We start from the raw sequence: 54,690 nt of genomic DNA, 5'->3' as shown, positions 1-54,690 counted from the left end.
ACAACCTTCAGGCCGCCGATCGGAGCGCCGTTGCCGGGAGCCTCAGTGAGCTTCGCAGTGATCTCTTCGCCGGCAAGGGAAGTGGCGGTGACATCGGCGGCGGAGAGTTTGCCCAGCTTGGATTTCTGCTCACGGGTAGCGGCGGCGTCGATGCGTGCGTAAACGGGGGAACCGAACTGGTCGGTCAGGCCCTTGTAGAGCTGTGAAGGAGAGGACCCCGTGACGGCCGTGATCTCGGACGCCAGCAGTGCCAGCAGGATGCCGTCCTTGTCCGTGGTCCACACACTGCCGTCGAGCTTGTTGAAGGATGCGCCGGCAGACTCTTCGCCACCGAAGGCACCCTCGCCGGACAGCAGGCCGGGAACGAACCACTTGAAACCAACAGGAACCTCAACCAGTTTGCGCCCAAGTCCGGCAGCAACGCGGTCGATGATCGAGGACGAAACCAGTGTCTTGCCCACGACAGACTCGGGATTCCAGCCACTGCGGTTCCGGTACAGGTAGTCAATGGCGACTGCGAGGTAGTGGTTCGGGTTCATGAGCCCGCCATCGGGGGTGACAATGCCGTGGCGGTCGGCGTCGGCGTCGTTACCGGTGGCGACGTCGTAAGCGGCGGTGCCATCGGCACCTGCGGCCATCCGCTTGATCAGTGACGCCATGGCCGACGGCGACGAGCAATCCATGCGGATCTTCTCGTCCCAGTCGAGGGTCATGAATGCCCACTGCGGATCAACGGTGGGGTTGACCACCGTGAGGTTTAGTTGGTGGCGTTCGCCGATTTCGCCCCAGTAGTCCACGGAGGCGCCGCCCATGGGATCTGCTCCGATGCGGACGCCGGCGTTCCGGATGGCGTCAAGGTTCAGCACGGAAGGGAGGTCGTCAACATAGCTGCTGAGGAAGTCGAACTTGCCGGTGGTGTCAGCGGCCAAGGCGTCGTTCAGGGGCATGCGCTTGACGCCGCGCAGGCCGTTCTCAAGCAGCTGGTTGGCGCGATCGGCGATCCAGCCGGTGGCGTCGGTGTCGGCCGGGCCGCCGTGCGGAGGGTTGTACTTGAAGCCTCCATCGCCTGGCGGGTTGTGGCTGGGGGTGACCACGATGCCGTCAGCCTGGGGAGTGCCTGGCGCGGCTTCGCGGTTGTACTTGAGGATCGCGTGGCTCAGTGCAGGCGTCGGGGTGTAGCCGTGGCGGGCGTCCACCAGGACGGTCACACCATTGGCGGCCAGTACCTCCAATGCGGAGTTCTGTGCCGGCTCGCTCAGGGCATGGGTGTCGCGGCCGATGAACAACGGCCCGGTGATGCCCTGGCGGCCGCGATATTCAACGATTGCCTGCGTGATTGCGAGGATGTGCGGCTCGTTGAAGGACGCCTTCAAACTGGATCCGCGGTGTCCCGACGTTCCAAACGCCACGCGCTGCGCAGGGTCGCCCAAATCCGGAGTGACGTCGAAATACGCGTCCAGCAGGGCTGTGATGTCAACAAGGTCCTGGGGAAGGGCAACTGTGCCCGCTCGGCTAGCCATGGGGTCCAGCATGCCAGACCGCGGCGCAAGCCGGAACGAAATGTCCGTGATGCGGCCCCTGTGACGCCGAATGGCGGAATCGCGATCGCAAAAGGCTAAAGATTAACCCCTCGTTCAAGAGCGGCTGCTAGCAAAACAACGCTCCGCCCGGTCTTGAACCAGGGCGGAGCGACGTCGTCCAAAGAGCTGCCGAGGGTTAGACGGCGGTGTATCCGCCATCGACGAGTACATACGAACCGGTCATGAAACTGGCCTTGTCGGAGAGGAGGAACGTGGTGACGTTCGCGATCTCCTCGGCCTTGCCCAACCGACCCAGCGGGTGCTTTGCTTCGAGCCCGCTGATGACTTCCTTCGGTGCGGCGGCCAGCAAGGGAGTATCGATGTAGCCGGGGCCGATGGCGTTGACGCGAAGACCCTGTGCGCCGTATTCAGCGGCGGCGTTCTTGGTGAGGCCCACCACGCCGTGCTTGGCTGCGGTGTACGCGGCGTTGCCTGGTGCAGCGACGGCGCCGTGGATTGAGGCCATGTTGACGATGGCGCCCTCGGAGGCGCCGGCGGCCAGGATCGCCGGGACCTGGTAGCGCATGCCGTACAGGACACCGCTCAGGTTGATGGCAATGACCCTGTCCCAGTCTTCGATGTCTACTTCGCCGACCGGGGCGCTGGCTCCGCCGATTCCGGCGTTGTTGACGGCGTAGTTGAGGGCACCATAGGTCTCGATTGCGAAGTCCACGGCTTTCTTGCTGTCCTCGGCCACGGCGGTGTTGCCTTGGAAGGCAACTGCTGTGCCGCCGTCGGCCGTGATCTGGTCAGCCACGCGTGTGGCGGCGTCGAGATTGACGTCCACAACAACAACGTTGACGCCGTTCTTCGCGAGGTCCTTGCTGATCGCTTCTCCGAGTCCCGAGCCGCCGCCAGTGACGAGCGCGGTCTTGCCTTCGAAGTTACCCATGATTCCTCCTTCGCGGGGTTGACCCGCAGATTTCGTAGTTAGCGCTGCTTACGTCGCTATTAATGCCAACCGGGTCCCTTCCCGGCATATTCCATGCATTTGCATGAATCCAGTCACAGCAACGGGCCCTACTTATGCGGTGCCCCCGGCGGCGGTAGTGTTGGGTTCAAAGACCAATCCAGGGGGATTTCTATGTCAGACCAGCCAGCCAGGGGCAACGAGGACAAGCCGTCCGGCTACGAACCGCCGCAGTATGTTCCGCCGGCACAGTTCAGCGCTCCCGAGTCCACCACGCACAATCAGGGCACGCCCGCCGAGTACGCGCCGGAGCAGGGCGCCAACGCTACCCAGCCGCTCCCGCCCTACGAGCAGAGCGCGCACGGGCAGAATCCGTACGCTCAGCCACAGCAGCCCGCCGGCGCGTACGCACCGGGCGACTACAGTCAGCAGCCCCCGTCACCGTACGGTCAGCCGCCGAGCCCCTACCAGCAGCAGGCCTTCAACCAGCAGCCTTACGGTCAGCCGCAGTCGCCGTACGGCCAGCCCGCCTACTACGCCATGCAGGCCGAGCCCAAGGGCCTGAGCATCGCCAGCATGTGCTGCGGCATCGCCGTCTACGTTGGCTTCGGATTCTTCATCCTCCCGCAGATCGCAGCCGTGATCCTGGGTCACCTCGCCCTGAAACGCGAGCCCGCGGGAAAGGGCATGGCAATAGCCGGCTTGGTGATGGGATACCTCGGTATGGCCCTGACGGTGATTTTTGGCATCATTTTCTTCATCGCCATCGGCGCGTCAAGCAGCAGCTATAACAACAGGTTCTAAACCGCATACGACGGCGACCCTTGCGTCAGGTGGGAATCCCACCGAACGCAAGGGTCGCCGTCGTTGTGTCGTCAGCCGGGAAGTCTAGCGAACGCCACCCATCAGTTTCTTGATCGCGGGCGATGCCGCAGCCAGGCCAACAGCCAGGACCACTGCCACGCCGCCGATCCCCAGGAAGTACGGGAGCTCGTCCTCGGGGTTGTAGAGGCCTGCGAGGATGCCGGCCAGTGTGGTGCCGAGCGAGACGGACAGGAAGAACAGGGCCACCATCTGCGTATGGAACGCCTTGGGTGCGAGCTTGGTGCTCACTGACAAGCCGATGGGGGAGAGGAACAGTTCCGCCAGGGTGAACATGAACAGGATGCCCACCAGTGCCAGCAGCGGGGTCTTGCCGTCGCCGGCCAGCGGGATGAACGCAAGGAACGCCAGGCCCATGATGAACAGGCCAGCGGAGAACTTCAGCGGCGAACTGGGCTGCTTGGAGCCCAGCTTGGTCCAGAGTGCAGCCATGACGCCGGCGAAGATGATGATGAACACCGGGTTGATGGACTGGACCCACGCGGCCGGCATTTCCCAGCCGAACAGGTTGCGGTCCAGCTTCTCCTGCGAGTACACGGCAATGAACGTGAACTGCTGCTGGAACAGTGCCCAGAATCCGGCCGATGCGATGAACAAGGGTATGAAGGCCACAACGCGCTTGCGCTCCACACCGGTGACCAACGGGCTGCGGAAGATCAGGAAAAGGTAGATCACGGCGGCACCGATGGCCGCGTAGGCCATGCTCCGGGCCAGGTTGTTGGCGTTGACAATCCCTGTGCCGAGCAGCACGCCGATGACAATCAGGATGCCCAGGAAAATCAGGCCGTACTTGGTGCGGTCCTTCGTCGGCAGCGGATTGGGTACGCGGTGTGCTTCCTCCGGGAGCTTCTTGCGGCCCAGGGAGTAGATGACCAGGCCGATCGCCATACCCACGGCGGCGGCGCCGAAGCCAATGTGGAAGCCGTAGCTGGTCTGCAGCCATCCGGTCACCAGTGGGCCGATCAGCCCGCCGATGTTGATGCCCATGTAGAAGATGGAGAAGCCGGCGTCGCGGCGCTCATCCTTCTCGCCGTACAGGGTGCCCACCAGGGCGGTGGCGTTGGCTTTCAGGCCACCCGAGCCGATGCCCACCAGCACCAAGCCCGCGATCAAGCCAGGGATGCCCGGCAGAAGCGCCAGTGCGATGTGGCCTGCCATGATCATGATCGCAGAACCGAACAGGACCTTTTCGGAGCCGAAGAGACGGTCGGCGAGCCAGGCGCCGAGGATCGTCGACAGGTAAACGCCACCACCGTACGCACCCACCAAACCAGCAGCGAGCCCCTGGTCAATGGAAAGGCCGCCCTGCTCGGCGGTGAAGTACATGTAGTAGAGCAGAATTCCCTGCATGCCGTAGAAGGAGAATCGCTCCCACATTTCCACGGAGAAGAGGCTGGCCAACATCTTTGGGTGGCCGAAGAATGACGTATCGCCCGCTGGCTTTGCGGACTCAGCCGTGGTTTGAGGTGTGCTCATTTTCTCAATGCTGGCACTGACTGCGGGCATTGTCACATCGATGAATGCCCGGGGCAACCACTTTCCATATGTTAGACACGAGTCTCAGGGGGTCTCGAGGGCGGCTGCCAGCTGGAGAAGCAGCAGTTCAGATCCCATCCGGCCGATGACCTGAATCCCCATGGGCAACCCTGCGGCAGTGGTGTGCACCGGGATGCTGATCGCCGGAAGCCCGCACACGTTCACCATGGAGGACCAGGGCGCGTACTCGCATTGCCTTTTGTAGTCCTCATCCGCGTCGCCGGCCCACTCGCTCGGCCACGGTTCGCCGCTGTGTCCGCCACCGGTGAACCAGCCGATGGGACGCGGTGTCTGCGCCAACGTCGGCATGAGGATCACGTCCCATCCGGAGTATTGGATGACCGTGTCGTGCTCGAACTGCCGCAGGAAACCCAGTGCCTCGTTGACCTTCAAAGCGCTCCGCTGTTGCGCCCGACGCCGGAACGTCCGGGTCAACGGGGTCAGCAACGCCTCGCGCTGAGGTGCTATCCGGGCACTCCCGACGCCGGCAGTCCAGGCCGTTGTGAACGCTTCCGGATAGCGGTTGTCGTAGCGGATTTCCGCTTCAGTGAGGCTGTGACCGGTCTTCTCGAGCAACTCGGCCCCACGTTCCAGAGCGTCCATCGCTTCCGGCTCCACCTCGAACGGATACACGCCGGCCCAGGGGCTGTCCAGGCTTACCCCGATCCTCAGGGGTTCCGGCGCCCGCCCCACGTTGGCGAGGTAACCGCCGTCGGGCGCTTGATGCTGGGGTACCAGTGCGTCCATCAGCAACGCCGCATCCGCCGCCGTTCTTGCGAGCGGTCCCGCAACCACCAACTTGGCGGCATCTCCCGCGCTGGCCCCGGATGGCACCAACCCGCGTCCCGGCTTCAGCCCCACCAGACCGCAAGCGCCGGCAGGAATGCGGATGGAGCCGCCGCCGTCGGTCCCCGGAGCAAACGGAACAAGTCCCGCGGCCACCGCCGCGGCGCTACCGCCCGAGGATCCACCGGAGCTTCGCGCCAGGGAATGCGGATTGCGCGACGGCGGCGCCACGCGGTTTTCGCTGTAGGCGGTCAGTCCGAACTCTGGAACCTGCGTCTTACCCAGCGAGATTACGCCTTGATCCTTCAGGGCTGCTGCAAGGGCACCGTCCTCCGGCGCAGGCTTATGCTCGAGGGCTGCGCTGCCGTGCGTGGTGGGCGCGCCGGCCACATCGGTGAGGTCCTTGAAAGCGATGGGCATGCCGTGAAGCAGGGGCAGCTTTTCGGGGCGGCCCTCCCGGATCAACTTCGCGTGCAGCTTGTCCGCGGCCTTGGCGTCGGTGAAGGCTTGCTCGGCAGTCACTGTGACAAAGGCGCCCAGTTGCCTGTTCCGGGTTTCGATGGCCGACACGAAGTGCGATGTTGCCTCCCGCGCTGAGAGTTCCCCCGAAGCCAAGGCATCGCGGAGCTCTACAGCTGTGAGTCGTGAAAGGTCCTGCGATGAGGGATCAACCAAGGAAACGCGACTCCAACCGTTCCTCCACAGCAACAGCGTCCACACTCTCGCCGGCGCCTGCAGTCACCCGGAAGGCGGCCTTGTTCTTCACTTCGGACACCACTTCCGTGAGTTCCGTGCCCCGGTAAACCAGCCCCACGCCGTCGTCCGTGCAGTGCGTCTCGCCGAGCGTTCCGTTGGCCACCAACTTGTGGATGGCGGGTGCCCGACGTGGTTCGGAGTCGTAGTGGACGCCGTTGCCATAGGGGAGGAACCCGAGCGCGTTGGTGACAGGCTTGAGCTCCGGACCAAAGGAATCGGTGACGCCGCCTTGGTACCAACAGATGGACCCGGCCGAGACGCCGGCCAGCACTACGCCGCTTTCCCAGGCCTTCCGCAAAATTCCGTCCAGATCGTGAGCCCGCCAAACTGCCAGGAGGTTCACCACCGACCCACCGTTCACCCACACCACGTCCTGCTCCAGAAGGTGCGCTTCCGGGTCCTCGATGTTGGGCATCGTGAAGAGGCTGAGGTGGCTGAAGTCGAACCCCGCAATGCGTGCTGCCTGATCCATTTCGGCAGCCCACCAGCGCTGATCACCGGACGCCGTACCGATGTGTGTCACCCGCGGCGCACGGCCGGAGACGCCGGACAACTCCACGGCGTAATGCATCAGGTGGTTGAACTCGATCCTGGTGCGTTCGCCGGGCTTGTATCCACCGGACGTTGCCAGAATGGTCGGCTGCCCAGTAGCCATGGGGGTACTCCTAACGGGCCGAGGGTGGGTGGCTTCCGTCCCAGTCTTAACGTCCGGGCGTCGGGAAGCAAGGGCGGGCTTTCCGTGAAGTTACGGTGTCACGCCTCGGGGACTAGGCTGGATGCTGGACTTAATCGATGGGAAGGGACCGCTATGAGCGACTTCGATACCGTGCCTGTGGGCGATATTCCGGCCGACGCCAGCATTCTGGACGTCCGCGAAGATTACGAGTGGGTGGCCGGGCACGCCGAAGGTGCACGCCACATTCCCATGGACCAACTGCCCGCGCGCTTGGAAGAACTCGATCCTGACGACGACCTGTTCGTCATCTGCCGGACCGGAGGCCGCTCCTTCCGGGCGGTGCAATGGCTGGTGGGCCAAGGCTACTCTGCCGTCAACGTTGCCGGCGGCATGGACATGTGGTTTGAGGCCGGAAAGCCGATGGTGTCAGACAACGGGCTCAAACCGGTTGTCCTGTAACCCACGTATATAACCAGCAAGGAATATTTCGGATGTCCGCAGTCACCTACACGTTCCTCGGCCCCCAAGGCACCTTCACCGAGGCTGCGCTCATGCAGGTGCCGGGTGCTGCCGACGCCACACGCATCCCCTGCACCAACGTCAACACAGCGCTGGAGCGGGTCCGTGCCGGCGAGGCGGATGCGGCCATGGTCCCCATCGAGAACTCGGTGGAGGGCGGGGTCACTGCCACCCTGGACGCGATCGCCACAGGCCAAGAGCTCCGGATCATCCGTGAGGCCTTGGTTCCCATCACCTTCGTGCTCGTGGCGAGGCCCGGCGTCGAGCTTTCAGACATCAAGCGGATCTCGACGCACGGCCATGCGTGGGCGCAATGCCGTTTGTGGGTGGATGAGCACCTTCCGAACGCCGATTACGTTCCGGGATCGTCGACGGCGGCGTCCGCCATGGGCCTGCTGGAGGACGACGCTCCCTATGAGGCCGCCATCTGTGCCCCGTTGATTGCTGCCGAACAACCGGGCCTGAACGTTCTGGCCGAGGACATCGGAGACAACCCCGACGCGGTCACGCGGTTCATCCTGGTGAGCCGACCCGGTGCCCTGCCCGAGCGAACCGGGGCAGACAAGACCACCGTGGTGGTGCCCCTGCCGGAGGATCACCCCGGTGCGCTCATGGAAATACTGGACCAGTTCGCCTCCCGCGGAGTGAACCTCAGCCGCATCGAATCTCGCCCCACCGGACAGTACCTGGGCCACTACTTCTTCAGCATCGACGCCGACGGACACGCCACCGATTCGCGGGTGGCCGACGCCCTTGCCGGCCTCCACCGGATCAGTCCGGCAACCCGATTCCTGGGCTCCTACGCCCGAGCGGACAAGCAGCCCGCCGTGGTTGCCCCGCACACATCGGACGCTGCTTTCGCCTCGGCTCACGCATGGGTGGATTCAATTCTTAAGGGCTCATAGGCGCTGTCCACAGGCAGAACGGCGGCCCTTTCGCAAGGATGCTTCTGTGCGTATGCTTGCCTGATCCATAAACGATGGATGAATGCCAAATGAAGGGAGCGGTCATGACGGTCCACAGCGATGACAAAGACGGCCAGGGCATGATCGTCAATCCCAAGCCTTCAAGTGAAAACAAAGATGACTGGGACGGCGACGATGCTGATCGTGCGGATCGCCTGCGTTTTGAAGAAGAACAAGCCATGATCAAGGAGCAGTCCGAGGCTCGGGCTGCCGCCAAGGCCGCGGCCGAAGAAGCCGAGAGTAAAGCGGCTCAACCTGAAAAAGGCGCTGTCTAGGCGGTCTTGGCCTTCGGTACGCGCACCAACAATGACCCTGGCGCTACCTGGACGGTGACCGTCGTCGCCTCACCCGACGGGTCGCCGTCGAGCTGGGTAGCCATCGGTTCCTGACTGCGGATGGTGACTTTACCGGAGCGGTAGAAGCTCATCATCGGCAAGTTGGCGTTGTGCTTGAACAGGACTTTTGTGTACATGGCGAGCCAGCCGAAGGCGCTGCGCGGGCTCATCACCACAATGTCCAACATGCCGTCGTCGATCATGGCCTGCGGGATGAAGTCGATGCCGCCTGGAATCAATCCACAGTTGGCGAACAGCACGCTGCGTATCTTCCGTGTCTGCTCGGGCTGGTCATCCATGGTGATGGTGACGCGTTTGCGGCGACCAGGAAGGTGACGGACGCCGGCCTCGGTGTAAGCCAGCCAGCCGACGCTCTTCTTGAGGTTGTCCCTGGTGTCGCCAACAACCTCGGCGTCCAAGCCCATGCCCGCGATAACCAGGAACGTGTGCTCGGCAGACTCACCGGTGATGTCGTTGTCGATGCCCATGGTGGCGGTGTCAATGAAACGCTGGTGGCCGAACAACGCAACCTGAATGCAGTCCGCGATGTCCGTGACATCCAGGTCAACGTTGCGCGCCAGCAGGTTTCCGGTGCCCAACGGGATGAGGCCCATGGCCACGTTCTTGTGCGCCAGGCATTCAGCCACGACGCGCACTGTACCGTCGCCGCCGCACGCAAGGACGACGTCGGCTCCGTAGGCCAGCGCTTGGCGCGACTGGCCATAGCCGGGATCGTCCACGGTGGTTTCAAAAAACTTGGGCGCGTCCCAACCGGCAAGATCGCAGGCGTCAATAATGGCCTGGCGGGCTACTTCCGCGTTGTTTTTCACCGGATTCAGGATCACAGCAACCCGCTGATCCCCGGGGCCCGGCTTGTGGGCGTCCTCGCGAACCGCGCTCCTGATGTGGCGGGCTTTCAATCGGCGCACACCCCACCAACTGGAGACGGCAAACGCCACGCCCCCAGCGAGAATCAGGTACAGGATCCAGTCGCTCATGTGCTCCAACACTATCGTCCTGGGCACTACTGAATTTCCCCGATTGGTGGGACGCCAGACTCGTGGAGGGCCTGGCTCCGGGAAGTCGCAGCCGATTCGATACTCTTGTCTGGTGATCGACGTAAAAGACCTCAGCGAAAATCCGGACAAGTTCCGTGCCAGCCAGCGCGCCCGTGGCGCCGACGAGTCCGTTGTGGACGCGATCATCTCCGCTGACTCCGATCGCCGCGCTGCCCTGATCCGGCATGAAACCCTCCGCGCCGAGCAGAACGCCTTCGGCAAAAAGGTGGCACAGGCCAAGGGCGAGGAAAAGCAGGCCCTGCTGGCCGAGGTCAAGGAACTCGCCAACTCGGTGAAGGCCGCTTCTGCTGAAGCCGCTGCTGCACAGGCCAAGCAGGAAGAGCTGCTCCGCGTCATCCCCAACCTGGTGGTGGACGGTGTCCCCGAGGGCGGCGAGGATGACTACGTTGTGGTCAAGACCGTGGGTACGCCGCGTGAGTTCACGGACTTCGAGCCGAAGGATCACCTTGAAATCGGTGAGCTGATCGGCGCGATCGACATGGAACGCGGTGCCAAGGTCTCCGGTTCACGCTTCTACTTCCTCCGTGGCGTCGGTGCCCGGTTGGAAATGGCGCTGCTGCAGATGGCCATGGAGCAGGCCATCGACGCTGGCTTCGTCCCCATGATCACCCCCACTTTGGTGCGTCCGGAGACCATGCAGGGCACCGGTTTTGATGTAAAGCACGACGCCGAGATCTACCGTCTCGCTGAAGACGACCTTTACCTTGTGGGAACCTCGGAGGTGGCCCTCGCCGGCTACCACGCAGATGAGATCCTGGACCTTTCCGCGGGCCCCATCCGCTACGCCGGCCAGAGCTCCTGCTACCGCCGTGAGGCCGGTTCGCACGGCAAGGACACCCGAGGCATCATCCGCGTGCACCAGTTCAACAAGGTGGAGATGTTCATCTACACCACCGTTGAGGAAGCAGCGGCCGAGCACGAGCGCCTGCTGGCCTGGGAAGAGGAGATGCTTGCCAAGTGCGAGCTTCCTTACCGGGTGATCGACACCGCCGCCGGTGACCTGGGAATGTCCGCAGCCCGCAAGTTCGACTGTGAAGCCTGGGTTCCCACGCAGAACGCCTACCGTGAGCTCACCTCTACGTCCAACTGCACCACGTTCCAGGCACGCCGCCTCAACATCCGCGAACGCGTGATCAACGACGAAGGAGTTGCCAAGGGAACCCGCGCCGTTGCCACGCTGAACGGCACCCTGGCCACCACGCGCTGGATCGTTGCCATCCTCGAGCACCACCAGAACCCGGACGGCTCCGTCAACGTTCCCAAGGCACTGCAGAAGTACCTTGGCGGGCTTGAGGTTCTGCCGGTTCTCTAGTTTTTCGGCCGACACCCTCCTTCGGACAATTCACCCTCGAGCACGCGGGTGAATTGTCCGTAGGTGGGTGTTTCTTGTTGGAGCCAGTCCCTTCGCGAGGAGCTTCGGGTAGAGCTTGGCCGGGTCCTTGGCTGTGGCCCAGTCCCAGCGCACTATTGTGAACCCAAGGGCGCGCAGCCGGTCCTCTCGCTTCTTCTCGGCCAGGACAGCTTCCCGGGCACTTTGACCGCCCAGATATTCGTCCCGCAGGTACTTCGCATCACCATCGAACTCCCCGATAATTCCCTGTTCCCGCCAAAAGAAGTCCGTGCGGCCTATGAAGCCCTCGGTATCGTAAAACTCGATCTGCAATTCCGGGGGAGGAAAACCCAGCAAGAGCATCTGCGCGCGACTCAGTGACTCGCCTGCGGATCCGGAATTCTGATTGGCAAACTCAAGAATGTGGTTCACCCGTTGTCTTTTGGCCTCGGAAGACAGGTTCCCGGCGGCCTTTTCCAGCGCTTCTTTGCTGGTAAAGAGCTTCTTGAACCGGGACGCGCTGATGACGTGATCGGCCAGGACGACGCCGTGGCTGAATGAACCTCTGGATATGACATCCACTGCCGTTTGCACCAAGTTGGTGAGCTGCAATCCACGGTGGAAGACGGTCACGGTGTAGTAGTGGTGCCGGTAGATTCCGTATGCACGGATCCTCTCCAGTCCGTTGGTTCCTGACGGGTTCAGGGCGGCCGCGATGGTGCTCGGGCTTCGGGCGCCAGCATGCCCGCGCGACGCGTTGGCAAGGTGGATGTGTGAGGGCACGCCAACTATTTGGAGTCCCCAGAAGAGTGCCGCGGTTTCATAACAGAAATCCACGGATGGGTTCTCCGCGGCCACAGCCCGCGCAGTCGCCCTGTAGCGTTCCCATGGTTTGAGCGCGAGCCAATGCTGTTTGTCCGTGTAGATTCCCCTGCGTACCCTCACGAGTTCGCCCTTTTCGTATCGGCGGCTGAGCTGCCGTGACGCGCCGGTTTCCAGCGCGTAGCGGGCAGCTACGATGAATTCGTTCCCATAGTCCATAAACCACTGTTGCCCCAAGGGGAGGTCACGACTCCGAGGAAAGTCGGCTATGTGGAAAGCAACCAACTTATTCATCCCTCGGCGGACAAATCACCGTCGTCCCCGGGGGTGAATTGTCCCGAAGAGGGTGAAAACGGGGGCACTATTCACCATCAGTTAACGCGTAGCTGTGGCGCCGGTCCTAGTTCAGTGTCGGAGGTGTCTGTTCTACTGTAAGCATGACTATTTTGACTGATACTCCAGTTGCTGGCATCGATGACCAGCCGAATAACAACAACAAGCTCATGATCGCCTTGGACGTCGATGGCACACTCGTGGACCATGACGGCCACATGTCCCCGGCTGTTCGCTCCGCTGCGCAGGCGGTGGTGGCCAGCGGCCACGACGTCATGATCGCCACGGGCCGCTCCCTCAACGCCACGCTTCCCATCATCCAGCAGATAGGCCTCGAGCGCGGCTACGCCGTGTGCTGTAACGGTGGTGTGACACTTCGTCTGGATCCCTCCTTGGAAAAGGGCTACGAGATCATCCACAAGGCAACCTTCGATCCCGCCCCGGCTCTGAAGGCCCTGCGCGAACGGCTGCCCAACGCAAAGTACGCCTTGGAGGATGAGGACGGAAACTTCCTGTCCACCGAACGCTTTCAGGACGCCAGTTTTGGTGTGGAGTCCATCGGCGTGGACTTCCAGACCATGTTGGATTCCACGGCAGTCCGCGTAGTGGTCTTCAGCAGCGAGAACACTTCGGACGAGTTCAACGAGGCCATCAGGCACATCGGACTTTCCGGTGTGACCTACTCGGTGGGTTGGACCGCATGGCTGGACATCGCAGCCGAGGGCGTCACCAAGGCAAGTGCGTTGGAGGCCTTGCGCCACAAGCTCGGCACGGACCTGGCCAACACGGTGGCAGTGGGTGACGGTCGCAACGACATCGAGATGCTCACTTGGGCTGGCCGAGGCGTTGCTATGGGCCAGGCGCCTGATGAAGTGATCGCAGTTGCGGATGAGGTCACCGCGTCAGTGCTCGACGACGGCGCGGCGCAGGTTCTGCTCAGCGTGCTGTAACTGCCACGCGGCAGAGCGGGGCTGCCTAGACTGGGCCTGTGTTCTACGAAGAGTGCCCGGCGCCACCAATTCTGCAGCCGTTCATCACCCGGCTGTGGTTTGTTCGCGCGCAGCCTCAGGCCCGGTACGAGAAGATTCTTCCCGGGCCGGAGGCGCACCTGATCCTGAATTTGTCGGACCCCTACCGCCTTATAAGCCCAAGCGAAAGCAGTCCGGCCGGGAGCTCTGAGCAGCCCAAGGCCACTGAAGTCTCCACAGGTTTCTATGCTGGACTGCAGCGCAGCTATTTGATCAGCGAAAACCCGGTCCAGCTCTTCAACGTGGGTGCCCGCCTGACTCCCTATGGCCTGGCAGCGTTCACCAGCCAGCCGCCGTCGGGGTTTCAGAACCGCGTAGTGGACGCCGAAAGCATCTTCCCGGGCTTCTCGGAACTGCGCTCGCCCCTCACCCGCGCGGAACCTGAGCAGGCGTTCACGGCCCTGAGCACCTTCCTCCAACAGCGGCTTAGGCCCAGTTACCGGGCGGATCCCAGAGTGGTGAAGGCAGCCGAAATCCTCGCCCGGGAGGACGTCGAAATCGGCGTGCTGGCGGCCGAGCTAGGTATCAGCACATCCACGCTGGAGCGCATCGTCATGCGTGATTGTGGAACTACGGCCAAAGCTTATTCGGATGTTTGCCGCTTCAACAGGATCGTGAACCAGGCTGCAGCGCTCCCCAAGGGCGCAGTGCCGGGCAAGGAACTGCTGCGCTTGGCCGACTACTACGACCAACCGCACCTGATCCGTTCCTTCAGGCGTTTCAGCGGGTTCACGCCGACGGAGTATTTGCAGGTGGTGCAGAGTTACGGAGCGGAGTACGCCACGTTTGTCCCGCTGGAGCAAGTGACCGGTTAGCCTGCGGGGTTTTTACAAGACCACGGCCCGGCTCTGACGTACTGTCCATTCAGGAACGGCCCACCCTGGAGGACTTCGATGGACATTCAGATCAATTGGCTCGCAGTTCTGTTGGCTGCTCTCGCCACTTTTGTGGTGGGTGGTCTGTGGTATTCGGTGCTCTTCGCCAAACCTTGGCAAAAGGCAGCGGGTGTGAGTGATGAGCAGTTGAAGTCCGGAACGGCGCGTGTGTTTGTGGGTTCGTTTGTTCTTGCTGTGGTGATGGCCGTGTTTCTGGCGGCTTTCATTGGCCGTGGTGGCTTCGCGTTCGGGTCGTTTGCGGGTCTTGCCGCCGGCCTGGGGTGGGTGGCGACTGCACTTGGAGTGAACTACCTGTTCGAGCGCCGCAGCTTGACGTTGTTCGCGATCAACGGCAGTTACAACGTGGTCACCTTCACGGCTATGGGCGCAATCATCGGTGCGATGCAGGGCTGACGCCCGCAACACACAGCTATTTGAAGACGGTTTGGATCGGTCCGCCGCCGGCAGACTCAACAATGGCCTGCGCCACCACCCGCAGCTTGACGTTCCGGTTGCTGGAGGCCTTCTTGATGAGTTCCATCGCGTCCTCCTGGGTGCAGCGGTTTTGCGCGATGATGATTCCTGTGGCGATGTCGATCACGGTCCGCGACTCCATGGCCGCCTTCAGGTTGGCGGCGGTTTGGCTGTGCTGGGCAATCAAAACGGCCAACTGAAGACCCTTGGAAGCCTGTTGAACGTAGTCGTTTGCGCGTTGAACAGCTGCTTGGTCAAAGGCGTTGGGGCGGTCGGAATACAAGTTCAGGCCTGCCCGGGAGGTGTCGTCCGGAAGTGGGAAGGGAACCGCCAAGACAGAGCGAAGGCCGTGGTCGGTGATGGCCTCGTTGTAGTCAGGCCACGTGTTGTCTTTTTCAAAATCGGGGATGTGGACCTGCGTGCCCTCGCGGCAAGCATGGAGACAGGGACCGTCGGCGAACGCGTATTGCACCTCATCCAGTTGCTTTGCGCGTTCGCTGCTGCTGGCCACAGTGCCGGCATTGCGGTGACGCATCAGCGTGATGCCGCAGTAGACCTCGTGGTCTGGGCTGGTGAACATCTCCGATGAGTGCCGGGCCAACTCTTCGAGGAACGCCTCGACGTCAGGCGTGCTGAGCAGCAAGTCCTGAATATCTGACAGCACCGTACTCGGCTCTGCAAGTTGGGGGTCTTCCATGTGGATCTCCGATCCGTGGATATGGCTACCTTTCGAGACTAACCCGGGGCACCCGTTGAAAGCTAATAGTAAGTGTGCTTCTCTTTTTAAGGAGTCTTGCCGTGGGCTCACCCTCTCCTTCGGTCAAAGGATTGAAGCCCCATGCGTCAAACCCGACCTTTCGACGTCCGCACCACGCCCCCTGCAGGCGCTCCTGAAGGCAGCATCCGGCAGAGCTTCCAAGACAGTTTGGTCTTGGATCATCTGAATCTGGCCAAGTCCATTGCCGCCAGATATTCCGCTCATACACATGACCTCGACGACGTCCGGCAGGTTGCGTATATGGGCCTCATCAAGGCGTCGCGCGGCTATGACGAGGCAAAAGGGGTCAGTTTCCCCGCTTACGCCGCACCCACCATCGCCGGTGAGGTCAAGCGCTACCTTCGCGACCATTGCTGGGTGGTGCGCCCACCCCGCACTATCCAAGACGTCCGCCGCCAGGTGCTGGCACGGACGGAGGAAATGACCCAAACGCTGCAACGCACCCCCTCTCCGGAGGAAGTGGCGGAAGACCTAAACCTGGAGCCCTGCCAGGTGCGCGAAGCACTCATGGCCGGTACCAGCAAGCGCCCGGACTCTTTGGATGCTCCGGCATCCGACGGGCGGGACGGTCTCCAAGGATCACTTTCAGCTTTCGGTTGCCCAACAGACCGGCTGGAGGATGTGCTGGCTTTGCGCAACGCTATCCGTGGTCTGAGCGCCGAGGACCGGCATCTGCTCTACCGCCGCTATTACCGCGAAGAAACGCAGTCCACCATTGCCGAGGCACTGGGAATGTCGCAAATGCAGGTATCGCGGAAGCTCTCCAAAATCCTCGTTTCACTCCAAACGCAGCTGCTGGACGAAGAAGCTCAACTGCTGGACGGGACAGCCCCCTGAGAACCGCTTAGCAGCCCAGCCGCTCCACGGCGTCCAGAACATCGCGGACGCTTACCGCCAGGAGCGCGGGATCAGGATCGGTTGAGAACACATCACCGCGGCGGAGTTCGACGGCGGTGAGCACCACGTGCGGCCCTGGAGGCGGTCCCCATTCCTCAGCGGGCGCGGGACCGAACAGCACTACGGACGGACGTTCGTAGGCGGAGGCCAGATGTGCCGCGCCCGTGTCCGCAGAGACTACCAACCGGGCTTCGGCGATGGTGGCCGCGAACTCGGCGAGGCCTTGCTCCCCAGCCAGCAAACCGTCGTCGAGGTTTGCTCCTTTGCGCTTGGCCAAGGCGGCTGTCTCTTCAGCGCGCCCGCGCTCCGACACGCCACCCGTGAGCACCACGTCATGTCCGGCTGCCGCGAGTTCCACGGCGACGTCCGCGAACCGTTCCACCGGCCACAGCCGGCTCCCGTAAGCCGCGCCCACATGGATAACGGTGGCTCGGGGACGCGGTGAGGGGATGGCGGGACGGTTCAGCCGGTAGTCCAGGGGGTCGGCATGGATGCCGTGCCAGTTGAGCAGACGCGTCCAGCGCTCGCGTTCCGGGATTCCAGTGGTCCACTCAGGTCCGTCAGTCCCGGGCGAGCCGTGCGCCACCACCCGGTTGGCCTGCAGTTCCTCAATCCGCATACGGCTCTCGGCCCCGTTTCCGTGCAGGTTCACGGCAATGTCCACGGCTCCTCGCGGGACGGTGAGGGGGTCGTCGAGCCCGGGTGTTGGCAGGTGGTGAATGCCGCCCACCAGCTGCAAAGCCTCTGCGATCCAGGCTGGTGCGGCGTACAGGATCCGGTGCTCGGGGAACGCCCGGCGCAAGCCCCGGAGCGCCGGAACGGCAACCAGCAAGTCGCCCAGTTTCAGGGCGCGCAGGGCAAGCAGCAGGGGTTGATCGTTGTTCTCTTGACTGTCCAAGGCTGTGTCCATGGTGGCCTCCCGCTAGGAGTCTAGCCGCACGAAAGTTCTCACGGCCGCACTGTTTAGCGCCCGGGGAACTGGGGAACGTTGCGGGTATGGGAGGAACCGGAACGTTGAAGGCGGTCCTGTTTGACCGCGATGGAACACTCGTTGTTGACGTGCCCTACAACGGGGATCCGCAGCTGGTGCGGCCCATGGACGGCGCCTTGTCTGCCCTCGAAAAAGTACGTCGGGCAGGGCTGGCCACCGGAGTGGTGACCAACCAGTCGGGCGTGGCGCGTGGGCTGTTGACGTTGGAGCAAATGCACTCCGTCAACCAGCGCGTGGAGCAGGTGCTCGGTCCTTTCGACGTGTGGGAATTCTGTCCGCACGGACCAGATGACCGCTGCCACTGCCGCAAACCTGAGCCTGGAATGATATTGGCCGCCTGCCTGGCCTTGGGCATCACGCCGGGAGAGGCTGCTTTCGTTGGCGACATCGGTGCTGACATGAAAGCCGCCGCCGCGGCGGGTGCGAGGGCTGTGCTGGTGCCGACCAGTGTCACGCGGCGTGAAGAGATCGAGGCTGCCAGCAGTGTTGCCGAGGATCTGGGCCATGCAGTGGAGCTTCTGCTCTCAGGGGCGCTGGACGAACAGGATGCCCCTGTATGAGCCGGGTCCTGGTAGCCCGGTTGGACAGCATGGGCGACGTCCTCCTTTCGGGACCTGCCTTGCGTGCCGTGGCGAACGGAAGCCGGCCCGATGGCAGCCGCCCCAACGACGTGGTGTTGCTCTGCGGCCCTGAAGGCTCGAGTGCTGCGGAAATGCTGCCCGGGGTCACCCAAGTGCACACGTGGGCGTGCCCGTGGATCGTGAACCCGGCACCGCCCCCGACGCAAGAAACGACCAACGCGCTGATCGACTTTGTCCGCAGTTCCCGGATCGAAGAAGCCGTCATCCTGACGTCCTTCCACCAGTCCCCGCTCCCTCTCGCGCTGCTCCTGCGCTTGGCGGGCGTTCAAAAAATCACGGGCGCATCCACGGACTATGCGGGCTCACTCCTGGACGTCCGGCTCAAGCCCGGCGAAGACTTTCCGGAGGACCAGCCGGAAGTGGTCCGGGCGCTCACCATTGCAGAGGCCGGTGGTTACGTGCTGCCGAATGGCGACGACGGAAAGCTGCGCATCACCTCCGGTCCGGATCCTGAAGGGCTGGCCGAAGAGCTGGCGGATGAAGGCCCATACATTGTGGTCCACCCGGGAGCCGCCGCCCCGGCCCGGGCGTGGCCTGCACTGCACAACGCCGCCACGGTGGAACTCCTTGAAGCGTACGGGCACAGGGTGGTGGTCACTGGAGGCCCGGGCGAAACGTCACTCACGGCAACAGTGGCGGGCCCCTCCGCCCGGAACCTCGGCGGCGGAACCAACCTCCGGACGCTCGCAGCGGTACTTGCGGGAGCCGCCGTCGTGGTCACCGGCAACACCGGCCCCGCCCATCTGGCGGCAGCCGTAGGCACGCCTGTGGTGTGCCTGTTCGCCCCGGTGGTTCCAGCCATCCGTTGGGCACCCTACGGCGTCCCCCTTGAACTGTTGGGAGACCAGGACGCGGCCTGCAAGAACACCCGCGCCCGCGTCTGCCCGGTCCCCGGACATCCTTGCCTGAGCTCGGTAACCCCGGAGCAGGTGGTGGAAGCCGTCGAAAGGCTCCTGGGAGGCGTGTCCTCACTGTCCACTCGACGAAAGGTCTGGAAACCATGAGGATCCTGGTGTGGCACGTCCACGGCGGATGGATGGAAGCATTCGTCCGCGGTCGGCATGAGTACCTGCTTCCAACATCGTCCGACGGCGGCGCCTGGGGCTTGGGGCGAGGTGGCCGTGAGTGGCCTGCCGCCGCGCAGGAAGTGGACCTGGAGAGCCTCGATCCGGGGAGCGTGGACGCAGTGGTCCTGCAACGGCCCGAGGAAATCGCGGCAGTGGCCCGAGCGCTCGGCCGCCGCCCCGGCGTGGACCTTCCGGCCGTCTACCTGGAGCACAACACCCCCAAGGGCGACGTCCCGTTCACGCTCCACCCCTTGGCGGACCAGAGCACCATCCCCGTGGTCCACGTAACGCATTTCAACCAGCTCTTCTGGGACACGGGTACTGCAACCACCACGGTGATCGAGCACGGTATTCCAGACCCGGGACACCTGTACAGCGGTGAGCAGGAAGAGATGGGCGTGGTGGTCAATGAACCTGTCCGGCGTGGACGGGTCACAGGAACGGATCTGCTCCCGGGCTTTGCCGGTGTGGGACCGCTGCGGGTCTTCGGCATGGGGACAGAGGATTTGCGCGAAGCACTGAACCTCAAGGGATCCGGGCTCAGCGAGGAAAGCCTACGCATCGCCGGTGACGTCCCCGCCCCGAAACTCCACCAGGAGCTGGCCCGCTGCCGGCTGTACCTTCATCCTCTGCGCTGGACGTCGCTGGGGTTGGCACTCCTGGAAGCCATGCACCTGGGCATGCCCGTCCTGGCGCTGGCCACCACAGAGGCGAGCCGCGCTATTCCGCGGGGTGCAGGCTTGGTCTCCAACGACGTCGACGACCTCCGGAAGTTCGCCCGGCGGTTGCTGGACGACCCTGACGACGCCTACGCCATGGGCATCATCGCCCGCGAGGCCGCGCTGCAACGCTACGGACTGAATAAGTTTCTTGGGGCCTGGGATCAACTCCTGGCCGAACTTCCCAAGGCCACGCGCAGTGGAAGCCGTCCGCAATCAGGCACAGCTTTCGCCCGCCATGACACCGACGCCCGCCATGACACCGATGCCCGCCATGACACCGAGAGGACGCACCCATGAAAGTCTCCATGGTCTCTGAGCACGCCAGTCCGCTGGCGGCCTTGGGAGGCGTCGACGCCGGAGGGCAGAACGTCCACGTCGCCGCACTTTCCTCAAGCCTGGCTGAACGCGGCCATCAGGTCACCGTGTACACACGGCGTGATGACCCGGCCCTACCCGCAAAGGTGCAGGTAAGTCCGGGCCTCACCGTGGTGCACGTGGACGCCGGGCCGGCTCGCCGCATCCCCAAGGATGAGCTGTTGCCGTTCATGGGAGAGCTGGCCGACGGGATCTGCGCGGACTGGGCGGGGCAGCTCCCGGATGTGATGCACGCGCACTTTTGGATGTCCGGGCTCGCTGCCATCCAAGCGTCGCGCCGTGCAGGAGCTAGCGATCCCGTACCTGTGGTCCAAACTTTTCATGCCCTCGGATCGGTGAAACGCAGACACCAAGGCGCCGCGGACACCAGCCCGCCGGCCAGGGCATGGCTGGAACCGTGGGTAGGACGCGCCGCTGACTGGGTCATCGCGACCTGCCCCGACGAGGTCTTCGAACTTAAAGCCTTGGGCATCAGCCGGTCCAAGATCTCCATTGCACCCTGCGGCGTGGACCTCACTCTGTTCCCCGGAACGTCCGACGCCGAACCCAAGTCCCGCACGCATCGCATCCTGAGTGTGGGACGCCTGGTGCAACGCAAGGGCGTGGACCTGATCATCCAAGCCCTGCCGCTACTGGCCGAGGCGGGCTTCAACGACGTGGAACTGCTGATAGTTGGCGGTTCCGGCGATGCCCTGACGCTTGAAGAAGACCCTGAGGCCCAGAGGCTCCATGCCTTGGCGAAAGAACTCGGCGTCGAGGACAACGTAACCCTGCGTGGTCAGGTACCACGTGACGCGATGCCCGGAATTTTCCGCAGCGCAGACGCCGTGGTCTGCGCCCCTTGGTATGAGCCGTTCGGCATCGTTCCACTCGAGGCGATGGCCTGCGGAGTGCCTGTGGTGGCAGCTGCGGTGGGCGGCCTCCGGGAGACCGTAGTGGACCAGAAGACCGGCCTTCACGTGCCGCCCCGGAACCCGGAAGCCCTCGCGGAGGCACTCGCAAAGCTGCTGGCGGACCCGGGACTTCGATCCGACATGGGTCGTGCCGGCGCCCGTCGGGCCCGCTCCCGCTACGCCTGGGAACGCATAGCCGCGGACACCGAGAAGGCCTACCGATCTGTCCTGGCTGCCGGGCTGTCACGGCAAGCTGACGAAGGGCTGGAACCATTGGAAGGAACGGCGCTGTGACTATCAAAGGCCTTGTGACCCAAGAATCCACGCTCCCGTCGGCGGTCCCGGATACCGTGCCCGCCCGGTGGTCCCCGGACACGAGCAATTCCACCCATCACGCTGAGGTCACCACCCACCTGGACAACGTCCTGCCCGCCCTGGAATCCCTGCGCTCGCAGTCAGGACGCTTATCCGAGTGGGGCACCGAACTCGCCAAGAGGCTGCTGTCCGGCCAACGATTGCTGGCTGCAGGCAATGGCGGCTCAGCGGCGGAGGCGCAGCACCTCACTGCTGAGTTGGTGGGCAGGTTCGATGAAGAACGCGCACCGTTCTCCGCAATCTCGCTCCACGCAGAGTCCTCCGCCCTCACTGCGCTTGCTAACGACTACGGCTACGAGGAAGTCTTCGCCCGGCAGGTAAGGGCCCACGGCCGTGCCGGCGACGTTCTGATTCTCCTCTCCACTAGTGGCCGCAGCCCCAACCTGCTCAAAGCCGTCCGTGCAGCACGGGAACGCGGCATCACCACCTGGGCACTCACGGGCCCAGGCCCCAACCCGCTCGCCGAAGCCTGCGATCAAGCCATCACCGTGGACGCCATCGCCGCGAACGCCCAGGAGGGACACCTCATTGCCGTCCACGCCGTGTGCCGGGCCTTTGACGCCGAGGTGGCCCGGCGCGCAAGCACTCATGGCGGGAGTCAACCATGAGGATCACGGTGGTAGGTGACGTGCTCCTCGACGTCGACATCAACGGGGCCGCCACCCGGCTCAGCCCCGACGCGCCGGTGCCGGTAGTCGACGTCGCGGACATCCGGCGTCGTGCGGGCGGCGCGGGCCTCGTGGCTACCGTCCTCGCGCACGACGGTCACGAGGTCGCGCTGGTCACCGCGTTGGGGAACGACGACGGCGCCAGCCACCTCAGGCGGGCACTGACCGGGGTGTCCCCGCTCGCCGGAGCCCCGCTCGCCCCGACGCCCACCAAGACCCGTGTGCGCATCGGGACACATCCGATGGTTCGCTTCGACGAAGGATGTGCTCCTGCTCCGATCCCGGTAAGCACGGCGGAAATGCTCGCTGCCATTGCTTCTGCCGAGGCGGTTGTTGTGGCCGATTATGGCCGGGGAATCACCACCAACCCGGACATTCGTACCGCGCTCGCAGAAGCAGCCCGCCGCGTCCCTGTGGTGTGGGACCCGCATCCTGCCGGTTCCGAACCCGTGGCGGGAGTCGCCGTCGTGACCCCAAACCTCGCCGAAGCGACTGCATCCGCGACAACCGGCGGGCTGGACCCGTCCCGCACGGGTGCTGAAGAAGCCGGCCGCTACCTGCTCGGGAAGTGGGGCAGTGGTGCAGTTCTGGTGACGAGGGGCGAGGACGGGGCGGTCCTGCTTTCGGCCGGTGGTCGGGCGCAAGGCATCCCCGCACCCAAAACCAACGTCGCCGATCCTTGCGGAGCGGGAGACCGGCTGGCTGGAAGCCTTGCCGTGCACTTGGGGCTCGGGTTGGAACTCGCGCAAGCAGCCACCAAGGCAGTGGAGGATGCGTCGGCCTTCCTGGCAGCTGGCGGAGCGGCGTCGCTGGCGGTGGTGGGTGAGGCGCCAGCGGCGAGCCCCGCCGTCGAACTCAGGGGCCTGGAACTCGTTGACGCCGGAGACCTGAGCCCTGACGGCGTCCACCTAGCTCGCGCAGTGCGGAGCAGAGGAGGCACGGTGGTAGCGACCGGCGGGTGCTTCGACCTCCTCCACGCAGGCCACGCCCGGACGTTGGCCGCGGCACGCAGCATGGGCGATTGCCTCATCGTGTGCCTGAATTCCGATGAATCCGTGCGGCGGCTCAAGGGCGCACACCGGCCAATCGTCAGCGTCGAAGACCGCGCGGAGTTGCTGCTGGCACTCGAATGCGTTGACGCCGTGGTGGTCTTCGGCGAGGACACCCCCGAAGCCTGCCTCAGCGAAATCCGACCCGATATCTGGGTCAAGGGTGGCGACTACACCCCCGAAGAATTGCCGGAAGCCCGCCTGGTTGCGGGTTGGGGAGGGCGGTGCGTCACCGTGCCCTTCCACCCGGCACGCTCCACCAGCGGGCTGGCGGCAGCACTGGCCAAAGTCAGCTGACAACAAGCAACCATCAACCGAGAGGAACCGCATGAACACGCAAACACCCGGCCGCGTCATCGTCACTGGAGGCGGCTCCGGACTCGGCGCTGCGATCGTGGAAGCCATCCGCGACGCCGGCGGCACACCCTTCGTCTTCGACCGCGACGTCAGCAACGTGTCCGGCGCCAAGGCCTTGGAAGTGGACGTCTCCAACCGCGAAGCCGTGGAAGCAGCCGTCAAAGAGGCCGCGGAGACCCTGGGCGGCCTGGACGGAGTGGTGACGGCGGCAGGCATCGATCGCTGCGGCAAGCTGGGCGACGTACCGGCAGAGGAATGGGAAAAGGTCATCGGAGTGAACCTCCTGGGCACAGTGTCCGTCATCCGTGCGGCCTTGCCGTACCTGAAGGGATCCCGCGGCCGGGCCATCACTATCGCCTCCACGCTCGGCCTCCGGGCGCTGCCCGATGCCACGGCGTACTGCGCCTCGAAGTTCGGCGTGATCGGTTTCAGCCGCGCGCTCGCCGCCGAAACCGGGGGCGTCATCGGCGTCACCACCATCATCCCGGGCGGCATGAAGACGCACTTCTTCGACGACCGCGACGAACAGTACAAGCCGCAGGACGATTCCAAGCTCAACGATCCCGCCAACGTGGCGCAGGCGGTGGTGTTCGCCCTCTCCCAGCCGTTCGGCAGCGAGGTCCGCGAACTCCTTATTTGCCCCGCAGAAGAAGGCTCGTGGCCGTAAGGTCCAGCACGTCCTGAACGACGTCGGCCACGGCGATGCCCCTGATGAGCGTGTCGTCGTGGCCGCAGTGCGGTGCAGTCCATCCCACTTGGGTCACATCCGCCCCGCATGCCGGGCACCGGGTCACCCACGACATATGGACACGGTGCAAGCTCCGCCCCCGCGGGCCGGCATTGAACGCGTTGCCCACCCAATAGATCCCCACCGTCGGCGTCCCCACTGCCTGGGCCAGGTGCCGGGGACCGCTGTCGCTGGCGAGCATCACCGTGGCATCCGCCAGGAGCGCAGCCAAGTCTCCGATGTCCAGTTCCCCAGCCACGGAGCGCACGGCCATCCGGTCCTCTTCCGCGAGTTGGCGAACCGCAAGCTCCTCGACTTCCTGCGTCAGCGCCTTCTCGGAGCTGTCGCCCACTATCAACACCTGCGCTCCTTCGGCTGCTGCTGCGGCCACCGCTTCAGCGAAGTTCGACGCCGGCCACCGCCTCCGCGGATCGGTGGCACCAGGGTGAACCACCACCAGCGATCTCCGCTGGGGGTCCCTGAATCCCGCGATGTTCCGGTGGTGTTCCGGCCGCGGGCGCAGGGGAGGCGCAACGATCGGCGGAGCTCCTGCCAGGCCTGCGAGCTCCAGCCAGCGGTCCGGCTCGTTCTGGTAGTAGACATAGTCCAGGTTCCGTTCCAACCGCTCAGCGTCCCTGGTGCGCGTGCCCACGGAATGCCGTGCACCCAGGCGGAGCAGGAAAGGGTTGGAGAAACGCCCTCCGCCGTGCATCTGCAACGCGACATCGAACTTCTTGGCGCGCATGGCCTCGAAAAAGGCCTCTTGCTCCGCCACGTCCTCCGCATCATCCTCGAAGCGCTCCCCGTTTCGGGGGCCATCGTGGACGCCCTGCGCAACGGGCAGCATCTGGACGTCGTCAACCGGACCGTCCATCGCAGCCACCACGGCCGCATGGACCGGAGTTCCCAGAAGCGTGATGGTGGCATCGGGGTACGCGTTCTTCAACGCAGTGAGGGCGGGATAGGTGTAGATCAGGTCTCCCAAACCGCCGCCCCTGAGGACCGCGATTCGCTTGACGTCATTGAACTTTTCCAGCACGGGGCCAACGCCGGGGCTCGGATTCGTCAGCGGTTTCTCCATGGATGATTCCTTTCGCTGCCAATGCTGCGGTCTGGCTCTTCCGTAGCTCCGAGGCCGCAGTGATTCCGGGCGGAAACTCCCGGGTTCGGCGTGTGAAGCCCGTGCCGCGGGGTACCTGAGGGGAACAGGAAACTGTAAGCCCAACCGGAAGGTACCCCATGGCACGCCTATCCAATCAAGAAGGCCTGGCCAATCAAGAAGGCTTGGCTGACTGGTTGCCAGGTCGCTTGGCCGAGGAACGTCCTGTGGTGACGGTCATCGGAGATTCCATCCTGGATGGCTGGTGGGATGGAACCATTGACCGGTTCTGCCGCGAAGCCCCGGCCCCCGTGGTCCAGGTCCAGCGCCGCGACTTCGCCCCGGGAGGTGCCGCCAATACGGCGATGAACCTCGCCGCGATGGGGGCGGACGTTCGTTTCGTTTCACTGGTGGGGCAGGACTCCGGAGGCCGCAAGCTCCTTGAGCAGCTCAGCTCGGCGGGAGTGGACGTATCTCACGTCGTCGCCCATGAGGATATGACCACCACCACCAAATTCCGCGTGAGCAGCGGCGGGCAGGTGATGCTGCGTTTGGACGACGCCGCCACGGAGGTCCCCGCTGATGGCCTCCGCCAGATGGCCGCTGCCATCCCCGAAGCACTCCGAACCTCGTCAGCCGTGGTTCTCTGCGACTACGGAGCGGGGGCTTTGGACGGGGCGGGGCGGGACGCAATTTTCCATCACCTGGGTCCCGGAAACGACGGCCCGGATTCCGTGGAGGCCCGCTCTTCCAATGCCCGGCAGGACACCCTGCTAGTAGTGGACGCCCACTATCCAGGACGCTGGGCACAGCTCAGGCCTGACCTCTCTACCCCCAATGCGCAGGAAGCCGCCAGGTTGCTCGGGACGGAGTTCCCCGGAGGGGCTGCCAGGTGTCCCTTCGTGGAAGCACACGCGGACCAGCTCCTGCGCGCCTCAGGTGCGGCCGCCGTCGTCGTGACTTTGGACCGGGAAGGGACCTTGACGATCCGGCGTAACGACACCTCGCAGAAGCCGGCAACCCACCGGACCTGGGCGCGGCCCCAGGCGGAGAAGCAGGCCTCGGGCGCCGGCGACACTTTCGTGGCCGCGTTGACGATCGCCCGGGCCGCGGGATTGCCGCTGACCACCAGCGTGAACCTGGCTCAGGCGGCAGCCGATGTCGTCGTCCATCGGCCAGGTACCTCCGTTTGCACCACTGAAGAACTGGCAAAGCACCTGCGGGGGTTCGCCGATACTGCACTGACGGATGAAGAGTTGGCCCGGCAGGTGGATGAGCACCGCCGGGAAGGCAAACGGATTGTGCTGACCAACGGGTGCTTCGATGTCCTCCACCGCGGCCATACGCGGTACCTCAACCAGGCCAAGCAATTGGGTGACGTGTTGGTGGTCGCGCTGAACAGCGATTCCTCCGTGCGGAAACTCAAGGGCCCGGACCGGCCGGTCAACCACGAGGCCGACCGCGCGGCAGTCATCGCCGCACTGAGCTGCGTGGACCATGTCACGGTTTTCGATACCCCGACTCCCATACCGCTCATAGATCTCCTGCGGCCGGATGTCTATGCCAAAGGCGGCGATTACACACCGGAGATGCTCCAGGAAACCGAAGCCGTGGAACGCTACGGCGGCACCGTGACCATCCTGGATTACGTGCCCGAACACTCCACCACAGCGGTATTGGAACGCATCCGTTCCACGGGCGAAACCCCGCAGAGCTGAGGAAGCAGACATGCGTATTGTGATCATCGGTGCAACAGGACACGGCGGTACGGAGCTGCTGAAACGGCTCCAGAGGGCACGTTCGGAAGAGGGCGCGGACTTGGAGCTGGTGGGTGTCGTCCGGCGGCAACCTGATCAGGATGCCGCCCCGTATCACGGAGTGGATTGGCACACCCTGGACATCAGCGCCGCTGAGGATCAACCCCCCCTGGAAGAAGCTTTGGCAGGCGCCGATGCGCTGGTTCATCTGGCGTGGCTGATCCAGCCGAACCACAACCGGGAGATGCTCCGCCGGACCAATGTGGCCGGGACAGCTTACGTGCTGGCCGCCGCCCGCAAGGCCGGAGTGGGGCACATCGTGTGCGCATCATCCGTTGGAGCGTACTCGCCGGCTCCCAAGGACCAACGGACCAAGGAAGGGTGGCCAACGGGTGGCATCCGCAGTTCGCATTACAGCGCGGACAAGGCGGCACAGGAAAGGCTCCTGGACGGTTTCGCCAAGGAGAACCCGGATATTGTGGTGGCCCGGCTGCGCCCCGCGCTGATGTTCAGCGCAGGCGGCGGCAGTGAGGTTGGCCGCTACTTCCTGGGACGGGTTTTGCCTCGCCTGGTTCCGCGTAAGCCGTGGCTGCCGCTGCTTGCCATCCCCAAGGAGATGGTGTTCCAGGCCGTCCACACTGCTGACGTCGCTGATGCCTACTGGCGTGTGTTGGAGCGCAGAGCGGAAGGTGCTTACAACATCGCCGCCGAGCCGGTCATCGACCCCAACGCCTTGGCGTGGATTTTCAACGCCCGGCGGGTGATGCCGTTCCCGCTTCCGGTGCTGCGCGCCGTCGTCGAGGTCAGTTGGCGACTCCGGCTGCAGGTGACCGACGGTGGTTGGGTGGACATGGCGGCCAACGCGCCCATCATGGATACAGCCCGGGCGCACACTCTTTTGGGCTGGTCGCCCAAGCATTCGTCGTTGGAGTCGCTGGCGGAAATGCTGGACGGGATCGGCGCGGGCAAGGGCCGGAAGGGCTCGCCGCCGCTGACGCCGCGCTAGCCTTTACTCGGCCGACAACACCACGGTAAGAATACGGCGCAGGCTCATGGCGACTGACGCTGGTGCATTTACAGAGGACTGATCGGCTGCGGCCTCTGCCACTGCGTTGCTGAGCGCCGTGATGCTGTCCTTAGCTCGCGCCAAGCGATTGGCCAGCTCACCGTTCTCGGCGTCGCGCCAATGATCAATCACGGCCGCGGTCGCCTCCAGGGCCTCGGAAAGGTTGCCCACCACGGCATCCGGGATCACCGTGCCCGCGTCTTTTTCCCAGATGGCGCTGGCCAGGACATCGGTGATGTCCTGGACGTGGAAGGTGAGGCGTTCAAGGGTCCGCAAACCAGCGAGGTCGCCGGGAAGGCGGGTTGCACGACGGCGGGACCGGGGATTTGCTTTGGCGCTCAGCTCAGCTTGGTGCACCGCCGTCCGCACAGCTGCCGCGGTGAGTGAGAGTTCGTCGCTGCGGCTTGCCCAGGCCTCATGATTGGGCGGCCAGGACTCCTCCATTGCTCGGGCCATGTCCTTGAGTTGCCGGGATAAAGCTTCCTGATGACCTGCGATGGCGGGATCGATGTCCTCCAGGTGCAGGGGCGGGAAGACCAGCCAGTTCACAGCGAAGCCTACGGCCACGCCCAGGGCCATCTGCAGAACGTACGCAAAAGAGAATCCCTCAGCGTTGGAGTCTCCCAGCACCAGCACGAACAGTGCGGCCATGGGAATCCACTCGGACGCCGTCCCTAGCCGGGGAAGTCCGCCTATGAGGACGCCGAGCCCCACCACCACCGCAACAGCCAGGGCAGTCGGGGCGGCCACGGTGGTGATGGCGAAGGCCATTCCGATGCCTAGGACCAGTCCGGCCAGGCTTTGCAGCCCATGCTTGGCGGAATCCGCCACAGTGGGGTGCATGCTGACCAAAGCGCCCAGTGGGGCGTAATACGGATACTCGGCGGCAGACCCGGGCATGAAGGGCGCCAAATACCAGGCCAGTCCCGCTGCGACTGCTGTTTTCGCAGCGAAGAGGAGGCGGTGGCGTGTGATGGTTTTTCGAAGCGCGGGAATCAGCCGTCGCCTTAAGGGCATTTGGCTCATCAACCCAACGTTGGCAGGTCTGGCTCCACCTGTCGAGCGGAGAAAGCCGAAAGTGGGCTACAGCATCTTTTGGAAATTGTGGTGATTAGAACCTTGGTTAGCGGGTACACACCCATTGATAGTAACGATACTTACTATCCCGGCTGCTGTCCGCAGCCTGCCAACTGTGGAAAGAGAGCGATAATGACTGAGAGCAAATCGCCGCAGGACGGAAGCTTCGCGGCGCCAAACACCGGTGCCCATGCAGGCACCGAACCGTTCACGGGAAACTACCTGGACTCGGCCGATGTTGAGACTCAAACTGCTGGAACCACCGGAATCAGTGGAACTCCCGCTGGTTCGGGAACCGGTTCCGACAGCTCCGGCAAGGTGGATACCGCCAAGGAAGAAGCTGCGGGTGTAGCAGGCGCCGTAAGTGACGCCGCGGGCGGAGTCGTGGACACCGCCAAGACCGAGGCCGGACACGTGGCCCATGAAGTCAAGGTAAATGCCCGCCAACTGCTGACGCAGACCAAGGGTGAGCTGAGCGAACAGGCCCAGGCCCAGCAGCAGCGTGTTGCCGAAGGTTTGCGGTCCATTTCCGACGAACTTTCCACCATGGCCAACTCGACTGAAAATGGTGGTGTTGCCACGGACTTGGTCCAGCAGGCAGCCCAGCGGTCCTCCTCCGTTGCCCAGTGGTTGGAAGGCCGGGATCCCGGCTCGCTGCTGGATGAAGTCAAGGGCTTCGCACGCCGCAAGCCAGGAACCTTCCTGCTGCTGGCTGCCGGCGCCGGTGTACTCGCCGGCCGTCTTGGCCGGGGCATGGCAGGCAATGCCTCCGACGCGGCCTCCGCAAGCGGAACGCCCGCCACCACGGAGACGCCTCGCGCCGTTTACTACCCGACCCAGGGCGGCGCGGTAACTCCTCCGGCAGTGGACCTCCCCGGACCGACAGCAACCACCGCCGGATACGGTTCGGCCACCACCACCGGCTACGACGCAGGCACCACGGGTGGCTACGACGGGTCCACCCTTCCTTACCCGGAGACCGAGGCCGGTGGCGTTAAGGCCCAAGGCGACCCGCTGGCAGGACCGCTCGATCCCGATGACCCCCAGTATGGAGGTCACCGATGAGCAGTCCCGCCGATTTGCCTCCCACAGAAGCCCACGTGAAGGCGGAGACCCTTCCCCTCGGTGAGCTCCTGAGCGACCTGACGCGCGACGTTTCCACGTTGATGCGCCAGGAAGTGGAGCTGGCCAAGGCGGAGCTGAAGGAGTCCGCCACCAAGGCCGGCAAGGGCGCGGGAATGCTTGGCGGAGCTGCATACGCCGGCCACATCACCGTGCTGTTCCTGTCCATTGCCCTTTGGTGGGCTTTGGGTCAGCTTGTTGGCTTGGGATGGTCCGCCGTTATTGTCGCGGTCATCTGGGGCATCGTTGCAGCAGTTTTGGCAGCCAAGGGCCGCAAGGAACTCAACACCATCAAGGGCATGCCGCAGACCGCCGAGACGGTCAAAGAAATACCCCCCGCTTTGAAACCGAACACTGAGGAGACACGATGACGCAGAACCCCGACGCCCTGCGCGCCGATATCGAAGAAACTCGCCGGCGGCTCAGTACCAACGTTGATGCCGTGGCGGACAAGGTCACGCCCTCGCACATCGTCAATCGCAGGGTGGACAAGATCAAGACCGCTGTGTTCGGCGCCCGCGACGACGTCAGCGATGCTGCAGGCAACGCTGCGCACCGGGCCGGGGACGCTGTCTCCGGCGTGGCCAGCAACGTTTCCGGTGCAGTCTCGGACCTGGGCGATGCCCCGCAGGTGATCACGCGGAAGGCCCAGGGCAGCCCGATCGCCGCAGGCCTGATCGCGTTCGGCGCCGGCTTGCTGGTGTCCTCGCTGTTCCCGGCCTCGGAAAAGGAGCGCGAAGCTGCCCAGGCCGTCAAGGAAGCAGCCCAGCCCCTGACCGACGAGCTGAGCCATGCGGCCCAGGAAGTCGCTGAGCACCTTCGCGAGCCCGCTCAGGATGCGATGCAGAACGTCAAGGACAGCGCCACGGAAGCCGCAGCCAACGTCAAGGACGAGGGCCAGGCAGCCGCCGCCGACGTCCAGGACCGGGCACAGACGGCCAAGGATAACGTCAGCAACCAGTAAGTTGCCCGGTTTACACAACTGACTTGCAGTTGTGGTTGTTTTGGAGCCCCATAACAACCACAACTGCGAGTCAGTTGCTGTTTCAGCGAACTTCGAGAATCATCTGCAGCAAGCGGGCCGCAGCAGGACGGGCCGCGTGTTCCTCGGACCATTGCGCCCGTGCCAAGGCTTTGCTCACGGCCTGGGTGGTGATGCCGAGTTCCTGGGCGACCGCTTTCTGCTGGCCCCGGACGCCGGGCGTGAGCAGGTCCAGTACCCGCCATTCCGCCGTGCTCCGGTGTTGCACGATGTGTCCGAGGAGCCGCAGCACGGCCTCTGCCTCCGAAGCAAGGGCTGTCAGGGGGCCGTCCACTGCGACCGGGACACGTTCCTTGCCGTTCCGCAGCCTGTCGACTGCCCGGCGGGCATATACGAGGCCATGCCCCGAAGCGTCCTTGACCAAGTTGGGTAGGGGCTCATTAATTGGTCCCACGCCGATTCCCACGTACCACTGGCCGGTCCGGAGCGCGATCAGGGCTGTCTCCACGGCTTGGTGGCTGCATTCGACAATGCCTTGCACTTCATCCTCAACCGAGCGGTCAAAGTCGAGCCGCGCAGGAATGTGCCGCAGGTCCTTGAGCAGCTGCGGCACAAGATCGCCGTCGCGGCGGCTGTCGCGTTGGTTGATGGTGAGAGTGAACATAGTGGATCACATGCTACCGGCTGGTAGCGGGTCTGCAAGGGCAAAATTCCCCTGCAGTTCAGTCAAGCGCCGTACGTCCGGTCAATACGACGGCGGGCAGCGCACTTGCCGTGGCGCGCACAGCATCATCCATTCCCGCGTCACGCAGGCATTCCCGGATCGCGATGACCAGCGGCTGCGGGTCCTCGTCGGAGGCAAACACCCAGTGGGTGTCACGGGCTTGGAAAACCAGTGCATTACGTCCGCCGGCTCCCAGCGAAACCTTCTGGCGTGCCACCATGCGGCGGTCGGGATCACTGCCGTCAGCCGTGGTCACCGCCTTGATGCTCCCGGGCACGATGTCACTCCAGGGAATCACCACCATGGTGTGCTTTTGGGAGTACTTGGCCACCGCCCCGCGGTCAAACACCAGCAGTTTCCGGAAGCTTCCCAGGAGGGTCATGGACCACAGCAACAAGCCGGTGAGGATGCCCACGGTGATGAACAGTGCGGGGTCGCTGAAATGTCCGGCTTCCCGGGTTGAACGAATGGGGCTGACGAATTCCGCGATGGTCCCGAACACGAACCCCACCACCAAACAAGGAATCAGCGCCTTCCAGAAGACCCTGCGGGAGGAAGCGACATGGCGCAGCCCACCGAGCTCAGGCCCGAGCCTGCGCTCCACCCGGCGAACCAGCCAGTTACGGCCGCGCATCCGGACGCTGGCCGTAGAGGTTTGGCATGTTCCGGCGTTCCGCTTCGGCTGCCTGTTCCGCGGCAACCACCTTGGGGTCCGGGACGGGCTGCTGGCCTTGGGCGATGCCAGAGCGCCGGTCAATGGCCGCAAACTTCGGCTCCCACGTGTCGTCACCGCCGCCACTCACTGCGGAGGCAATGAGCATCACCACGAAGAACGGGAAGAAGGACCAGCAGATGGCGCGCCAACCGCCCAGCCACGCTCCCGCCGTCGTACCGTTCTTGATCCGCACGGAGCGCATGCCGGCGGCGGCGTCGCCCACACTGCCCACGGATCCCCAGATCATGCCGTAGGCAAACAACCCCACGAACCACAGGACAACGTAGAGCGTCAGCCACAAACCATCGTTGTATCCGAGCGCTGAGCCGCTGTTCATCATGGATTCCCGCACAACGGCCAGGATCACGGCCAAAACCGCGTAGCCAACCAGGAACACCAGGGCATCCAGGACGCGGCCCCAGAAGTGCGCGCCTCCGGACGCCTTGACGAAGTACGCGCCGGTCTCAGGATGGCGGCGAACGGGGCGGCCGTTGACAGCGTCAAGCAGACCGGTGAGGGTGGTGGACTTCGGAGTGCTCATCTGGGGCTTTCGGCTCGACGGCGGTGTACGGGCTTGGGTGCGGAGCGTCAGGCCAGTCCGGCCAGACCACCGAGGACGCCGGCCAGCGAGGCCGCGGACGTTTCCTTCAGCTCCAAAGACACCGAGTCGCCGTCAACCTGCGGGGTCAGCACATGGACGCCCGACGGGCCGGTGTAAACGGTGATGGTGGGGAACTCGTTAGTGTCCGAGTTGAAGGCCACCACGGTACTCGCGGCCAGGGTATCCGCCAAGGCAGTTGCTGCGTGTTCCTCGAACTGGGCTTCCGTGTAACCAGTGGGATCGGTATCGCGTACGGCGGCCTTTTCCGGGTCAACGAATTCGGCGAGGCGCTGGGCCAGTTGGTCGCGGGTTATGACGGTGAAGCCATGCAGGCCGCCTTCATCCACTTCTTCGAGCAGCACGCCGTCGTCGTGGAGATAGCTGTAGAGCCAGCGCTTTCCCGTGGACACCGTGCGTTCCACGGAAACAACGCTGCTGCCACTGCGGCGCAGGGTAAGGGCGCCGGTGATTTCTTCGGTGGCGTGCAAACGCGAAGGCTCGGCTTCACCTTCGAAGATCACCGGGTAAACGAGTTCCTTGGCGAGCAGTCCGCGCAAGGCTACGGCGCACATCAGTTCCTTGCTTGCGTCCTGGGCAGATAGCCAGGGCAGGGCCACCAACTGTTCGTGCTGCACGCCATCCAGGGCCACAACTTCTTCGTCGGTCAGCGTGGGTAAGGGCGCGCCGGTTGCGCTGGCCGACGCCAGGACCTTGGCCGCTGCCTGCACGTCCCGTTCGGTCCAATTCATGGTGCTGGCGGTCATCCGAATATCCCTCCGACAAAGTTCCCGACTGATTTGGCGGCGTCACTGACCCCATCTGCCACCTTACTGCCTACATCTTTCGCGAAGCCCGCCACTTCCTTGGCGCCATCGGCGATGTAGCTGCCAGGGTTACGGGCAAAGTTGCTGATGGAGTCCCAGTTGTCGGCCACCAGGTTACCCAAGGCCCAGGCCCCGGCAACAAGCCCGGCACCAATCACAATCGGCGCACCAATCGGGCCCAGCAGGGCTGCGCCGCCAGCGGTCATGAGCATGATGCTGCCCACGCCGCCCACCACGGACAGGCCGCCGGCCACGCGGTCGCCCGTGCCGCGCCAGCCGTCATGCTGCGGGTTGATCATGTCGCTGATGCCGCCCACGATGTTCAGCGGTGCTGCCAAAGCCCCCGCGATGCGCAGGCCCTTGGAGAATTTGCTGGCTTCCTGGAAAGCCTGGCTGTAAGGGATGTTGGCTTTGAGGTCGGTAATGACATCCGTGACCTTTTCGCCGTTGCGAAGGGCCGTGATCCCGTCCCTCAGGACGGTCCCGCCGGCACGCCAGTTGGTCAGGATCTCCTTGGTCTTGCCGTACCTCACATGCCGGGGATCGATGACGCCGTTGGGCAGTGGCTTGACGGGCAGAACGTACCTGACGGCCGCTACCAGCGGACTGATCGCGCCCTTCGCGCCCATGGCGGTGTCGTAGACGTCCTTGAGGACACCAACCGAGGTGCCTGAACCATCATTGTGGCTGGCGAACTCCTGCTGGTTGGCGTGCTTCTTCAGCTGGCTCGCATTTTCGCGCAGCATGTTGGCGGCCTTCACGAGGCTCTGCCGGTGTTGGCTGTTCCAGTCGCCCTTGAACACCGTGGCGTCCCGGCCCTGCCACGCCGTGGTGGAGTTGATCGCGTTGGACAACTGCGTGCTTTGCAAACTGATGGCGTCGGCAGCTTTGCCCATCACACCCGCCAGACTGCGAAGCTGCGCGATGTCCGCGCCATAGAACCCAGCCATATGGAACCCCCTGTGAATATGCATCGAACCTGTGAACATGCATCGAAAAGTCTCGTCCCAGCCTAGGCGGACCCGTCAACTGCCGCGATGGGGAGACATGCCCATGTGCATAAACCGTTAAAGAACGACGGCGGCCGGTGAGGTTCCGAGGGAACCGCACCAGCCGCCGTCGAGCGTCAGGCGTTGAAAGCCGCGAAAATCAGTGGCCTTCGGCGGAGAAGCGCTTGATGGAAGCTTCCAGCTCGGCTTCGGCAGCGGCGCGGTCGCCCCAGCCTTCAGCCTTGACCCACTTGCCGGGCTCCAGGTCCTTGTAGCGCGTGAAGAAGTGCTCGATTTCCTTGACCAGGAATTCGCTGACGTCGCTGACTTCCTGGATGTGGTCGAAACGTGCGTCAACGGGGACGCAGAGGACCTTGGCGTCTCCGCCGCCGTCGTCGGTCATGTTGAAGACGCCGATAGGGCGGGATTCCACGATGACGCCCGGGTGCAGATCGAAGTCCTGCAGGAGAACCAAAGCGTCCAGCGGGTCGCCGTCTTCGCCCAGGGTGTTCTCGAAGAAACCGTAGTGCGTGGGGTACTGCATGGAGGTGAACAGGACGCGGTCCAGGCGGACACGGCCGGTTTCGTGGTCAACTTCGTACTTGACGCGCGATCCCTTGGGGATCTCGATGGTCACGTCGTGCTTCATGGAATGCTCCTTGACGGGTGTGGGTGGGGCGCGGCAGGCAAAAGCGCCGCCGGCGCCGCCGACTACTATTGAGGATATAGCGAGAGGCCCGGGTTTCTTGAACCGGCGGGGACATTTCAAGACTGACAGGACCAAGCAGCTTCCATGATGGGCGTTAAAAACGGGGGTGCCCGCAAGCGGGTTCCCGCGGCGTGGGGGCGCTTTACATGGCCGGTGCTATTGACCACGGTCCTGCTGTGCCTCGGCGCCGTGGTGGCTGTGGGGATGTTTCCGGGCCTGCTCAGTTTCCCCAAGCCCCTACCTTCCGTTCCCGCTTGGCAGCACGTGCCGGACCGACTCTCGGGCGCAAACAGTGTGCTTCCGCTGGATCCCAAGGCGCCCGTTCCCGTGCCTGCTGAGGTGGCGAAGCTCCTTGACGCCACGCTCAAGCCGGATGGCGCGGGCAGTATCAGCGGTGTGGTGATGGACGCCTCCACCGGCCAGGTGCTTTTTGACCGCGAAGCCACCGCCAACCGCATCCCGGCCTCGAACATGAAACTGCTGACAGCCGTCTCTGCCTTGAAGGCGCTCGGTCCCGAAACCCGTTTCACCACGCGTGTGCTCGCATCTGACAATCCCTCAACAGTGGTGCTGACCGGGGGAGGGGATGTGCTGCTGGGCGCTTCCGCTTCCGAGCCCACAGCCGTCCTGGGCCGGGCCGGACTGGCGTCCCTGGCTGCAGACACGGCTGCCGCTTTGGCTTCAGCCGGAGTGAAGGGGCCCGTTACCGTTCAAGTTGACGACTCTCTCTTCAGCGGCGCGCCCCTTAACCCGGCATGGAGTTTGGAGGATGTCGCCGCCGGTGAAACCGCGCCCTTGTACTCCTTGGCGTTGAACTCCGGTCGCTACGCCCCGGACGTTCTCACCGGACCCCGACCCCAGGATTCCGCCCTCGCCACCGCCCAAACGTTCGCCGAACAGTTGGCGGCTGCCGGCGTAGCGGTGAGTCCCGGCGTCGAACGCGGCAAAGGCCTCCCCGCCAAAGAACTGGCAGCTGCTGAGTCAGCCACCGTCGGCGAGCAAGTGGACCTCATGCTGGAATCCTCTGACAATTTCCTGGCGGAAGCGCTGGGGCGGATGACCGCCTTGGCGTCTGGTCATGAAGGGACGTACGACGGCGCCACTGCGGCCGTGCGGCAAAGGCTGGGGGAGCTGGGAATCGCCACGGATTCGATGCAGTTGGCCGATGTGTCGGGCCTTGCCCTGGAGAATCAGGTCACCGCCCGCCAGTTCGCCGAGGTTGTCCGTGCCATCACCAGCGGGCCGGACCCTGCATTGCGGACCGCGCTCGATGGTTTCCCTGTAGCCGGGCTCACCGGGACCCTGGACGACAGATATGTGGACGCCGGTACGTCCGAGGGCGCCGGGCTGGTACGCGCCAAGACCGGGACGTTAAATACCGTGCTCGCGTTGAGCGGTTACGTGGTGGACGCCGATGGCCGGCTGCTGGTGTTCTCGTTCATCGGCAATGGCCTGGACCCGGGAGCCGCGGGCAACAAGGTGGCCTTGGACCGTTCGGCGTCGGTGCTGGCCTCATGCGGGTGCCGAGGCTGAATCCTCCGCGCGGAGCGAACTTAAGGCTGACTGTCAGTCACGTGTGGTGTGATGGACCGTATGGTGTCATCTGCCCGAGATTCGTCAGCAGGGGCCCCGTCCCTGATCAACTGGGACCTGGCCGCCTCTACGGCTGCCCGGCTTGCCCCTCCCGGCCCGGAGCTTAGCGCCGGGGAGATCGGCAAGGCCGTGGACAATCTGCGCTTCAACGCGGATATCTCCGTCCCGCACGTGCACGACATCACCGGCTTGGATGCCGCCAGGGACCTGCGTGATTCGCACGTCCTGGTGGTGGACCGAGCCTCCTGGTCCAAGGCCAATACCCAGAGCTTTTCCGTGATGCTCCAGCCCGCGCTGAAGAAGATGCTGGAGAACCGCAGCGGAGTGGCCATGACCCCGGCCGCGGCTGCTGCCAGCGGTGCCATCACCGGCACCCAGCTTGGCGCCGTGCTCGCGTTCCTGTCCAGCAAAGTCCTTGGCCAATACGATCCTTTTGCCGCGCTCGCCCCGGATTCCAACGTGCCCCCCGGCGGCCGGCTCCTGCTGGTGGCGCCGAACATCATTTCCGTGGAGCGCGAACTGAACGTTCACCCGGATGACTTCCGTCTCTGGGTCTGCCTGCACGAACAAACACACCGGGTGCAGTTCGCGGCCGCACCGTGGCTCCGGCACCACATGCTCGATGAAATCGAAAAGCTCAGCGGCAACCTCCTGGGCAACATGGACACTTTGGTTGAACGCGCCAGCGCTGTAGCCAAGTCCCTACGGGACCGTAACCCCTCCGAGAAAACACCGGGCCGCGGTGCCATCCTGGACCTCCTCCAGAACCCGGAGGAAAAGGCGTCCCTGTCCCACATCACCGCCGTCATGAGCCTCCTTGAGGGTCACGCCAACGTGGTGATGGATGCCGTGGATTCGAGCATCGTTCCCTCAGTGAAGACCATCCGTCAGCGTTTCAACGAGCGCGGCAAGGACCGCGGCGTGGTGGAGAAGTTCATCCGCAATCTCCTCGGCCTGGACGCCAAAATGCGCCAGTACACCGATGGCGCCAAGTTCGTCCGCGAAGTTGTTGCCGTGGCTGGCATGGAGGGCTTCAACCGGGTGTGGGAATCCGCCGAATACCTGCCCACTGAAGAAGAGATCCACAACTCCAAGCTGTGGCTTGAGCGGATGGGCCTTTGAGCGTTCCTTCCGGTTCCGCTGTCGGTTCGGCCGGTAAGGGTCGACGGCGTCCGGGGCGTCTGGCGCCCGTCGTCGGGAAGGCGCGGAAGCAGTTGCAGAACGCCTTGGCCTCTGCCGGCTATCCCTCGCGTGTGCTTGTAGCCTGCAGCGGAGGCCCGGATTCGTTGGCTTTGGCAGCCGTTGCCGCATACTTTGCCAGACGCGGCCATGTAGACGGGCATCCAGTGTCCGTGGCGGGCGTGGTGGTGGATCATCAACTGCAGGCCGGCTCCGCGGAGGTGGCTGCCCGGACGGCGTCTGTGCTGCGCGAGCTGGGGCTTTCTCCGGTAGAAGTGCGGACCGTGGAAGTAGCTTCAACTGGTTTTGGTCCCGAGGCCGCAGCCCGGGATGCCCGCCACGCTGCGTTGGAGTCCGCTGCTGACCACCTCGGATGTGATGCGATCCTGCTCGGCCACACCTTGGATGACCAAGCCGAACAGGTGCTCCTGGGGTTGGCTCGCGGATCCGGAACCCGATCTCTCGCGGGGATGAGGCCCGCTCGGGGACGCCTGCTCCGGCCTTTCCTTGGCCTTCGGCGCGAGGAGACCCTGGAAATCTGCGAGGTTGAGGAACTGGATCCTTGGCATGATCCCAGTAACGCCGATCCCGCCTTCGCCCGCTCCAGGACACGTGTTGAAGTGATGCCGGTTTTGGAAGAGAAACTCGGCCCGGGCGTTGCAGAGTCGCTGGCCCGGACCGCGGCAATCCTGCAGCAAGACGCGGACTTCCTTGAAGATCTGGCCAACGAGACCTATCTCTCACTTGTGCAGCGCGTGGACGATGGCGCGTGGTTGCCCGAAGACGCCGTTCGTGAGCTGCCCGCAGCGCTCAGGTTCCGCGTCATCGCGAAGGCGGCGGCCGACGTCGGAGGTCAACAACCCGGCTACGGGCGCCTCCAAGCTGCGGAAGCGCTGCTTCGCAGGCAAGGCTCGGCAGGGCCTGTGGAGCTGCCCGGCCATGTCAGTGTGTACCGCTTGTCCCTCAGCGATCTGGAGCAGGAACGGCCTGTTTCCGCGGGTGCTTCGTCCGCATTTTCGGCGGGTGCTGCGGCTGACGGCGTTCCCCGACTAGCCCCCCGCTGTGGGAAGCTAGTATTCCGGCATCAGAAACCGTCCCAACAGTAGCCGCACCCGAGCATCAAAACAGGAGCCATTGGTGGATTCAAACGACGTCCAGGCAGATCTCAAGCACGTTCTTTACACCAAAGAGCAGATCCAAACACGTATCGCGGAACTCGCGGCGCAGATCGATAAGGATTACGAAGGCCGCGACATCCTCATCGTCGGTGTCCTCAAGGGCGCAGTGATGGTCATGGCTGACCTCGCACGTGCGCTGCACAGCCACGTCAGCATGGACTGGATGGCAGTCTCGTCCTACGGCTCGGGCACCCAGTCCTCCGGTGTTGTCCGGATCCTCAAGGACCTCGACACCGACCTCATGGGCAAGGACGTGCTCATTGTTGAGGACATCATCGACTCCGGCCTGACCTTGTCCTGGCTCAAGTCCAACCTCGAATCCCGTGGCACGGCCAGCGTCGAGATCTGCACAGCCTTCCGCAAGCCGACCGCCGCCAAGGTGGAAATCGACGTCAAGTACGTCGGCTACGACATCCCCAACGAATTCGTCGTCGGTTACGGCCTTGACTACGCCGAGAAGTACCGCAACTTGGACTTCGTGGGCACCCTGGCCCCGCACGTGTACGAGTAAGCACTCTCCGCCGCTTTCCGCCGCGCCCTTTTCCGCTGTTTGCACCCGTAACCTCTGGTGCGTTTGGCGGGAGTGGGTGCGGCGTTGGTGCTTAAGGGGTGCGTGCGGCGGTTGCAGGTGCAGCAGTGGGTACCGGATGAGCCTGCCGTCGCACCCTTTTCCGCTGTTTGCACCCGTAACCTCTGGTGCGTTTGGCGGGAGTGGGTGCGGCGTTGGTGCTTAAGGGGTGCGTGCGGCGGTTGCTGGTGCAGCAGTGGGTACCGGATGAGCCTGCCGTCGCGCCCTTGAGCCATTGAGCTTTTGAGCCTTTTAGCTTTCAGCCGGTGTCCGTTGAGTCGTAGAGCTCTGAGCCGGTGTCCGTTTGTCGCTGATGGCCCATCCTGACGGCGTGCTCGCTTTCGGACGTGGTTCCTTTCTCGGCCCTCATTTCGCCGCACCACTTTCCGCCGTTTGCACCCGTAACCTCTGGTGCGTTTGGCGGGAGTGGGTGCGGCGTTGGCGCTTAGGGGGTGCGTGCGGCGGTTGCAGGTGCAGCAGTGGGTACCGGATGAGCCTGCCGTCGCGCCGACCCTCCGCGCTAAACTTGACCATGACCGGCGCCCCTGCCCGTCTTCTGGCGTGGCTCGCCGTCATGGCGACTCTTCTCACGGCTTGCACTCCTGCCGTCGATTCCACCGTGCTCGATGCTGGGCAACCAATCGCGACCTCGTCCTCCGTGCCGCCTAGGGGTGACGCCGCCGCGGGTCCGTCAACGAGTGCCACTCAGGCTCCTTCGCCCGCACCGCCACCTGCACCTGCACCTGCTCCGCCACCCGCGCCGCCAGCGGTGCCCCAGGCATTCGCCGTCAACCTCTACCAAGAGGGGGATTTCGTACCGCAGTACACCTTTGACTGGTGTGTTGCTGCGAGCATCCAGATGGCGCACAACCTCGTCGATGACACCGGAGGCGGTTCGTGGGCATCATCCGCACAGCAAAGTGAACTGTGGGAGATGGCCCGTGCGCGGTCATCCAATTCGTTTAACGGAGCCAACCCGCGAGGTTGGGCGCAGGTGCTGACCGAAGTGGGAATGGGGGCATACACAGTGGTCAGCATCGCCAACTACGAGGACACGCTGCAGACGGCGGCGCGTGCCATAGCCGAAACCGGCCGACCGGTGGGGCTGGTCATGTGGAGCGGCCGCCACGCATGGGTGATGAGCGGATTCGAATCGATGGGCGACCCCTCACAATTCCCGGAGTTCCAAGTAACGGGGATCCGCGTCCTGGATCCTCTCTATCCGTACGGAAGTGGACAATGGGGCCCGTCACCGGAGCCCAACAGCCTGCTCACCCCGGAGCAGCTGGCCACACAGTTCGTGGTCCGTGAGCCCCGACGATGGAGCGCTGACCTGCCCACCGGCTACCTGTTGGTACTCCCGGTCGCCGCAGCCTGACGCAGCCAATCCAGTCAAGCAGCCTTCTCCCCGATGGCTACGGTTTGGGCTGAACGAAACCATCAGGCCACACGCAGAGATCGGAGCCCGCCGTCGTTCAAGATTCGGGCGAACATGCGCGGATTCATCATGTCGGACCAGTCCCAGCGAATAACGGTAAGGCCCAGTGCCCGCAAACCGTTTTCTCGGGCCTTTTCCGCCATGACTGCTTGCTGGATGGTCTGGTTACCCCGCAATTTGTTTCTCAGGTACTTCCCGTAGCCATCGAATTCCCCCACCAAGTCGAGTTCGGGCCACCAGAAATCCGTTCGGGCGGTCCGTCCGGTCCTCAAGGTAAAAGATCCTTGAAGGCTTGGGGTGGGGAAGTTGAGCAAAATCATTTGGGCTCGACTCATGGATTCCCCCACCGATTCGGACTTGTCTGTGGACAATTCGAGAATGGTGCCAGCGCGTCGTTTTCTCGACTGACTGGTAAAAGCGGAGACAGCGTCACCCAGTTCGTCCACGTCCGACGGAGGACCCCAGGCCCTGTCCTTGTTCCAATCGTCAACCTCAAGAGCGTCGCCCCACCTTTGGGTCCGCCGGCTGGAGTCTACGATTGCCAAGGCCTCAGCAAAGTTCAGGGCGGCAGCCAGCTCCATCGTTGTGCGAACTTTGTCCGTAACACGGAAGGCGCCGAGTTGGACTACCCCGGTGTCACAGGCCCCGAAGCTTCTCCGGATCCCGTGCTTTGACCGGCCACCTGTTGGGTCTGCAGTGACGGTACACAGGTGTTTCGGCACGCCAACTACGCCGAGCCCCCAGAGGAGTGCAGCCGTCTGCAAATTGAAGATGGGCGCAGTCCTGGTCGTATTGACCAGCGCAGCTGCTTGAAGTCCGTGCCGTTGGCGGTTGTTCAATTCTGCCCAATAAGCAGAGCGGACATATGTGCCTCGTCTTACTCGCACCAGTTCGCCACGCATGGCCCGCTTGGCGAGTTGGCGGGCATCCTGTCCGATACGTGTCGCGTCCGAGGCGAGGAGGAGTTCTGGAAAAGCCATAGGTTCTACGTTCCGGCGTTACGAGCGAAGGCGGAAGTTCAGGCTCGCGCTATGTGGAAAACACAAGGGAGCCCACACGGAAAATCAGTCTGCTGCAACTCAATGAGCACCGTGTGTGGCCGTTCGCCGGAGAAACCCCGCACCCTTTTCCGCCGTTCGCACCAGCCGTTACGGGGGCGAATGGCGCGAGTGGGTGCATCAGTGGGCGCACCGCAGCAGAGCGGACGCCCCACTCACGCCCGCCAGATAGCGCAAAAGCCCTGTTCCAGCACGCACAACGCGAGTATCCTGTGTACGCCCAGAGGGAACTTTTGGACTTTCCAGTGCGTGAATTACTGGGAACGGTGTATAGCTTGAAACTGAAGCAGCACCACTCGCGCGCAGAAGTTGCGCCTTGCAGCACTACCAGGAGGGACGGGGCAAAACCCCGATCAGATGAAAGCTAAGAGTTTCTTCAAGGGCCCGGGCATCTGGATTGTTGTCGTCGTTGGCTTGCTCCTGGTGGCATTCGCAACGCTGGCTCCGGGCGGTTCCACGCGCATTGACACCAAGGAAGGCCTCGAACTCCTTTCCCAAAGCGGGAAGGTTGAGCAGGCCAAGATTTTCGACGCCGAGAACCGCGTTGACCTGGTGCTCAAGGACAACCTGAACCTGGACGGCCAGGATAAGGGCAAGAACGTTCAGTTCTTCTACGTCACGGATCGCGGGCCGGATGTGGTGAAGGCTGTCACCAACGCCAACCCGGACAAGGGCTTCACGGACCAGCCGGTGGAGAACAACTGGTTCTCCGGCTTGTTCTCCCTGCTTATCCCTGTGCTGCTGCTCGGCGTCCTGTTCTGGTTCCTGCTTTCCCGCATGCAGGGCGGCGGCTCCAAGGTGATGCAGTTCGGTAAGTCCAAAGCCAAGCTGGTCAACAAGGACATGCCGCAGGTGACCTTCTCTGACGTCGCCGGTGCGGACGAAGCCGTGGAAGAGCTCCAGGAAATCAAGGAGTTCCTCCAGGAACCGGCCAAGTTCCAGGCCGTTGGTGCCAAGATCCCCAAGGGTGTGCTGCTCTACGGCCCGCCAGGTACCGGTAAGACGCTGCTTGCCCGCGCTGTTGCCGGCGAGGCCGGCGTTCCGTTCTTCTCCATCTCCGGCTCGGACTTCGTTGAGATGTTTGTGGGTGTTGGTGCTTCCCGTGTCCGCGACCTCTTCGAACAGGCCAAAGCAAGCTCCCCGGCCATCATCTTCGTGGATGAAATCGACGCCGTTGGACGTCACCGCGGTGCCGGTATCGGCGGCGGTAACGACGAACGCGAGCAGACGTTGAACCAGCTCCTTGTTGAGATGGACGGCTTTGACGTGAAGACCAACGTCATCCTCATCGCGGCCACCAACCGTCCCGACGTCCTGGACCCCGCGCTGCTTCGCCCGGGCCGTTTCGACCGCCAGATTACTGTGGAAGCGCCGGACATGATCGGCCGCGAACAGATCCTCAACGTCCACGCCAAGGGCAAGCCGATGGCTCCGGGCATCGACCTCCGGGGTGTTGCCAAGAAGACGCCCGGCTACACGGGTGCGGACCTGGCCAACGTCCTGAACGAAGCCGCGCTGTTGACCGCTCGTTCAAATGCCAACCTGATCGATGACCGCGCACTGGACGAGGCAATCGACCGTGTCATGGCAGGCCCGCAGAAGCGCAGCCGCGTCATGAAGGAGCTTGAGCGCAAGATCACCGCGTACCACGAAGGTGGGCACGCATTGGTTGCGGCTGCGCTGCGTAACTCCGCCCCGGTCACGAAAATCACCATCCTTCCCCGCGGCCGTGCTCTTGGCTACACCATGGTGATCCCTGAGGACGATAAGTACTCGGTGACCCGCAATGAACTGCTGGACCAGATGGCTTACGCCATGGGCGGCCGTGTTGCTGAGGAAATCGTGTTCCACGATCCCTCCACAGGTGCTTCAAATGACATCGAAAAGGCCACCTCCACGGCCCGGAAGATGGTCACCCAGTACGGCATGAGCGAGCGTGTTGGTGCCGTGAAGCTGGGCCAGGGCGGCGGTGAGCCGTTCCTCGGCCGTGACGCCGCGCAGGAGCGCAACTTCTCCGACCAGATCGCCTATGTGGTGGACGAGGAAGTACGTCGCCTGATCGACCAGGCACACGATGAGGCATACGCCATCCTCACGGAAAACCGGGACGTTTTGGATCGCCTGGCACTGGAACTGCTGGAACGGGAAACCCTGAACCAGACGGAGATTGCCGAAATTTTCCACGACATCCGGAAGCGCGATTTCCGCGAGATCTGGTTGTCCAAGGAATCCCGCCCGGTGCAGTCGATTCCTCCTGTGGAGAGCCGCGCCGAGAAGGCTGAGCGCCAAGCCCAGGAAGAGGCCAAGCAGGCCCGCTTGGACGAGCCGCTGGACGTCGTGGCTCCGCACGCGCAGGGAGTCAGCAGCCAGGATTCCTTCCAGGCCCCGCAGCCCGACGGCGGCAACGACCACCCGCATCACGGCTAAGCTTCTGCTGTGACTCATTTCGACGACGACGACGACCTCGCCGCCGCCCACGGTTCCGCCGCGGGCTCCAAACACGACCATAAAGTGGACCGTCCGCGCATTGAAGCGGCTGTCCGTGAGATCCTCCTGGCGATAGGTGAAGACCCCGAGCGCGGAGGCCTCCTGGACACGCCCAAGCGTGTGGCCAAGGCATATGCGGAGATGTTTGCAGGGCTGCATCAGCACCCGGTGGATGTCCTGTCCACCACGTTCGACCTCGACCATGAAGAGCTTGTCCTTGTGAAGGACATTCCTTTCTACTCGACGTGCGAGCACCACTTGGTCCCGTTCCACGGAGTGGCGCATGTTGGTTACATTCCGTCACATGACGGAAAAGTGACCGGGCTGAGCAAGTTGGCACGGTTGGTGGACATCTATGCGCGGCGGCCGCAGGTGCAGGAGCGCCTCACCACGCAGATCGTTGAAGCGCTGGTGACGCACCTCAACCCGCGCGGCGCGATTGTCGTCGTCGAATGTGAACACATGTGCATGTCCATGCGCGGCATTCGCAAGCCCGGCGCAAAGACCGTCACCAGTGCGGTGCGCGGTCAACTCCATGACCCGGCCACCCGCGCCGAGGCCATGAGCCTCATACTCGGAAGGTAAGCACTATGGACTCCCTCGCTGCAGCACCCGGAACCGGCCCGGCCACAAGCCCGTTGCCGATTCTCCGCAAACCGCGCCCCGCGGCCAGGTTCGAGGACCTGCCAACGGACCGCACGCTCGTCATGGGAATCCTCAATGTCACCCCGGATTCCTTCAGCGACGGTGGCACGCACCGGACACCGGACACCGCCATCGCGCTCGGCCTGCGCATGTTTTACGCAGGCGCAGACATCATCGACGTCGGGGGTGAGTCCACTCGCTCCGGCGCTGAACCGGTTTCCCCTGAGGAAGAACAGCGCCGCGTCCTCCCCGTGATCCAGGCACTGGTGAAGGCAGGCGCGCTGGTCAGCATTGACACAATGCACACGTCCACGGCTGCCGCTGCCATCGAGGCAGGCGCTGCCATCATCAACGATGTTTCCGGCCTGACGATTGAACCGGACATGCCCGAGCTCGTTGCCCGGACCAAGGTTCCGTACATCCTGACTCATCGCCGCGGCGACGCCCTGACCATGGACAGCCTCACGGACTACAACAACGTCACGGAGGACGTGGTGGCTGAGATCAGCGGCGTCCGCGACAAGCTGTACGCAGCTGGCGTTGCGCCGGAGCAGATCATCATCGATCCCGGCGTCGGTTTCTCCAAGAACGAGGACCAGAACTGGGAGATCCTCAAGAACCTGGACCAGCTTTTCTCGCTGGGCCACAAGGTGATGGTTGCGGCTTCCCGCAAACGGTTCCTCGGTTCGCTTCTCACGGTGGCAGGTAAGTCCGCTGCGCCTCTGGAACGCGATGCTGCCACCGCTGCCATTACCGCTTTGAGCGCCACTAAGGGCGCTTGGGCTGTCCGCGTTCACGACGTCGGCCCCAGCCTTGACGCCGTCAAGGTCGCCGCCCGCATTTCCCGCTGATTGGATATCGCTGTGGACAGGATCACGCTGACCGGCGTCACCGCCGTCGGTTATCACGGAGTGTTCGATTTCGAACGCCGTGACGGCCAGCCTTTCGTTGTGGACGCCGTGTTGTACACGGACTTCACCAAAGCGGCTGAGACGGACGATCTCCAGTACACGGCCCACTACGGCGAGGTGGCTGAACTGATCACCAAGCACATCGAGGGCGAGCCTTTGAACCTCATAGAGGGCTTGGCTGTCAGGATTGCCGAGGGCATCCTCGAGAACTACCAGGTTGCCGCCGTCGATGTCACCGTCCACAAGCCCAAGGCCCCCATTGAGGTGCCTTTTGGCGACGTCACGGTCAGCGTCCACCGGGAGAGATCATGACGTCCGGCTATACCAAGGTCATCCTGGCTCTTGGCAGCAACCTGGGGGAGCGGAACGACACCCTGTCCACTGCCGTTGCGGATCTGGTGGACCCGCCGGAGGTGCGCCTCTTGGGTGTGTCGCCGGTGGTGCAGACCAAGGCCGTGGGCGGTCCGGAGGGCCAACCGGATTTCCTCAACATGGTCATGGCCGTGGAGACGACATTGGCGCCTTTGGAGCTCCTGAAGCACTGCCACGCGGTGGAACAGAAACATCACCGCACCCGCGAGGTGCGCTGGGGTCCGCGGACGCTTGACGTGGACATCATCGTGTTCGGTGAAGTAGTCAGCGACGATCCCGTTCTCACCATTCCGCATCCGCGGGCAGCTGAGCGCGCTTTCGTGCTCTACCCGTGGTCCTTGTTGGAGCCGCACGCCACACTGAACGGCCAGAGCGTGGCTGAACTGGCCGCCGTCGCCGCTGACATGCCGGACATCCGGCGCTTCGACGGCTTCGGTGACGTGGCCGGCGTGCCGGCGACGGGAGCAGTGGAGCAGCCATGAAAGCAATGCGCCCCGTAGTTCTGGTGCTCATCGCCGTCATCGCTGCCGTCATTGGATGGTTGGCCACGGTCACTACCAACCGTTTCAGCATGCCAACACCGGTGCTGCCGGTTTCGGCGCTCGTCACCATGGCTGTCATCGCGGTGCTGACGCTCATCATGGGCATCCGTGTCCTGCGTTGGCGCAACGGCAAGAAGAAGAACCTGCTCAATCCGATCTTGGCGGCAAGGACCCTGATTCTTGCCCAGGCCTGCGCTTACGCCGGGACGCTGCTCCTTGGCTGGCATGCGGGGATCACGGTGGATCTTCTCCGAATAGGTGGTTTGCGCGGGGGCGAAGGAATCCTGTGGAACGCCGTGCTGATGGGCGGCGGTGGCGTGGTGATGGTTGTGGTCGGACTTGTGGTGGAGCGGTTCTGCCGGATCCCGCCAGAGGATCTGGAAGGCGGTACCGCCGGACCGGAAACCCGTCGCGGCGAAACTAAAGGTGAAGGCGAGTATGCATACCGAGGCGATTGATCCTCCCGGCGTCCAGTGGCTGCGGGTATCCCCCAAGTACGTCACGGTGCGCTTGGTGGAGTGGGCCATCGGCAACGTAGTGATGTTGGCGGTCCTTAGTTTGCCTCTCATTTTCGTGCTGCTCGGATGGTGGCGTTGGCCGCCGTTGTGGCTTGCCATCACGGTTCCGGCGGTGATGCTGGTGTTGGCGCTGTGGCGGCTGGTTCTGATTCCCCGCCAAGTACGTGCAATCGGCTATGCCGAGCGCGACGACGACCTCCTCATCCGCCGTGGCATCTTCTTCCAACGGACCATGGTGGTCCCGTACGGTCGGATGCAATATGTGGACGTTGCGGTTGGTCCCGTTGAACGCAGCTTGGGACTGTGCACGCTGAAACTTCACACGGCGTCGGCTGGAACCAATGCGCACCTGCCTGGTCTTCCTTCTGCAGAAGGGGCACGCTTGCGCGAACAGCTTTCGGCTCGCGGAGAAGCCAGGTTGGCCGGGCTGTGAGCCTGGAGAGCAACGCAACTGCGAGCCTCCCGGGGAAGCCGGAACCAACCGTCGACGGCGGCTGGAACCGCGTCCACCCTGCGTCACCGTTCGTTCGGGGCTGGGTGGCGCTTGCCGCCGTCGGGTTCTTCTTTGGCCGCGATGCTTTCGAGCGGATGCTGCAGGGCCGGGATTTCGTGGACCCGAACCTCAACGGTCGGGTGCCGTGGCTCTTGGCTGGCGGCGCCGTGGTGCTTCTGTTGACCGTTGGCGGTTTCATTCTTAGCTGGTACTTCACGCGCTACCAGGTGGCCGAGGGGTATGTCCGCGTCAACACCGGTTTCCTGTTCAAGCAGCAACGGCAGGCCCGATTGGATCGCGTTCAGGCTATCGACATTGTGCAACCACTTTTGGCGAGGATCTTTGGGCTCGCTGAACTCAAGTTTGAAGTTGCCGACGCCGGCGAGTCGGCAGTGCGGCTCGCTTACCTCCCGCTGGATAAGGCCAAGCAGTTGCGTGCCACCATTCTTGCGCGGGCGGCCGGCGTGGTCAGCGGGCCCGAGACGGCAGAGGAAGTTCCTGAAGCTCCGGAGCACGTGGTGCTGTCAGTGCCGCCGTCCCGGCTGGTCGGGTCCCTGCTGCTGAGCGAGCAGACCGTCGGAATCCTGGTCGGTGCGGCAGTGGTGGTTGCTGTGTCCGTTTTCACGCAGAACCAGACGCTTTTCCTGGCACTGATTCCCGGCATTCTGGGTATCGGCGCCGCGTATTGGAGCTCCTTCAACAAGGGCTACAACTTCACTGCCGCAATCTCGCCGGATGGGATCCGCCTTCGATACGGCCTTTTGGACACGCAGGCGCAGACCTTGCCGCCCGGCCGCATCCAGGCGCTGATGGTGACGCAACCGCCCCTGTGGAGGATCTTCGGCTGGTACCGCATACATGTCAACGTTGCCGGTTACGGGGTTTCAGCCAGCACGGAGGGCACTTCCCGCACCATGTTGCTGCCTGTTGGCATGAAGTCCGATGTCCTGCGGATGATGTCGTTGGTGTTGCCTGATCCGGGAGTTGAGGATCCGGAAAGGGTGTTCTCTGCGGGGTTGGATGGTTTGGGGCCGGCTGGAGCTGGTTCGGCACTGGTGGACGGCTTCACCACCACTCCCCGCCGCGCACGTTTGTTGGCCCCGCTTGGATGGCGACGCAACGGTTTCCTTGCCACTAAGACTGCGTTGCTAATCCGGTCCGGCCGCTGGTGGCACACGCTTGTGATGGTTCCGCATCAACGGACGCAGTCCATGGCACTGCACCAAGGTCCGTGGGCGAGGCGCTTCAAGGTGGCCGATCTTGTCCTCCACACCACGGCCGGGCCGGTTTCCCCACGGGTGTTCCAAGCCGACGTCACCCAGGCGGTGGAGCTTTTCGACCAGCAGGCGGCCCGTGCCCGGGAAGCACGGAAGCGGCAAACCAGCGAACAATGGCTGGCTCAGGTAGCTCCGCAGGCTCCGGAGGTCGCAGCCACACTTAACGAACAACCCGCACAGCCGGAACCACCCCGCACTTCACCCCAACAGGAGGACCGCCACGATGGCTAGGCCAGGACGACTCGGCGTCGGGATCATTGGCGCCGGCAAGGTGGGTGCCGTGTTGGGTGCCGCCTTGCGCGCGGCCGAGCACGCCGTCGTCGGGGTTTCTGCTGTATCCGAAGCGAGCCGCGAGCGTGCGGAAAACCTGCTTCCCGGCGTACCGATCCTGGAGATACAGGACATCGTGGAACGCTCGGAGCTCGTTTTGCTTGCCGTCCCGGACGACGCCCTCGGCGAGTTGGTGGCGGGGTTGGCCAAGCTCGGTGCGTGGCAGCCCGGCCAACTGGTTGCGCACACCTCAGGCCGGTTCGGCGTCGGTATTCTCAACCCGGTCCGCGCGGTCGGTGCGATTCCACTGGCGCTTCACCCTGCGATGACCTTCACGGGCATGAGCTTGGACCTGACCCGTCTCATGGATTGCACGTTTGGTGTCACGGCGGATGCTGCCATGCTGCCGATCGCCCAGGCACTGGTGGTGGAGATGGGCGCGGAGCCGGTGGTGATTGCCGAGGCCGATCGCACCATCTATCACGCATCACTAGCGCACAGCTCGAACCATATGGTCACGCTGGTGGCGCAGGCATCGCAGATGCTGCGGGAGATCGGCGTCGAAAACCCGGAGTCCATGCTCGGTCCGCTGTTGCGCGCGACGCTGGAAAACGCTCTAGCGTCCGGCGAGTCTGCGCTGACCGGTCCTGTAGCACGCGGGGATGTGGGTACCGTTTCTGCGCATGCTCAGGCACTGAAAGAGTACGACGGCGGTGCTGGCGGCGATGTCCTTTCGGCTTACCAGGCCATGGCACGGGCGACTGCCCGTAGGGCTGGAAACCGCGGACTGCTGCGCCCCGAACAACTGACCGAGATTGACGAGGCCTTGGGCGCCGAACCCGAGGCACCGGAAGGAAACTGAACAGCATGGCCATCAAACTCGTGACCACCGCGGCTGAACTGCGGGCTGGGAGTGCCCGGCTCCTGGCAGCCAAAGGTGGAAATTCGCAAGGACTTGTACCCACCATGGGTGCTTTGCATTCGGGCCATGCTGCGCTGGCCCGGACCGCTGTGGCGGAAAACGACGTAGTGGTGGCCACCATATTCGTGAACCCACTGCAGTTCGGCGACGCCGTGGACTTGGACCGCTACCCGCGCACGCTCGACGCCGACATGGCACTGCTCGATGCCGAGGGCGTTGACTTGGTGTTCGCGCCGTCCGTGGACGAGGTGTATCCCGGCGGCCAGCCCTTGGTGCGGGTGACATCCGGTCCGCTGGGTGAAAAGTGGGAAGGGGCCTCCCGCCCGGGACATTTTGACGGAGCCCTCACCGTGGTGGCCAAGCTGTTGCACTATGGGCTCCCCGGAGGTGCTGCGGCGGACGGCACGACGGCGGCCTACCGGGCCTATTTTGGCCAGAAGGACGCGCAGCAGTTGGCCTTGGTGAAGCGGATGGTCTCGGACCTGAACTTCCCGGTGGAGATCATTCCTGTGCCAATCGTTCGCAGTGAGGACGGATTGGCGCTCTCCAGCCGCAACAGGTTCCTTTCCGACGCGGAACGCGATGCCGCGTTGGTGTTGTCGCGGGCTCTGCGCCTGATCGAGTCCCGCGCGAACGCGCACGAACCGCTCCACCTCGATTCCGCCGTCGCACTGGTCGAATCCCAGCCGATTGTGGAACTGGACTACTTCGACGTCGTGGATCCTGCCACGCTGGAGCCTCTCGCGGAGAACTGCAAAGAGACTCCGTTCCGTGGTGAAGGTTTGGCGATTATCGCCGCCAAGGTGGGGGCAGTCCGGCTCATCGACAACGCTCCGTTGTTCTCCTAACGTTTGGAATTTTTCTGCTGACGGGAATTGGATGGGCGTTTAGACTGTTTTAGTCTTCACCGGCACAGATCGCCGGACACCAAATCCAAACCTTGGGGAATCCTCATGTCTACCGACGTCACGTCCGACGCCAACGGCAAGCCTGAATCCAGCGCTTCCGGCTCTGTCACCTCCACGGAGGCGGCGCCCCCGCAGGCGCCGGCGGTCAAGGCGCCCGTGTCCCAGGCGCCCGTGTCCGGGAAGATGTCACGCGAATCAGTGACGGTCATTGTCACGCTGCTGGTGGCAACCTTCGTGGTGATCCTCAACGAGACCATCATGAATGTCGCCCTGCAGCGCCTCATGACGGATCTGCAGGTGAGCGCGTCCACTGTGCAGTGGCTGGCCACGGGCTTCATGCTGACCATGGCAGTCGTCATCCCCACCACGGGCTTCATCCTGCAACGGATGAGTACGCGCGGGGCGTTCATGCTGGCCATGGGACTCTTCAGCGGCGGAACGTTGCTGGCCGCACTGGCGCCGGGCTTCCTGGTGTTGCTGCTGGCGCGCATAGTACAAGCAGGTGGTACTGCCATCATGCTGCCGCTGCTGATGACCACCATCCTCACGCTGGTGCCGATGTCCAAGCGCGGTGCCGTCATGGGCAACGTCAGCATTGCCATCTCGGTTGCACCTGCCATGGGACCAACCGTTTCCGGCATCATCCTGGACCACTTCTCCTGGCGCTTCATGTTCGTGTTCGTGCTGCCCGTTGCCCTGGCGGCGTTCGCGATCGGCGCCAAGTACCTCACCAACGTGGGGGAGCGCGAGAAGACCACCTTGGACGTGCCTTCTGTCATCCTCACCGTCCCTGCCTTTGGTGGGCTGGTTTACGGTTTGAGCCAGATCGGTGGAGCTGAGGCCGGCGTTGTTCCCGTCATCGCGTTGGTAGTGGGAGTTCTCTGCCTTGCATTGTTTGTCTTCCGGCAGCTCAAGCTCCAGAAGTCCGACTCCCCGCTGTTGGATCTCCGCGCTTTCAAGTTCCGCATGTTCACGGTGTCCACGCTGCTGATGGTCGTTGCCATGATGGCCCTGTTCGGCGGCGTGATCCTGTTGCCGTTGTACCTCCAGAACACCCTGCACCTTCAGCCTTTGGAGACCGGACTGGCTCTGCTGCCAGGTGGTTTGGCCATGGGCTTGCTGGGGCCGGTTATCGGGCGGATCTTCGACAAAGTGGGTCCCCTGCCGCTGACTGTAACGGGCTCAGTACTTATGGTCCTGACCCTGTGGCAGTTCTCGCGCCTTGATGAAGCCAGCTCCCTCGGGTGGGTCGTCGCGCTTCACGTCACCTTGAGTCTCGGACTGGCCCTGCTGTTTACTCCGGCATTCACCACTGGCCTGAACCCGCTGCCGCCGCACCTTTACTCCCACGGTTCAGCGATTATCAGCACGGCCCAGCAGGTTGCGGGTGCTGCCGGGACTGCGCTGCTCGTGTCGATCTATGCTGTGGTTTCTGCATCCTCCGGTTTGGTGGCCGGCATGCAGGCAGCATTCCTGGCTGCGACCGTTATCGCTGTGGCTGCAGTAGTCCTGGGAGCCATGATGCGCAAGACGGAAGGTGCCGGAGGCCACGGAGGTCACTGACCTTGGTTAGCCACCCCTCCCTTCGGACGCTCTCTCACTTCCCTCGGGTTTGAGGGGGACGTTCTCTCACTTCCCTCGGGTTTCAGCTCAGCGCTCTCTCACTTCGGTGGGGGAGCGTTGCCGTTTAAGGGTTGGGTGTTCGACGGCGGTGGTTGGGTTTGGGGGTTTGGTGGTCTTGGGGTGGGGGGTGGGTGGTGTGATGGGCTTCACGGGGTGGTGTTTTGGTGGTTTGGTGGGTGTTTTGGGGTTGGGTGGGGTTGTTTTCCTTGTGTTTGCGGGGTTTTTGGGTGGTGTTGGGGTGGATTTGGTGTGGGGGTTGGGCGCGTGTAAAGTTATTCGAGTCGCCGCCGCTGATGCGGAAAGTTAGCGACAATCTCCCTTCAAATCACCGGTTCCGGTTGTGCTTTTGTGTGCTTCTGGTTGGTGGGGGAGGCCTGTGGCTGGTTTGCTTTGTGCGGCTGGTTCGGGTAAGTTTGAAAAGTTGCTCCGGAGCGATCCAGCTGAGGCTGGTGGTGCCGGTTAGTGTCTGTTGTTTGAGAACTCAATAGTGTGCCAAGTTTGTTGATACCGATTGTTTTATCAATTGGTTGAATTTATGCTGGATTGTCATGCACCCCCGTGTGTGGTGGTCTGGTTTTCAGCTGGTTTCGAATTTTGTGCAGCCGTGTTCGCCGTTA

At 63.6% G+C, this 54,690-nt stretch carries 55 protein-coding genes (1 of these 55 only partly in view); 37 read left to right on the top strand and 18 right to left on the bottom strand.

What is annotated here, in order from left to right; genetic code table 11:
- Both pgm and AC1RJY_RS11310 read right to left on the bottom strand, forming a co-directional pair.
- Positions 1–1,520, bottom strand: the 5' portion of a protein-coding gene (pgm, locus tag AC1RJY_RS11315; protein ID WP_238324454.1) for a phosphoglucomutase (alpha-D-glucose-1,6-bisphosphate-dependent). Its footprint begins 142 nt before the window's first position; the window shows 1,520 of its 1,662 coding nt (coding positions 1–1,520); the start codon lies at positions 1,518–1,520; the stop codon falls past the left edge of the window.
- Positions 1,521–1,716: 196 nt separating this feature from the next.
- On the bottom strand, positions 1,717–2,472 hold the full coding sequence (locus AC1RJY_RS11310; protein WP_011772873.1) for an SDR family NAD(P)-dependent oxidoreductase: 756 nt from the start codon (positions 2,470–2,472) through the stop codon (positions 1,717–1,719).
- Positions 2,473–2,664: 192 nt separating this feature from the next.
- Here AC1RJY_RS11310 and AC1RJY_RS11305 point away from each other — a divergent pair, with 192 nt between their 5' ends.
- Positions 2,665–3,294 carry a DUF4190 domain-containing protein gene (locus tag AC1RJY_RS11305; protein ID WP_498602311.1) on the top strand — a complete coding sequence of 210 codons (630 nt, stop codon included), beginning with the start codon at positions 2,665–2,667 and terminating at the stop codon, positions 3,292–3,294.
- Positions 3,295–3,378: 84 nt separating this feature from the next.
- Here the strand turns inward: AC1RJY_RS11305 and AC1RJY_RS11300 are convergent, their stop codons facing one another.
- Genes AC1RJY_RS11300 through AC1RJY_RS11290 form a run of 3 tightly spaced genes read right to left on the bottom strand, consistent with a single transcriptional unit; the run spans position 3,379 to position 7,105 of the window.
- A complete protein-coding gene (locus tag AC1RJY_RS11300) occupies positions 3,379–4,878 on the bottom strand; it encodes a peptide MFS transporter (RefSeq protein ID WP_014920343.1) in 1,500 nt (499 codons plus the stop codon).
- A gap of 54 nt (positions 4,879–4,932) precedes the next feature.
- Complete coding sequence (locus AC1RJY_RS11295) at positions 4,933–6,369, bottom strand: amidase (RefSeq protein WP_498602310.1); 1,437 nt, start codon at positions 6,367–6,369, stop codon at positions 4,933–4,935.
- Positions 6,362–7,105 (bottom strand): Type 1 glutamine amidotransferase-like domain-containing protein, encoded by a 744-nt coding sequence (locus AC1RJY_RS11290; RefSeq protein ID WP_498602309.1) that lies wholly within the window; start codon positions 7,103–7,105, stop codon positions 6,362–6,364. The genes AC1RJY_RS11295 and AC1RJY_RS11290 overlap by 8 nt, the downstream gene beginning before the upstream one ends.
- Positions 7,106–7,258: 153 nt before the next feature.
- On the opposite strand from AC1RJY_RS11290, the gene AC1RJY_RS11285 reads away from it, so the two are divergent.
- The 3 genes from AC1RJY_RS11285 to AC1RJY_RS11275 all read left to right on the top strand — a co-directional run bounded on the left by AC1RJY_RS11285 (position 7,259) and on the right by AC1RJY_RS11275 (position 8,885).
- A complete protein-coding gene (locus AC1RJY_RS11285; RefSeq protein ID WP_011772877.1) occupies positions 7,259–7,585 on the top strand; it encodes a rhodanese-like domain-containing protein in 327 nt (108 codons plus the stop codon).
- 32 nt (positions 7,586–7,617) lie between these two features.
- Entirely contained in the window at positions 7,618–8,550 is a 933-nt protein-coding gene (gene pheA / locus AC1RJY_RS11280; RefSeq protein ID WP_011772878.1) for a prephenate dehydratase, read from the top strand.
- A 104-nt stretch (positions 8,551–8,654) separates the two neighbouring features.
- Positions 8,655–8,885 carry a hypothetical protein gene (locus tag AC1RJY_RS11275; protein WP_043470919.1) on the top strand — a complete coding sequence of 77 codons (231 nt, stop codon included), beginning with the start codon at positions 8,655–8,657 and terminating at the stop codon, positions 8,883–8,885.
- Here the strand turns inward: AC1RJY_RS11275 and AC1RJY_RS11270 are convergent.
- Positions 8,882–9,943: a diacylglycerol/lipid kinase family protein gene (locus AC1RJY_RS11270; protein WP_011772879.1), complete on the bottom strand. Its 1,062-nt coding sequence runs from the start codon at positions 9,941–9,943 to the stop codon at positions 8,882–8,884. The two genes, AC1RJY_RS11275 and AC1RJY_RS11270, sit on opposite strands and share 4 nt — an antisense overlap.
- 112 nt (positions 9,944–10,055) lie before the next feature.
- Here AC1RJY_RS11270 and serS point away from each other — a divergent pair, with 112 nt between their 5' ends.
- The gene (serS, locus tag AC1RJY_RS11265) at positions 10,056–11,336 is read left to right on the top strand and encodes a serine--tRNA ligase (protein WP_210065161.1); all 1,281 of its coding nucleotides are present in this window, start codon (positions 10,056–10,058) and stop codon (positions 11,334–11,336) included.
- Positions 11,337–11,366: 30 nt separating this feature from the next.
- Here serS and AC1RJY_RS11260 read toward each other — a convergent pair whose 3' ends face one another.
- The gene (locus tag AC1RJY_RS11260) at positions 11,367–12,395 is read right to left on the bottom strand and encodes a hypothetical protein (RefSeq protein ID WP_498602308.1); all 1,029 of its coding nucleotides are present in this window, start codon (positions 12,393–12,395) and stop codon (positions 11,367–11,369) included.
- Between the two features lie 218 nt (positions 12,396–12,613).
- Here AC1RJY_RS11260 and AC1RJY_RS11255 point away from each other — a divergent pair, with 218 nt between their 5' ends.
- The 3 genes from AC1RJY_RS11255 to AC1RJY_RS11245 all read left to right on the top strand — a co-directional run bounded on the left by AC1RJY_RS11255 (position 12,614) and on the right by AC1RJY_RS11245 (position 14,826).
- Positions 12,614–13,459, top strand: coding sequence for an HAD family hydrolase (locus AC1RJY_RS11255; RefSeq protein ID WP_210065160.1), 846 nt, complete (start codon positions 12,614–12,616; stop codon positions 13,457–13,459).
- Positions 13,460–13,497: 38 nt separating this feature from the next.
- Positions 13,498–14,352 carry a DUF6597 domain-containing transcriptional factor gene (locus AC1RJY_RS11250; protein WP_498602307.1) on the top strand — a complete coding sequence of 285 codons (855 nt, stop codon included), beginning with the start codon at positions 13,498–13,500 and terminating at the stop codon, positions 14,350–14,352.
- A 78-nt stretch (positions 14,353–14,430) separates the two neighbouring features.
- On the top strand, positions 14,431–14,826 hold the full coding sequence (locus AC1RJY_RS11245; protein WP_011772884.1) for a DUF1761 domain-containing protein: 396 nt from the start codon (positions 14,431–14,433) through the stop codon (positions 14,824–14,826).
- 16 nt (positions 14,827–14,842) lie between these two features.
- On the opposite strand, the gene AC1RJY_RS11240 is transcribed toward AC1RJY_RS11245, so the two are convergent.
- Positions 14,843–15,583, bottom strand: a complete 741-nt coding sequence (locus AC1RJY_RS11240) for a GAF and ANTAR domain-containing protein (RefSeq protein WP_014920351.1) — start codon at positions 15,581–15,583, stop codon at positions 14,843–14,845.
- Positions 15,584–15,724: 141 nt separating this feature from the next.
- Here AC1RJY_RS11240 and AC1RJY_RS11235 point away from each other — a divergent pair, with 141 nt between their 5' ends.
- Entirely contained in the window at positions 15,725–16,501 is a 777-nt protein-coding gene (locus AC1RJY_RS11235; protein WP_011772886.1) for a sigma-70 family RNA polymerase sigma factor, read from the top strand.
- 7 nt (positions 16,502–16,508) lie between these two features.
- On the opposite strand, the gene AC1RJY_RS11230 is transcribed toward AC1RJY_RS11235, so the two are convergent.
- Positions 16,509–17,471, bottom strand: a complete 963-nt coding sequence (locus AC1RJY_RS11230; protein ID WP_498602306.1) for a glycosyltransferase family 9 protein — start codon at positions 17,469–17,471, stop codon at positions 16,509–16,511.
- 86 nt (positions 17,472–17,557) lie between these two features.
- On the opposite strand from AC1RJY_RS11230, the gene AC1RJY_RS11225 reads away from it, so the two are divergent.
- The 7 genes from AC1RJY_RS11225 to AC1RJY_RS11195 are packed head-to-tail and all read left to right on the top strand — an operon-like array spanning position 17,558 to position 24,366.
- Positions 17,558–18,112, top strand: a complete 555-nt coding sequence (locus tag AC1RJY_RS11225) for a D-glycero-alpha-D-manno-heptose-1,7-bisphosphate 7-phosphatase (protein ID WP_210065154.1) — start codon at positions 17,558–17,560, stop codon at positions 18,110–18,112.
- A complete protein-coding gene (locus tag AC1RJY_RS11220; RefSeq protein ID WP_011772889.1) occupies positions 18,109–19,197 on the top strand; it encodes a glycosyltransferase family 9 protein in 1,089 nt (362 codons plus the stop codon). The genes AC1RJY_RS11225 and AC1RJY_RS11220 overlap by 4 nt, the downstream gene beginning before the upstream one ends.
- Positions 19,194–20,279 carry a glycosyltransferase gene (locus AC1RJY_RS11215; protein WP_498602305.1) on the top strand — a complete coding sequence of 362 codons (1,086 nt, stop codon included), beginning with the start codon at positions 19,194–19,196 and terminating at the stop codon, positions 20,277–20,279. Before AC1RJY_RS11220 ends, AC1RJY_RS11215 begins: the two co-directional genes overlap by 4 nt.
- Complete coding sequence (locus AC1RJY_RS11210) at positions 20,276–21,544, top strand: glycosyltransferase (protein WP_014920357.1); 1,269 nt, start codon at positions 20,276–20,278, stop codon at positions 21,542–21,544. The genes AC1RJY_RS11215 and AC1RJY_RS11210 overlap by 4 nt, the downstream gene beginning before the upstream one ends.
- Positions 21,545–21,600: 56 nt before the next feature.
- The gene (locus tag AC1RJY_RS11205; RefSeq protein ID WP_286140392.1) at positions 21,601–22,233 is read left to right on the top strand and encodes a D-sedoheptulose-7-phosphate isomerase; all 633 of its coding nucleotides are present in this window, start codon (positions 21,601–21,603) and stop codon (positions 22,231–22,233) included.
- Positions 22,230–23,639 carry a PfkB family carbohydrate kinase gene (locus AC1RJY_RS11200; protein WP_498602304.1) on the top strand — a complete coding sequence of 470 codons (1,410 nt, stop codon included), beginning with the start codon at positions 22,230–22,232 and terminating at the stop codon, positions 23,637–23,639. The genes AC1RJY_RS11205 and AC1RJY_RS11200 overlap by 4 nt, the downstream gene beginning before the upstream one ends.
- Before the next feature lie 31 nt (positions 23,640–23,670).
- The gene (locus tag AC1RJY_RS11195) at positions 23,671–24,366 is read left to right on the top strand and encodes an SDR family oxidoreductase (RefSeq protein ID WP_011772894.1); all 696 of its coding nucleotides are present in this window, start codon (positions 23,671–23,673) and stop codon (positions 24,364–24,366) included.
- On the opposite strand, the gene AC1RJY_RS11190 is transcribed toward AC1RJY_RS11195, so the two are convergent.
- A complete protein-coding gene (locus AC1RJY_RS11190; RefSeq protein ID WP_498602303.1) occupies positions 24,332–25,507 on the bottom strand; it encodes a glycosyltransferase family 9 protein in 1,176 nt (391 codons plus the stop codon). The genes AC1RJY_RS11195 and AC1RJY_RS11190 overlap by 35 nt on opposite strands.
- 158 nt (positions 25,508–25,665) lie before the next feature.
- On the opposite strand from AC1RJY_RS11190, the gene rfaE2 reads away from it, so the two are divergent.
- Together rfaE2 and AC1RJY_RS11180 are read left to right on the top strand one after the other, a co-directional pair.
- Positions 25,666–27,243, top strand: a complete 1,578-nt coding sequence (gene rfaE2, locus AC1RJY_RS11185) for a D-glycero-beta-D-manno-heptose 1-phosphate adenylyltransferase (protein WP_498602302.1) — start codon at positions 25,666–25,668, stop codon at positions 27,241–27,243.
- A gap of 10 nt (positions 27,244–27,253) precedes the next feature.
- Positions 27,254–28,288, top strand: coding sequence for an NAD-dependent epimerase/dehydratase family protein (locus AC1RJY_RS11180; protein ID WP_498602301.1), 1,035 nt, complete (start codon positions 27,254–27,256; stop codon positions 28,286–28,288).
- Positions 28,289–28,291: 3 nt separating this feature from the next.
- On the opposite strand, the gene AC1RJY_RS11175 is transcribed toward AC1RJY_RS11180, so the two are convergent.
- On the bottom strand, positions 28,292–29,374 hold the full coding sequence (locus AC1RJY_RS11175; protein WP_238324457.1) for an FUSC family protein: 1,083 nt from the start codon (positions 29,372–29,374) through the stop codon (positions 28,292–28,294).
- Positions 29,375–29,557: 183 nt separating this feature from the next.
- On the opposite strand from AC1RJY_RS11175, the gene AC1RJY_RS11170 reads away from it, so the two are divergent.
- The 3 genes from AC1RJY_RS11170 to AC1RJY_RS11160 are packed head-to-tail and all read left to right on the top strand — an operon-like array spanning position 29,558 to position 31,511.
- Positions 29,558–30,490: a hypothetical protein gene (locus AC1RJY_RS11170; protein ID WP_238324459.1), complete on the top strand. Its 933-nt coding sequence runs from the start codon at positions 29,558–29,560 to the stop codon at positions 30,488–30,490.
- Complete coding sequence (locus AC1RJY_RS11165; protein ID WP_011772900.1) at positions 30,487–30,918, top strand: phage holin family protein; 432 nt, start codon at positions 30,487–30,489, stop codon at positions 30,916–30,918. Before AC1RJY_RS11170 ends, AC1RJY_RS11165 begins: the two co-directional genes overlap by 4 nt.
- Entirely contained in the window at positions 30,915–31,511 is a 597-nt protein-coding gene (locus tag AC1RJY_RS11160; RefSeq protein ID WP_011772901.1) for a DUF3618 domain-containing protein, read from the top strand. Before AC1RJY_RS11165 ends, AC1RJY_RS11160 begins: the two co-directional genes overlap by 4 nt.
- Before the next feature lie 82 nt (positions 31,512–31,593).
- Here AC1RJY_RS11160 and AC1RJY_RS11155 read toward each other — a convergent pair whose 3' ends face one another.
- The 6 genes from AC1RJY_RS11155 to AC1RJY_RS11130 all read right to left on the bottom strand — a co-directional run bounded on the left by AC1RJY_RS11155 (position 31,594) and on the right by AC1RJY_RS11130 (position 36,031).
- Positions 31,594–32,193 (bottom strand): hypothetical protein, encoded by a 600-nt coding sequence (locus AC1RJY_RS11155; protein ID WP_011772902.1) that lies wholly within the window; start codon positions 32,191–32,193, stop codon positions 31,594–31,596.
- A gap of 58 nt (positions 32,194–32,251) precedes the next feature.
- Entirely contained in the window at positions 32,252–32,887 is a 636-nt protein-coding gene (locus AC1RJY_RS11150) for a hypothetical protein (RefSeq protein WP_498602300.1), read from the bottom strand.
- Positions 32,874–33,509 carry a hypothetical protein gene (locus AC1RJY_RS11145; protein ID WP_011772904.1) on the bottom strand — a complete coding sequence of 212 codons (636 nt, stop codon included), beginning with the start codon at positions 33,507–33,509 and terminating at the stop codon, positions 32,874–32,876. The genes AC1RJY_RS11150 and AC1RJY_RS11145 overlap by 14 nt, the downstream gene beginning before the upstream one ends.
- 47 nt (positions 33,510–33,556) lie before the next feature.
- The gene (locus tag AC1RJY_RS11140; protein WP_014920364.1) at positions 33,557–34,333 is read right to left on the bottom strand and encodes a hypothetical protein; all 777 of its coding nucleotides are present in this window, start codon (positions 34,331–34,333) and stop codon (positions 33,557–33,559) included.
- Positions 34,330–35,343, bottom strand: a complete 1,014-nt coding sequence (locus AC1RJY_RS11135; protein ID WP_011772906.1) for a hypothetical protein — start codon at positions 35,341–35,343, stop codon at positions 34,330–34,332. The genes AC1RJY_RS11140 and AC1RJY_RS11135 overlap by 4 nt, the downstream gene beginning before the upstream one ends.
- A gap of 199 nt (positions 35,344–35,542) precedes the next feature.
- Positions 35,543–36,031, bottom strand: coding sequence for an inorganic diphosphatase (locus AC1RJY_RS11130; protein ID WP_014920365.1), 489 nt, complete (start codon positions 36,029–36,031; stop codon positions 35,543–35,545).
- Between the two features lie 147 nt (positions 36,032–36,178).
- On the opposite strand from AC1RJY_RS11130, the gene dacB reads away from it, so the two are divergent.
- The 5 genes from dacB (at position 36,179) to AC1RJY_RS11105 (ending at position 41,987) form a co-directional block, all read left to right on the top strand.
- Positions 36,179–37,624 (top strand): D-alanyl-D-alanine carboxypeptidase/D-alanyl-D-alanine endopeptidase, encoded by a 1,446-nt coding sequence (gene dacB, locus AC1RJY_RS11125; protein WP_498602429.1) that lies wholly within the window; start codon positions 36,179–36,181, stop codon positions 37,622–37,624.
- 60 nt (positions 37,625–37,684) lie between these two features.
- The gene (locus tag AC1RJY_RS11120) at positions 37,685–38,806 is read left to right on the top strand and encodes a zinc-dependent metalloprotease (RefSeq protein WP_011772908.1); all 1,122 of its coding nucleotides are present in this window, start codon (positions 37,685–37,687) and stop codon (positions 38,804–38,806) included.
- A 92-nt stretch (positions 38,807–38,898) separates the two neighbouring features.
- Positions 38,899–39,969: a tRNA lysidine(34) synthetase TilS gene (gene tilS, locus AC1RJY_RS11115; RefSeq protein WP_498602427.1), complete on the top strand. Its 1,071-nt coding sequence runs from the start codon at positions 38,899–38,901 to the stop codon at positions 39,967–39,969.
- Positions 39,970–40,000: 31 nt separating this feature from the next.
- Positions 40,001–40,552 (top strand): hypoxanthine phosphoribosyltransferase, encoded by a 552-nt coding sequence (hpt, locus tag AC1RJY_RS11110; RefSeq protein WP_011772910.1) that lies wholly within the window; start codon positions 40,001–40,003, stop codon positions 40,550–40,552.
- A 589-nt stretch (positions 40,553–41,141) separates the two neighbouring features.
- Positions 41,142–41,987 (top strand): hypothetical protein, encoded by an 846-nt coding sequence (locus tag AC1RJY_RS11105; RefSeq protein ID WP_498602299.1) that lies wholly within the window; start codon positions 41,142–41,144, stop codon positions 41,985–41,987.
- A 62-nt stretch (positions 41,988–42,049) separates the two neighbouring features.
- Here AC1RJY_RS11105 and AC1RJY_RS11100 read toward each other — a convergent pair whose 3' ends face one another.
- Positions 42,050–43,027, bottom strand: coding sequence for a type IV toxin-antitoxin system AbiEi family antitoxin domain-containing protein (locus AC1RJY_RS11100; protein ID WP_014920369.1), 978 nt, complete (start codon positions 43,025–43,027; stop codon positions 42,050–42,052).
- A 435-nt stretch (positions 43,028–43,462) separates the two neighbouring features.
- Here AC1RJY_RS11100 and ftsH point away from each other — a divergent pair, with 435 nt between their 5' ends.
- From ftsH to AC1RJY_RS11045, 11 genes are all read left to right on the top strand, one after another.
- Positions 43,463–45,532 carry an ATP-dependent zinc metalloprotease FtsH gene (ftsH, locus tag AC1RJY_RS11095; protein ID WP_011772914.1) on the top strand — a complete coding sequence of 690 codons (2,070 nt, stop codon included), beginning with the start codon at positions 43,463–43,465 and terminating at the stop codon, positions 45,530–45,532.
- 9 nt (positions 45,533–45,541) lie between these two features.
- A complete protein-coding gene (gene folE / locus AC1RJY_RS11090) occupies positions 45,542–46,177 on the top strand; it encodes a GTP cyclohydrolase I FolE (protein ID WP_011772915.1) in 636 nt (211 codons plus the stop codon).
- Positions 46,178–46,182: 5 nt separating this feature from the next.
- A complete protein-coding gene (gene folP, locus AC1RJY_RS11085) occupies positions 46,183–47,088 on the top strand; it encodes a dihydropteroate synthase (RefSeq protein ID WP_011772916.1) in 906 nt (301 codons plus the stop codon).
- Positions 47,089–47,100: 12 nt separating this feature from the next.
- Positions 47,101–47,460 carry a dihydroneopterin aldolase gene (folB, locus tag AC1RJY_RS11080; protein WP_011772917.1) on the top strand — a complete coding sequence of 120 codons (360 nt, stop codon included), beginning with the start codon at positions 47,101–47,103 and terminating at the stop codon, positions 47,458–47,460.
- Positions 47,457–48,002, top strand: coding sequence for a 2-amino-4-hydroxy-6-hydroxymethyldihydropteridine diphosphokinase (gene folK / locus AC1RJY_RS11075; RefSeq protein WP_498602298.1), 546 nt, complete (start codon positions 47,457–47,459; stop codon positions 48,000–48,002). Before folB ends, folK begins: the two co-directional genes overlap by 4 nt.
- Positions 47,999–48,520, top strand: a complete 522-nt coding sequence (locus AC1RJY_RS11070; protein WP_011772919.1) for a DUF3180 domain-containing protein — start codon at positions 47,999–48,001, stop codon at positions 48,518–48,520. The genes folK and AC1RJY_RS11070 overlap by 4 nt, the downstream gene beginning before the upstream one ends.
- Positions 48,501–49,013, top strand: coding sequence for a PH domain-containing protein (locus tag AC1RJY_RS11065; RefSeq protein WP_011772920.1), 513 nt, complete (start codon positions 48,501–48,503; stop codon positions 49,011–49,013). The genes AC1RJY_RS11070 and AC1RJY_RS11065 overlap by 20 nt, the downstream gene beginning before the upstream one ends.
- Positions 49,010–50,581, top strand: a complete 1,572-nt coding sequence (locus AC1RJY_RS11060) for a PH domain-containing protein (RefSeq protein ID WP_011772921.1) — start codon at positions 49,010–49,012, stop codon at positions 50,579–50,581. Before AC1RJY_RS11065 ends, AC1RJY_RS11060 begins: the two co-directional genes overlap by 4 nt.
- Positions 50,574–51,482, top strand: coding sequence for a Rossmann-like and DUF2520 domain-containing protein (locus tag AC1RJY_RS11055; RefSeq protein WP_011772922.1), 909 nt, complete (start codon positions 50,574–50,576; stop codon positions 51,480–51,482). The genes AC1RJY_RS11060 and AC1RJY_RS11055 overlap by 8 nt, the downstream gene beginning before the upstream one ends.
- 5 nt (positions 51,483–51,487) lie before the next feature.
- Positions 51,488–52,390 (top strand): pantoate--beta-alanine ligase, encoded by a 903-nt coding sequence (panC, locus tag AC1RJY_RS11050; RefSeq protein WP_498602297.1) that lies wholly within the window; start codon positions 51,488–51,490, stop codon positions 52,388–52,390.
- 105 nt (positions 52,391–52,495) lie between these two features.
- Complete coding sequence (locus AC1RJY_RS11045) at positions 52,496–54,013, top strand: DHA2 family efflux MFS transporter permease subunit (RefSeq protein WP_014920376.1); 1,518 nt, start codon at positions 52,496–52,498, stop codon at positions 54,011–54,013.
- The last annotated feature ends 677 nt before the right edge of the window (positions 54,014–54,690 follow it).

This window comes from Arthrobacter sp. GW822-FHT05G07, from assembly GCF_058799755.1.
Note: the sequence above shows the minus strand (reverse complement) of the source record. Positions and strands in the feature narration are given on the sequence as shown.

What these genes read in the sequence shown, in the direction of transcription:
- AC1RJY_RS11310 (WP_011772873.1), bottom strand. Translation starts at nt 2,472, where the DNA reads ATGGGTAACTTCGAAGGCAAGACCGCGCTCGTCACTGGCGGCGGCTCG.
- AC1RJY_RS11305 (WP_498602311.1), top strand. Translation starts at nt 2,665, where the DNA reads ATGTCAGACCAGCCAGCCAGGGGCAACGAGGACAAGCCGTCCGGCTAC.
- AC1RJY_RS11300 (WP_014920343.1), bottom strand. Translation starts at nt 4,878, where the DNA reads ATGCCCGCAGTCAGTGCCAGCATTGAGAAAATGAGCACACCTCAAACC.
- AC1RJY_RS11290 (WP_498602309.1), bottom strand. Translation starts at nt 7,105, where the DNA reads ATGGCTACTGGGCAGCCGACCATTCTGGCAACGTCCGGTGGATACAAG.
- AC1RJY_RS11285 (WP_011772877.1), top strand. Translation starts at nt 7,259, where the DNA reads ATGAGCGACTTCGATACCGTGCCTGTGGGCGATATTCCGGCCGACGCC.
- pheA (WP_011772878.1), top strand. Translation starts at nt 7,618, where the DNA reads ATGTCCGCAGTCACCTACACGTTCCTCGGCCCCCAAGGCACCTTCACC.
- AC1RJY_RS11275 (WP_043470919.1), top strand. Translation starts at nt 8,655, where the DNA reads ATGACGGTCCACAGCGATGACAAAGACGGCCAGGGCATGATCGTCAAT.
- AC1RJY_RS11270 (WP_011772879.1), bottom strand. Translation starts at nt 9,943, where the DNA reads ATGAGCGACTGGATCCTGTACCTGATTCTCGCTGGGGGCGTGGCGTTT.
- AC1RJY_RS11260 (WP_498602308.1), bottom strand. Translation starts at nt 12,395, where the DNA reads ATGGACTATGGGAACGAATTCATCGTAGCTGCCCGCTACGCGCTGGAA.
- AC1RJY_RS11255 (WP_210065160.1), top strand. Translation starts at nt 12,614, where the DNA reads ATGACTATTTTGACTGATACTCCAGTTGCTGGCATCGATGACCAGCCG.
- AC1RJY_RS11245 (WP_011772884.1), top strand. Translation starts at nt 14,431, where the DNA reads ATGGACATTCAGATCAATTGGCTCGCAGTTCTGTTGGCTGCTCTCGCC.
- AC1RJY_RS11240 (WP_014920351.1), bottom strand. Translation starts at nt 15,583, where the DNA reads ATGGAAGACCCCCAACTTGCAGAGCCGAGTACGGTGCTGTCAGATATT.
- AC1RJY_RS11235 (WP_011772886.1), top strand. Translation starts at nt 15,725, where the DNA reads ATGCGTCAAACCCGACCTTTCGACGTCCGCACCACGCCCCCTGCAGGC.
- AC1RJY_RS11230 (WP_498602306.1), bottom strand. Translation starts at nt 17,471, where the DNA reads ATGGACACAGCCTTGGACAGTCAAGAGAACAACGATCAACCCCTGCTG.
- AC1RJY_RS11225 (WP_210065154.1), top strand. Translation starts at nt 17,558, where the DNA reads ATGGGAGGAACCGGAACGTTGAAGGCGGTCCTGTTTGACCGCGATGGA.
- AC1RJY_RS11220 (WP_011772889.1), top strand. Translation starts at nt 18,109, where the DNA reads ATGAGCCGGGTCCTGGTAGCCCGGTTGGACAGCATGGGCGACGTCCTC.
- AC1RJY_RS11215 (WP_498602305.1), top strand. Translation starts at nt 19,194, where the DNA reads ATGAGGATCCTGGTGTGGCACGTCCACGGCGGATGGATGGAAGCATTC.
- AC1RJY_RS11210 (WP_014920357.1), top strand. Translation starts at nt 20,276, where the DNA reads ATGAAAGTCTCCATGGTCTCTGAGCACGCCAGTCCGCTGGCGGCCTTG.
- AC1RJY_RS11200 (WP_498602304.1), top strand. Translation starts at nt 22,230, where the DNA reads ATGAGGATCACGGTGGTAGGTGACGTGCTCCTCGACGTCGACATCAAC.
- AC1RJY_RS11195 (WP_011772894.1), top strand. Translation starts at nt 23,671, where the DNA reads ATGAACACGCAAACACCCGGCCGCGTCATCGTCACTGGAGGCGGCTCC.
- AC1RJY_RS11190 (WP_498602303.1), bottom strand. Translation starts at nt 25,507, where the DNA reads ATGGAGAAACCGCTGACGAATCCGAGCCCCGGCGTTGGCCCCGTGCTG.
- rfaE2 (WP_498602302.1), top strand. Translation starts at nt 25,666, where the DNA reads ATGGCACGCCTATCCAATCAAGAAGGCCTGGCCAATCAAGAAGGCTTG.
- AC1RJY_RS11180 (WP_498602301.1), top strand. Translation starts at nt 27,254, where the DNA reads ATGCGTATTGTGATCATCGGTGCAACAGGACACGGCGGTACGGAGCTG.
- AC1RJY_RS11175 (WP_238324457.1), bottom strand. Translation starts at nt 29,374, where the DNA reads ATGAGCCAAATGCCCTTAAGGCGACGGCTGATTCCCGCGCTTCGAAAA.
- AC1RJY_RS11170 (WP_238324459.1), top strand. Translation starts at nt 29,558, where the DNA reads ATGACTGAGAGCAAATCGCCGCAGGACGGAAGCTTCGCGGCGCCAAAC.
- AC1RJY_RS11165 (WP_011772900.1), top strand. Translation starts at nt 30,487, where the DNA reads ATGAGCAGTCCCGCCGATTTGCCTCCCACAGAAGCCCACGTGAAGGCG.
- AC1RJY_RS11160 (WP_011772901.1), top strand. Translation starts at nt 30,915, where the DNA reads ATGACGCAGAACCCCGACGCCCTGCGCGCCGATATCGAAGAAACTCGC.
- AC1RJY_RS11155 (WP_011772902.1), bottom strand. Translation starts at nt 32,193, where the DNA reads ATGTTCACTCTCACCATCAACCAACGCGACAGCCGCCGCGACGGCGAT.
- AC1RJY_RS11150 (WP_498602300.1), bottom strand. Translation starts at nt 32,887, where the DNA reads ATGCGCGGCCGTAACTGGCTGGTTCGCCGGGTGGAGCGCAGGCTCGGG.
- AC1RJY_RS11145 (WP_011772904.1), bottom strand. Translation starts at nt 33,509, where the DNA reads ATGAGCACTCCGAAGTCCACCACCCTCACCGGTCTGCTTGACGCTGTC.
- AC1RJY_RS11140 (WP_014920364.1), bottom strand. Translation starts at nt 34,333, where the DNA reads ATGACCGCCAGCACCATGAATTGGACCGAACGGGACGTGCAGGCAGCG.
- AC1RJY_RS11135 (WP_011772906.1), bottom strand. Translation starts at nt 35,343, where the DNA reads ATGGCTGGGTTCTATGGCGCGGACATCGCGCAGCTTCGCAGTCTGGCG.
- AC1RJY_RS11130 (WP_014920365.1), bottom strand. Translation starts at nt 36,031, where the DNA reads ATGAAGCACGACGTGACCATCGAGATCCCCAAGGGATCGCGCGTCAAG.
- dacB (WP_498602429.1), top strand. Translation starts at nt 36,179, where the DNA reads ATGGGCGTTAAAAACGGGGGTGCCCGCAAGCGGGTTCCCGCGGCGTGG.
- AC1RJY_RS11120 (WP_011772908.1), top strand. Translation starts at nt 37,685, where the DNA reads ATGGTGTCATCTGCCCGAGATTCGTCAGCAGGGGCCCCGTCCCTGATC.
- AC1RJY_RS11105 (WP_498602299.1), top strand. Translation starts at nt 41,142, where the DNA reads ATGACCGGCGCCCCTGCCCGTCTTCTGGCGTGGCTCGCCGTCATGGCG.
- AC1RJY_RS11100 (WP_014920369.1), bottom strand. Translation starts at nt 43,027, where the DNA reads ATGGCTTTTCCAGAACTCCTCCTCGCCTCGGACGCGACACGTATCGGA.
- ftsH (WP_011772914.1), top strand. Translation starts at nt 43,463, where the DNA reads ATGAAAGCTAAGAGTTTCTTCAAGGGCCCGGGCATCTGGATTGTTGTC.
- folP (WP_011772916.1), top strand. Translation starts at nt 46,183, where the DNA reads ATGGACTCCCTCGCTGCAGCACCCGGAACCGGCCCGGCCACAAGCCCG.
- folK (WP_498602298.1), top strand. Translation starts at nt 47,457, where the DNA reads ATGACGTCCGGCTATACCAAGGTCATCCTGGCTCTTGGCAGCAACCTG.
- AC1RJY_RS11070 (WP_011772919.1), top strand. Translation starts at nt 47,999, where the DNA reads ATGAAAGCAATGCGCCCCGTAGTTCTGGTGCTCATCGCCGTCATCGCT.
- AC1RJY_RS11065 (WP_011772920.1), top strand. Translation starts at nt 48,501, where the DNA reads ATGCATACCGAGGCGATTGATCCTCCCGGCGTCCAGTGGCTGCGGGTA.
- AC1RJY_RS11055 (WP_011772922.1), top strand. Translation starts at nt 50,574, where the DNA reads ATGGCTAGGCCAGGACGACTCGGCGTCGGGATCATTGGCGCCGGCAAG.
- panC (WP_498602297.1), top strand. Translation starts at nt 51,488, where the DNA reads ATGGCCATCAAACTCGTGACCACCGCGGCTGAACTGCGGGCTGGGAGT.
- AC1RJY_RS11045 (WP_014920376.1), top strand. Translation starts at nt 52,496, where the DNA reads ATGTCTACCGACGTCACGTCCGACGCCAACGGCAAGCCTGAATCCAGC.